The 57,671-nt window shown below is 40.5% G+C and carries 37 protein-coding genes (1 of these 37 running past the window's edge); 17 read left to right on the top strand and 20 right to left on the bottom strand.

Annotation, left to right across the window (positions count from 1 at the left end):
* From GGR21_RS13025 to GGR21_RS12995, 7 genes are all read right to left on the bottom strand, one after another.
* Window positions 1-4,677, bottom strand: partial view of a DNA repair ATPase gene (locus GGR21_RS13025; RefSeq protein ID WP_183307673.1) — the 5' portion only. 165 nt of this gene lie to the left of the window's left edge; only the first 4,677 of its 4,842 coding nucleotides appear in the window; the start codon lies at window positions 4,675-4,677; its stop codon lies off the left edge, out of view.
* A 35-nt stretch (window positions 4,678-4,712) separates the two neighbouring features.
* On the bottom strand, window positions 4,713-5,768 hold the full coding sequence (locus tag GGR21_RS13020) for a redoxin family protein (RefSeq protein WP_183307672.1): 1,056 nt from the start codon (window positions 5,766-5,768) through the stop codon (window positions 4,713-4,715).
* On the bottom strand, window positions 5,769-6,080 hold the full coding sequence (locus tag GGR21_RS13015) for a hypothetical protein (protein WP_183307671.1): 312 nt from the start codon (window positions 6,078-6,080) through the stop codon (window positions 5,769-5,771).
* A 120-nt stretch (window positions 6,081-6,200) separates the two neighbouring features.
* Window positions 6,201-8,390, bottom strand: a complete 2,190-nt coding sequence (locus GGR21_RS13010; protein WP_183307670.1) for a flotillin family protein — start codon at window positions 8,388-8,390, stop codon at window positions 6,201-6,203.
* A gap of 147 nt (window positions 8,391-8,537) precedes the next feature.
* A complete protein-coding gene (locus tag GGR21_RS13005) occupies window positions 8,538-9,245 on the bottom strand; it encodes an OB-fold-containig protein (RefSeq protein WP_183307669.1) in 708 nt (235 codons plus the stop codon).
* 116 nt (window positions 9,246-9,361) lie between these two features.
* A complete protein-coding gene (locus tag GGR21_RS13000) occupies window positions 9,362-10,063 on the bottom strand; it encodes a PspA/IM30 family protein (protein WP_183307668.1) in 702 nt (233 codons plus the stop codon).
* Window positions 10,064-10,068: 5 nt separating this feature from the next.
* Complete coding sequence (locus GGR21_RS12995; protein ID WP_183307667.1) at window positions 10,069-10,458, bottom strand: YbjN domain-containing protein; 390 nt, start codon at window positions 10,456-10,458, stop codon at window positions 10,069-10,071.
* A 168-nt stretch (window positions 10,459-10,626) separates the two neighbouring features.
* Here GGR21_RS12995 and GGR21_RS12990 point away from each other — a divergent pair, with 168 nt between their 5' ends.
* Window positions 10,627-11,301: a helix-turn-helix domain-containing protein gene (locus tag GGR21_RS12990; RefSeq protein WP_183307666.1), complete on the top strand. Its 675-nt coding sequence runs from the start codon at window positions 10,627-10,629 to the stop codon at window positions 11,299-11,301.
* Between the two features lie 184 nt (window positions 11,302-11,485).
* Here GGR21_RS12990 and GGR21_RS12985 read toward each other — a convergent pair whose 3' ends face one another.
* Entirely contained in the window at window positions 11,486-12,244 is a 759-nt protein-coding gene (locus GGR21_RS12985) for an META domain-containing protein (protein WP_183307665.1), read from the bottom strand.
* A 335-nt stretch (window positions 12,245-12,579) separates the two neighbouring features.
* On the opposite strand from GGR21_RS12985, the gene GGR21_RS12980 reads away from it, so the two are divergent.
* Window positions 12,580-15,168, top strand: coding sequence for a glycoside hydrolase family 95 protein (locus GGR21_RS12980; RefSeq protein ID WP_183307664.1), 2,589 nt, complete (start codon window positions 12,580-12,582; stop codon window positions 15,166-15,168).
* A 167-nt stretch (window positions 15,169-15,335) separates the two neighbouring features.
* Here GGR21_RS12980 and GGR21_RS12975 read toward each other — a convergent pair whose 3' ends face one another.
* From GGR21_RS12975 to lpdA, 5 genes are all read right to left on the bottom strand, one after another.
* Window positions 15,336-15,842, bottom strand: coding sequence for a flavodoxin (locus tag GGR21_RS12975; RefSeq protein WP_183307663.1), 507 nt, complete (start codon window positions 15,840-15,842; stop codon window positions 15,336-15,338).
* A 21-nt stretch (window positions 15,843-15,863) separates the two neighbouring features.
* Complete coding sequence (locus tag GGR21_RS12970) at window positions 15,864-17,894, bottom strand: alpha-ketoacid dehydrogenase subunit alpha/beta (RefSeq protein ID WP_183307662.1); 2,031 nt, start codon at window positions 17,892-17,894, stop codon at window positions 15,864-15,866.
* 86 nt (window positions 17,895-17,980) lie between these two features.
* The gene (locus tag GGR21_RS12965) at window positions 17,981-19,330 is read right to left on the bottom strand and encodes a dihydrolipoamide acetyltransferase family protein (RefSeq protein WP_183307661.1); all 1,350 of its coding nucleotides are present in this window, start codon (window positions 19,328-19,330) and stop codon (window positions 17,981-17,983) included.
* A 63-nt stretch (window positions 19,331-19,393) separates the two neighbouring features.
* The gene (locus GGR21_RS12960) at window positions 19,394-20,170 is read right to left on the bottom strand and encodes a lipoate--protein ligase family protein (RefSeq protein ID WP_183307660.1); all 777 of its coding nucleotides are present in this window, start codon (window positions 20,168-20,170) and stop codon (window positions 19,394-19,396) included.
* Window positions 20,171-20,249: 79 nt separating this feature from the next.
* The gene (gene lpdA / locus GGR21_RS12955; protein ID WP_183307659.1) at window positions 20,250-21,599 is read right to left on the bottom strand and encodes a dihydrolipoyl dehydrogenase; all 1,350 of its coding nucleotides are present in this window, start codon (window positions 21,597-21,599) and stop codon (window positions 20,250-20,252) included.
* A 297-nt stretch (window positions 21,600-21,896) separates the two neighbouring features.
* Between lpdA and GGR21_RS12950 the strand changes: the two genes are divergently transcribed.
* The 15 genes from GGR21_RS12950 (at window position 21,897) to GGR21_RS12880 (ending at window position 44,577) form a co-directional block, all read left to right on the top strand.
* The gene (locus tag GGR21_RS12950) at window positions 21,897-23,018 is read left to right on the top strand and encodes an isochorismate synthase (RefSeq protein ID WP_183307658.1); all 1,122 of its coding nucleotides are present in this window, start codon (window positions 21,897-21,899) and stop codon (window positions 23,016-23,018) included.
* Window positions 23,019-23,101: 83 nt separating this feature from the next.
* On the top strand, window positions 23,102-24,775 hold the full coding sequence (menD, locus tag GGR21_RS12945; protein WP_183307657.1) for a 2-succinyl-5-enolpyruvyl-6-hydroxy-3-cyclohexene-1-carboxylic-acid synthase: 1,674 nt from the start codon (window positions 23,102-23,104) through the stop codon (window positions 24,773-24,775).
* A gap of 52 nt (window positions 24,776-24,827) precedes the next feature.
* A complete protein-coding gene (gene menB / locus GGR21_RS12940) occupies window positions 24,828-25,649 on the top strand; it encodes a 1,4-dihydroxy-2-naphthoyl-CoA synthase (RefSeq protein ID WP_183307656.1) in 822 nt (273 codons plus the stop codon).
* A gap of 17 nt (window positions 25,650-25,666) precedes the next feature.
* Window positions 25,667-26,752, top strand: coding sequence for an o-succinylbenzoate synthase (locus GGR21_RS12935; RefSeq protein ID WP_183307655.1), 1,086 nt, complete (start codon window positions 25,667-25,669; stop codon window positions 26,750-26,752).
* A complete protein-coding gene (locus GGR21_RS12930; protein ID WP_183307654.1) occupies window positions 26,733-27,563 on the top strand; it encodes a class I SAM-dependent methyltransferase in 831 nt (276 codons plus the stop codon). The genes GGR21_RS12935 and GGR21_RS12930 overlap by 20 nt, the downstream gene beginning before the upstream one ends.
* Before the next feature lie 125 nt (window positions 27,564-27,688).
* Entirely contained in the window at window positions 27,689-28,756 is a 1,068-nt protein-coding gene (locus tag GGR21_RS12925) for an AMP-binding protein (RefSeq protein ID WP_183307653.1), read from the top strand.
* Between the two features lie 666 nt (window positions 28,757-29,422).
* The gene (locus tag GGR21_RS12920; RefSeq protein WP_183307652.1) at window positions 29,423-29,986 is read left to right on the top strand and encodes an RNA polymerase sigma factor; all 564 of its coding nucleotides are present in this window, start codon (window positions 29,423-29,425) and stop codon (window positions 29,984-29,986) included.
* A gap of 69 nt (window positions 29,987-30,055) precedes the next feature.
* Window positions 30,056-31,237, top strand: coding sequence for a FecR family protein (locus tag GGR21_RS12915; RefSeq protein ID WP_183307651.1), 1,182 nt, complete (start codon window positions 30,056-30,058; stop codon window positions 31,235-31,237).
* A 144-nt stretch (window positions 31,238-31,381) separates the two neighbouring features.
* On the top strand, window positions 31,382-34,837 hold the full coding sequence (locus tag GGR21_RS12910; protein WP_183307650.1) for a SusC/RagA family TonB-linked outer membrane protein: 3,456 nt from the start codon (window positions 31,382-31,384) through the stop codon (window positions 34,835-34,837).
* 23 nt (window positions 34,838-34,860) lie between these two features.
* Complete coding sequence (locus GGR21_RS12905) at window positions 34,861-36,465, top strand: RagB/SusD family nutrient uptake outer membrane protein (protein ID WP_183307649.1); 1,605 nt, start codon at window positions 34,861-34,863, stop codon at window positions 36,463-36,465.
* A gap of 122 nt (window positions 36,466-36,587) precedes the next feature.
* Window positions 36,588-37,595, top strand: coding sequence for a hypothetical protein (locus tag GGR21_RS12900; RefSeq protein WP_183307648.1), 1,008 nt, complete (start codon window positions 36,588-36,590; stop codon window positions 37,593-37,595).
* A gap of 22 nt (window positions 37,596-37,617) precedes the next feature.
* Window positions 37,618-39,588: a hypothetical protein gene (locus tag GGR21_RS12895; protein ID WP_183307647.1), complete on the top strand. Its 1,971-nt coding sequence runs from the start codon at window positions 37,618-37,620 to the stop codon at window positions 39,586-39,588.
* Window positions 39,589-39,693: 105 nt separating this feature from the next.
* Entirely contained in the window at window positions 39,694-41,112 is a 1,419-nt protein-coding gene (locus GGR21_RS12890; RefSeq protein ID WP_183307646.1) for a TlpA family protein disulfide reductase, read from the top strand.
* Between the two features lie 140 nt (window positions 41,113-41,252).
* Window positions 41,253-42,512, top strand: coding sequence for a retropepsin-like aspartic protease (locus tag GGR21_RS12885; protein ID WP_183307645.1), 1,260 nt, complete (start codon window positions 41,253-41,255; stop codon window positions 42,510-42,512).
* A gap of 7 nt (window positions 42,513-42,519) precedes the next feature.
* Window positions 42,520-44,577, top strand: coding sequence for a protein-disulfide reductase DsbD family protein (locus tag GGR21_RS12880; RefSeq protein WP_183307644.1), 2,058 nt, complete (start codon window positions 42,520-42,522; stop codon window positions 44,575-44,577).
* Between the two features lie 158 nt (window positions 44,578-44,735).
* On the opposite strand, the gene GGR21_RS12875 is transcribed toward GGR21_RS12880, so the two are convergent.
* From GGR21_RS12875 to GGR21_RS12845, 7 genes are all read right to left on the bottom strand, one after another.
* Window positions 44,736-45,545, bottom strand: coding sequence for a DUF4249 domain-containing protein (locus tag GGR21_RS12875; RefSeq protein WP_183307643.1), 810 nt, complete (start codon window positions 45,543-45,545; stop codon window positions 44,736-44,738).
* Between the two features lie 19 nt (window positions 45,546-45,564).
* The gene (locus tag GGR21_RS12870; RefSeq protein WP_183307642.1) at window positions 45,565-47,913 is read right to left on the bottom strand and encodes a TonB-dependent receptor; all 2,349 of its coding nucleotides are present in this window, start codon (window positions 47,911-47,913) and stop codon (window positions 45,565-45,567) included.
* A gap of 228 nt (window positions 47,914-48,141) precedes the next feature.
* Window positions 48,142-49,740 carry a hypothetical protein gene (locus GGR21_RS12865; RefSeq protein WP_183307641.1) on the bottom strand — a complete coding sequence of 533 codons (1,599 nt, stop codon included), beginning with the start codon at window positions 49,738-49,740 and terminating at the stop codon, window positions 48,142-48,144.
* 15 nt (window positions 49,741-49,755) lie between these two features.
* The gene (locus GGR21_RS12860) at window positions 49,756-50,676 is read right to left on the bottom strand and encodes a FecR family protein (protein ID WP_183307640.1); all 921 of its coding nucleotides are present in this window, start codon (window positions 50,674-50,676) and stop codon (window positions 49,756-49,758) included.
* Entirely contained in the window at window positions 50,670-51,245 is a 576-nt protein-coding gene (locus GGR21_RS12855; protein WP_183307639.1) for an RNA polymerase sigma-70 factor, read from the bottom strand. The genes GGR21_RS12860 and GGR21_RS12855 overlap by 7 nt, the downstream gene beginning before the upstream one ends.
* A 460-nt stretch (window positions 51,246-51,705) precedes the next feature.
* Window positions 51,706-55,437, bottom strand: coding sequence for a hypothetical protein (locus tag GGR21_RS12850; RefSeq protein ID WP_183307638.1), 3,732 nt, complete (start codon window positions 55,435-55,437; stop codon window positions 51,706-51,708).
* A 72-nt stretch (window positions 55,438-55,509) separates the two neighbouring features.
* Window positions 55,510-56,784: an autotransporter outer membrane beta-barrel domain-containing protein gene (locus tag GGR21_RS12845; protein ID WP_183307637.1), complete on the bottom strand. Its 1,275-nt coding sequence runs from the start codon at window positions 56,782-56,784 to the stop codon at window positions 55,510-55,512.
* Window positions 56,785-57,671 lie beyond the last annotated feature (887 nt).

Below are 57,671 nucleotides of genomic sequence, written 5' to 3'. Positions count from 1 at the left end.
CAATAGTCCTGCGATCTCTTTCAATTTAAGAAGGTTTGCTTCACTATCGGAAGTCAACGTTTGCGATTCGCTTTCGTAATGGGTCATTATCAGTTCGTTGATCTCTTTCTTATTCATCAGTGGCACAATCTGGCTCACCAGCTTATTCATATCACGGTACGATCCCTGCAATTTAAACGAAGGCTCGGTCCTGTATGAATCCTGCATAGCCGCACTTGCTATGTAGTTCTGATTCACTTTCAGCACCACATTTCTTACAGCGACAGCATTTTTCACTACGGCAATAAAACCGTCTACGTCCTGTTGTGTATGGTTCCCTTCCAAATCAGGCATCATTTCGCTCTTGGTTTCTATATAATCTACCAGATTATAGAAATCGGTAAAGCTCTTACTTGCTATTTTCTGCAAATATGGGTTTTCCACGATCGCATTTTCCAGTAAGCTCAACTTGAACAAGCTATCTGATCCTCCTATCACATCTCCCAGATTATATACATCGGCACGATTGGCCAACATATCCGGTATCTGGAATTTATCTCCACTTTCAGTATATGGGTTCCCTGCCATAATTACGCAGAAACGTTTTCCCCGCAGGTCGTAAGTCTTGCTTTCCCCTTCGAATATGCCGTCCATCTTACGCTGTCCGTCGGCCAGAGATATAAATTTCTGCAAAAATTCAGAACTACAATGTTGTATATCGTCAATGTATAACATCACATTGTCGGCCATTTCGAATGCAAGGTTGATCTTTTTAAGTTCTTCCCTTGCGCCCGACGTTTTGGCTTCTGACGGATCGATAGAAGTAATGGAATGCCCGATTGTAGGGCCATTGATCTTTACAAAATTCAGTCCCATGATATTTGCCAGATATTCCATCAGGGTAGTCTTTCCATATCCCGGAGGAGAGATAAGCAGCAGCATACCCATACGTGCCGTACGTTTGTTTTCTCCGGCAACGCCTAGTTGTTTAGCGAGGTTGGAACCGATCAGAGGGAGATAGGTTTCATTGATAAGTTTATTTCTTACAAACGAAGTTAATACACGAGGCTTTAGCTCGTTTATTTTCAATGATTTGCGATAGGACGAGATCAGGCGTTCTTTCGATTGCGCAAATTCGTTGAATGTAGGTACATCTATATTGGCAAAATGAGTAAGCTTGAGCATGAATTCATGATAATCGACAGAATAGATATTATTCACAATCACCGGGTGGCTGCCCCTCAGATCTTCGATAGTAATGCGGTCGCGGCTCTTTCTCATTTCGTGCTGGAAGTCGCTTAACAGGAGTATACATGAAGTTTCGCCTACATACTTATCGTATTTATTATGTTCATTGGCGACATCAATATAGGATAACAGCCAGTTACGTGTTAAATAAAAACGTTCTACATCACTGAATGATTCATCGGACAGATCTTCCTTAAAACTTTCCCATAACTTTTGTTTCTTGAGATAAGCCAGGAATTCCTTTTCAAGTTCTTTCGACTGTTCGCTGACTGTAAATGCCGGATTGTTTGCAAATTCATTGAATAAGTACAAAGCTATCCTTTGAGACTTCATCTGCGAGAAGTTGAATCGTGTATTCCATTTAGTAAACAGTTCTTCTATTTGCTTTATCACATACTGATAATTATTGGATGCAGGAAATGCTTTCAATACATTATTGGCTGAAATGATCAGTCCGTGCAGCAGTTTCTTTTCAACCGGATCGACGCTATGCCAGAATAATTGCGCAGCCACACGTATTTTAGGGCGGAAAGATAATATTCCCAGTTCGTCATATACCGAAACAAGATTTTTGTAGATGGTCAGCGCATCGAAGTCGTGCACACCTTTCATATACGATTCAGAATAGTTTTGCTCTACACGTCTTGTTATATATTCCTCTGCATTAAAATCCTTATTGTTCAACTTTTCATTGAATGCCAGATACGCCAGGTATTCGGCACGGTAAACATCTTTATTCTCTGAAACAACCTCCTGCTCCCATATATTCCGGTAGCCGTTTATAGCTTCGTCCCTCATTTCATGGAAAAAGTTTGTGCCAGTCAGGTGATACATCAATCTGTCCTCGCGGCGTACAACAGTAAGATCGAGCGATTGCTTGTTGACTGCGAATTTATGGTTGCCAAGGGCGATAATGTTTTCACCATCTACAAACAATTCGGTTTTATCTTTCAGTATGCGCAGTGCATCCTCAAGGGAAGTTTTCAGGCTGTTTTCCAGATTTTCAGCTTTTGACACATCTCCCAGGTTTTTGAGGTCTTCTGCCAGTTTCCGCACCTTATCCACCATCAGATCGGTGGAGTAGAAGGCCTGTATTTCTTCTTTCGATTTGAAAGACTGCGCTTTATTCTCAACGTTCTTTAGTACGCGCAGGCCGATCTGTTCCAGTGATGCCGTCCTTCGGTTTATCTGTTCGATCAACTGGGCTTTGCGGCCGTCAAATACTTTAACTACTTCGTTACGCTTGTCGGCAATGGTGGAAATGAAATCGTCAAAATCGGCGAATTTGCTTTCCAGTTCCTCTATCTGCACACTGACTTTGGTGAAGTATTCATCGCTCTTATCGGGGCTGGTTGCCAGCTCCAGATAATTGACAATGCTTTGCTCCAAGAGAGTTAGTTGAGCACGGAATTCTCCGGTAGCTTCTTTGCTTTTCAGTGAATCGAGCTTCTTTTTAAGGAGCGCCCTGACTTCGTTCAACGAAGCAAAGATCAGTGATATTTTCTCAATTATCCTTGTTGTCTGGGTTGTGTCGTCGATTTTCAGGCTGTTCAGTATATCGATCAGCAATTCGAGTTCCGAAGATATCAGTTTGCAGTTCTCTTCTATCTTATTGGCATCTATTACTTTCTTGACCTTTTCTACTTCGCCTCTTTGTTCAATAACTTTTGTTTCGTATGGAATAAGAGCCTCGTCCCGAAGCAGGAATTCAACCGTTTTGGTAGAAAGTTTATTTCCCGTATCGGATAATACACCTTTTAATTCCTCTGTTTTTCCGGTATCGATGTATTTCTGGTTATTCAGTTCTATGACCTCACCCTGCATTCTACGGGTTTCGGCCAGTAGCTTTACCAATTTTTCGAGTGAATCGTATTTTGTATTCTTTATGGAGAATAGCAGCGCATCCACTTTATTTATGGTAGATGCGAGCACTTCTTCGGCATGTTTTTTCTGGGCTTTTACCTTTTCAAACTCATCGATGGCTGTATTTGCTATTTCTTTTATTTCAGCTAGCGGCTTGGCCAGATTGAATGTGTTTTCATCGGCAATCCAGAAATAAGCATCGATTACGTCATTCGATTTCTTTACAATATCTTCATATAACCCTTCATAGGTGTCTTCCTTATTGATCAGCAGGATCACTTCCTGCGACTCGGCCATTGCCTTTACAATATCCTTGTTACCTATCTTATAGAAAATATTATCCTTTTTTTCGTAATTCTCTATCAGCATGGCAGAGTAGGGGGTACGCCAAATCTGTACCTGATGGTGGCGGGTGGCTTCCTGCTCAGTACGGAAGAATACCAGTGTGCCATCGTGGAACAATGTGTGCCCATTGCAAATAATAGGGGTTTCTACCTGCTGGCGGATAATGTTGTACGACATCAGCACATAAGTGTTCCGCTCGTTCTGATAGAAGACATACAGGTAATCTTCGCCATTTGGTGAGGCTACTTTGCGGAAAAATTCAAGATTGGTGAACTCACTTTCAAATATCTTATAATCACCGTTTTGCAGGTAATAGCCATTAGGGAAAATGATTCCATGATTGTCAGGGAGTAATATTCCGGCATTATTCAGCATTTTTATATTTACTACTTCCTTTGTGCGGGTATTGAATACAAAAGTCCTGAAATCTTCCTGATACGGTTTTATCCTCACCAGAATGAGATTACCCAGATCGGCGTAGTAATACTCGGCATCGTCGAGTTGCTGGTCTTTATTTTCAACTTTTTCGGAATAGATACCTTTGCCGGTATCGGTATTGTTTTCTATTTTAAAGGTGATGTCACCGCCAATAGCTTCAATAAACACTTTATCGAGGATGGATATATGGGGATAAAGACCTAGCCGGCGGTCTTCGAGGGTTGTCTTAGTCCATTGAAATTCAAACTGAGGAGCTTTTACCACCTCGTGAATACTGCGGTCATCCTGATAGATAAGCCTGTTATTCTTGATAAGCCATTTGAAAGCTTTCAGGTCGTCCATGTTTTTACTGGTCTGGAAAACCATATAGAAATAATTCTCCGTTCTTCTGAACTTGGAGAATGTAGAATCCCTGTAATATTTATACAGGTTTTTGAAATCCGTTTCGAATACTGGATCGTTTATAAGTTCTAACGATTGAGGTATGAACTGGTTATTTTCGAATGAATAAATACTGAAAACATCGCTGAGCTGTATGTCGGTACGTAATCCGAAATGTACATTGTACCCGAATATATACAGGTCGCCCAGAGCCATTATACCTCTCGATACACAGTTATTCTCGGTGTTTATACGCTGGTTGGCGATCAGGGAAAATTCTGTGGAAGTGAAAACTTCTTTCCGGGCTTCGTTCAGAGAGCTCAGTCGTGACGCCAGGCTGTCTTTTTGTGCCTGAAGGCGTTTCCTTATGATCTCGTATGTTCCGGCTTCCAGTGTCTCAGCCTGTTTTATATCTGTTGACATAGTCTGTTCTGTTTTACTCTTAATATTTATTCTGTTTATTTCAGAAGCTTATCCAGAGTCGCTTCTAGTTCGGTTCTTGGAATTTCTCTGGCTATAATCGTCCCGTCTTTATCTATCAGTATTGTACGAGGTTCATCAAACACTGCATAGGTTTTGATAAACGGAATTATTAAATCTGCATCTGACATTTGCGGCCAGGTCATGTTCTCGATATCAATGATCCTTTTCCATGTTATTTTGTCGTTATTCAGCCATATTCCTACAATCTCAAAGCCTTTGTCTTTATATTTTGCATATGCATTTCTTAGGTAAGTGTAATCTTTATCGGATGCCAATCCTGACCATTTAAAGAAATGTAATAGTACAGCATCCTTTTTTCCTACATAATCTGACAGAGCTATATCTTGTCCATCCGGTGTTTTTGCTTTCAAGTCTGTATATTTTGTGCCAACAGCAGCAATGTAGTCTAAATCCTTAATATAATTCAGCATTTCATCCAGACGTTTGTCTTTCCCGCGCTTGTGGGAAAATAAAGGATATAGTTCTTTCATGCTTTTCGAATCAGGATTGACAAAGTTTATAAGTTCATTAAAATAAAATTCGCCTATTGTATTGTCTGAGTTTTCCTTTATCATATTCAACACATTTTCTGAGTCTGGTATCTCTGTAATCCCCATGTTACCCCAAAAGTCTCGGTGTTTTTTCATAAGAGGTGATCCTTCCTCTTCAATAATACGCCCTCTGTCATCAAGAGTCAGTTTTATTGTTCTGCCGGGCTCTAAAATAAAAAGACAGGAAATACAAACTATATTATCTGCATCTACACCTTCGGCGACTTCTTCCTGCCGTAAGCCGAGACCCTCTACTTTAAGGTTGCGCATTATCGGTTGCTTAAGTTTCCCTTCAAATACAAATTGATTGTCTTTAATGGTAGTACTGTCTACTACTGTTCTTCTGAAAAGATCTTCATATAGGTAAACTTTTGTTCCGTTAGCAACGCCTTCAACCTTACCTATTAATGTATAAGTTGTTTTGTCCTGGCAGGATGTAGTAAAAATAATGACTGATAATATGAATAGTATTTTTTTCATTTACTTATTTTTTATAGGTACATAGAACTCGGCCTTTCCACATTCTGGGCATACGAATATGTCAAAATATACTCTGTTCTGGAACAATTCGAGAATATTGCCGAGCACTCCCGTCCGTGTTCCTTCATGGAACTTGTATTGTCCTGAATATATAAGTTTTACATTGCATCTCGTACAATCAATATTGCTAACGATTTCGTTATTATCCTCATTTATTTCAATGATTCGTTTTTCGGTAAAATCGTAATTACAGTTCCAGCAGAGGTCGAAATTATCTTCAACTTCATTATTGCAATTTGGACAGTTTTTCATAAATGATCCAGGATTAATAGTTATCCGACCACAGAGTAACACAGAGTAAGGGTGAATAGTGTTTTTTATTTAGTTTAACTCAATAAAATATTCCATGCACTCTGCAGTCAAATAAATAACTTAGCTTAATTTCTTATTGGATATTCCCATCGATTTAGCCATACTCATCAGATTGCTTAAGAAACCCTTATCGTCGGCATCTGTAGCCTGACTTTGCATTTTAAGTATCAATCCGGCAATGCTGAGGTTCTTTATATCTTCAGTAGAGATACCGAACTGGTTAGCATAATAACGGATGCGTTCCAACAGGTCGCCTTCCGATTTGCCGTCACCGATCAGGGCTTTCTTCAACTGGGTAGCATTTTCGCTTTCGTTGACTAAGCGGTCAAAGCCTTTGGCATTTGATATCTGTTTAACGATATTTTCAAAGAACATGGTTTCTCCTCCCACGATGTCGATATCTGCATTTTTAAGTGCATCGGACAATACCTGTGCCTGAGCTTCTGCGATATCTTTCTGGATATTGATCTGAGCCAGTTCCACATCTTTGTCTTTCTGGAGAGCCAGTTTGAACTCTTCGTGTTCTTTTCCTGCTCCATCCAGTTTCTTCATCGCTGTTGCTTTCTCTTCGATTCCTGCAGCTTCTGCCAGCGCTTTTTCCTTGATAACTTCGGCTTCCATCAGTCCTTCTTTACGTTTTGCTTCGGCTTTGGCTTCAATGCCTGTCGCTTCTGCAATCGAAGTCTTTTCTATGATGCTTGCTTCACCTGTAGCCGATGCCAATGCTTTTTCTTTTGTAACCTCGGCCTCAACCAGTCCTTCTTTTTTCTTGGCTTCTGCTTTGACTTCGATACCTACAGCTTCAGCTTTCGCTTTTTTCTCTATCACGGCAGCTTCGGCAGTACCTTGTTGTTCGAGCGCTTCAGCTTTTGCTTTGATAACTTCTGCTTCTGCCAGACCGTAAGTAGCATCTTCACGGGCTTTTGCGTCGGCAAGGGTTTTACGTGCTTCAGCCTGCTTGTTCGATGCTTCTTTCTGTGCCTCCGCATCGATCAGTAATTCTTTGGCTTTCTCTTCGGCTGCAAGCTTTCTTGCTTCGGCAGATTTTACTGTATCGATTAGTTTCTGTTGAGCTTCGAGTTCGGCCTGAGTGATTCCCACCTGTTTCTGACGGTCGATGGTGCGGAATGCTTCGATGTCCTGCATGTTTTGTTTTTCTTCCACAACACCTTTTTCGAGTTGTACACGTTCGCGGATAACATCCTGGATATTCTTTTTCTCAATTTCCAAAACACGCTCTTTATCTATCTGTGCAAGAGTTACAATGCGTTCTCTTTCTGTTTGCTCCAATGCGCGGTCTTTTTCCACACGTTCAGCCTCTACAGCATCGGTTCGTTGTTTGTTTTTCTCTGCTATAATGATTTGGCGAAGTTTGTTTTCTTCCTGAATCGCAAGACTTTCTTCGGTACTGATCCGTACGGTTTCGGCTTTCAGACGTTCTTCTTCACGCACTTTTTGTATTTCAGCTCCTTCACGTGCTTTTACGTTGTCAATCTCACGTTTTTGCTTTTCTTCCTTTTCTGCAAGTTGTCTTTCCAGTTCGAGGATGGCTTCACGTGCTTCTACATTTTGCTTTTTGATTATCTTCTCTTCTTCGCGGCGGATCAGGTTGGCTTTGATATTTTGCGCAGCAGTCAGATCAGTAATTTTTTTAATACCTTCCGAGTCGAGGATATTTTCAGCACTAAGGAATCTTAATTCTGTCTGTTCCAGATAGTCGATAGCGCAGTCATCCAGTACATAGCCGTTGAGGTCGGTACCTATTACATCAATAATTTCATCACGGAATTCGCGGCGTGCCTCATATAGTTCGATAAAGTCGAATTTCTTACCTACCGTTTTCAGTGCTTCCGAGAACTTCGCTTCGAAGATATCTTTCAGTGTGGAAATATCGCTGGCACGGGATGTCCCGATAGATTGAGCTACATTAATTACATCATTTACCGATTTGTTTACCCGGACGAAGAAAGCGACCTTAATGTCGGCACGGATATTATCTTTACAGATCAAACCATCATTTTCCATACGTTCTATCTGTACTTTTTTCAGGGAAATATCCATGATTTCCATTTTGTGGAATACCGGAATTACATACATCCCTTTGTTAAACGCAACCTTTGTTCCACCTACTCCGGTTCGTACAATGGCTTTTCCCTGTGGGATTTTTTTGTAGAATGAGGCAAGCATACCCAAGAATACCAGTAGGGCAAAAATAATAGCACCTGCTCCGATAATAACATATTGTTCCATAGTGTTTAAGTTATAGTTTTAAATAATATTTAATATTGTTTTTTTGTCAACATAAGTCAAAAGAATCGCATAAGCAATCCGATAATGACTGCAATTATTATAAAAATCATCAGTAAGTTATTTAAAGATTAATAAGTAATCACCCGGTTATAAGTTTCTTATGCTTATTTCCTTACTGACATAATATATTTTCTTATCGTCCGATTCGTCGGCTATCAGTATATAGTCTCCATACTTGAGTTCCGAACCATCGATGCTCATCACATTGAGTTTGATCGGGTTCTTGTCGACTACAACTTCGGCAGAACCTATCTTTTTGTCTTTTATGTTGGATAACATTTTTCCCGAACGTCCAAGAAAATCGATTTCTTCTTCTCCTTTATATCCGATTTCTTTAAAGAATTTGACCATAGGGTTTGTTGTTAGTTTTGTGAAGAACAGCCCTACTATTCCCACTGGTATTAGTATTAACAGTGACCATAAACCCCATCCCGTAACGTTGACAACAGAAGTTGTAAAGAGTGTAATGACCCACATGAAGAATTTAAGAGTGGACAATATCAGCATAAAGGGTACTTTTCCGATATTCATGAAGTTGAGGAATTTCATGAAAAATCCCGGTTCTTTTTCGGAAGAGACATCTGAATCAGAATCTCCGTCGGCATCCACATCTCCGTCAATATCCACATCGGCATCCACATCCACGTCTGCATCGAAATCGAGATCAATGTCGAGTGCATCAAATCCGGCTCCGCTAAGGAATGTAAACAGCCAAAAGACAGCTAGTACGCCCATTATTACGGTCATTACTGCGTTTGGCAGGGGGTGCATCAAGTTGTGTAAGAATTCGGTCATAGTATAACAGGTCAAAAGTAATTAATTTCGGTATAAATATCAATTAGCAAATTTGAAAATTCGGAAATTTGAAGATTAATTTGCTAATCTGCTGATTTTCAAATATGCTAATTATCTTACAGCATTCCCAGTTTCCGCTTGATTTCGTCAAGGTCTTCATTTACTTTTCCGGCATCATTACCAATGGCTTTATCTATTTCTTCATCCACGGTTGTTTTCTTTTTGGCAATGTCGCCATATGCCTGGGCAAGAGCTTCCTCTTCTTCCACTTTTTCTTTCATGCGTTCCAGCATGCTAATGGTGCTGTTACTGTCGATCTGAGCCAGCTGCTTGTTGACTTCTTTAGTAGCCTTGCTTACTCTGATTCTCGATTTCAGCGTTTTCAGTTCATTTTCCCATTTAGTGATATTGAACTTGAGGATTTCTACGTTTTTCTGTATTTCATCAGCTGAGTTTTCGTGAACTGTTTGTTGTTCTTCAAGGGTTTCAGCTTCTTTGGTCAGTGTTTCTTTCAAAGCAAGAGCTTCTTTGGCTAATTTTTCAGCTTGTTCAAGGTCTAGTTCTCCTTTTTGAGCTTTGGTCAGAAGAAGGATAGCCTTATTCTCGTAATCCTGTGCACTTACCTGCTTCTTTGTTTTATCGTTCTTTGTACGGATGGCCAGAGCTTTGATCTGAGCTAACGATTCAAGAGCTTTTTCAAGGTCTTCTCTCATTTCTCTGATTCCCTGTTCGGTCATACGTATAGGATCTTCCATTTTGTCAACTGCAGAATGTATTTCTGCTTGTCCGATTCTTAAAAGTCTTTTGAAAATGTTCATGGCTTTTATTTTTTAGAAAATTCAATAATCTGTTCGTAATATTCGCTTAATAATAATCCTAAAGAGTTGAGAGCTCCCTCGAACTCGTTCATATCCAGATTCTCAATCTGTAATGTATATCTGAATATGACTCTTTTTCCCTCTTCATCGAGTACGAAAGCTCCGTGTATAATGTCCCTGTTCTTTTTCAACAGGGCTTTGTATATATCCTTGTCGTCGCTTTTCAGTTCGAAGATAAATTGTTCGATGATCAGGATGGGAGGCGCCACACCTATGATCAGGTTCTTTATTCCATCGGCTTCGCTTTCTATGAGAAATATCCCGTTTTCTTTGCTCTGGTACGAAACGGAATAACCAAGCTTTGAAATGTACGATTCAATTTTTTTGAAATACATAGGCTATATAATTTGAAGATTTGATAATTAGCAAATTTGAAAATTATTTTATTTAAATCTTAATTTTTCACTTTTCATTTTTAATTCTTCATTTATTTTCTTATGTTTGCAAATATTTTTAGCTAAATTACTAATAAATTTTTAATGTGCAAATATTTTTAGCAAAAAATGTCACAAATAGGAAAAAATATAAAAAAAATACGAAACGTTAAGGGGATAAGCCAGCAGGCATTTGCTGATCTGTTCCAATTGACAAGAGGTAATATATCATCATATGAGGAGTTTAGGGCTGAACCTAAAATAGAAATGATAATCCGGATTGCTAAATATTTTGGCATACCGCTGGCCGATTTTATTGAAAAAGACCTTTCTGTGAATGAACTTTTACATTATAATGCGGGATTGGTACTTGAAACCGAGAAACTAAAGATTGCCCAACAATTGCAGAAAGTGCCTTATATACCGGCTTTGTATCTGTCCGATTATATAGATAAGTATCTGGATGAAGATTTTCTTATACAGTTGCCTTATATAATAGTGCCCAGCAATTCGAAATTACGTTTGTTAGCTTTTGAAGTTGATAATCAGGATACATTACCGAACGGCTTTAATTATCATAATGGAGATATCCTGGTATTAGAGAATGTGGTGAAGGAAAATGTGCACCGTATTGCCGATAAACTAGGGATGATGGTGGATGATGAAGGAATGAAAATAGGAGTGTATAAGGAAAAAAACAATAAAATTATGCTTTCGCTGAATGAATGGGTAGAATATCCGTTCGATATGGATTCGAAAGCCCGGTATTGGGTCGTGAGGGCTTCATATAGCCAGATAGTGTAATAATATTTAATTATAAAGGGGCTGTCCCAAAAGTAATTTTTGATTTTTTTCTGTCATCCTGAACGGAGTGAAGGATCTTCTTTTGAGAGTTGAGATTCTTCGTTACACTCAGAATGACAAAAGAAAGTAACACTTTGATAGTGTAATCTTACTTTTGGGACAGCCCCTCTTTTTATACTATTATTTATTGTTTCTCGAATATAATAATGATTCTTCCGTCCTTTTTCATTACAAGCAGATTATCTGTCTCTTTTTCCAGATCGATTTTACCTGTGAATGTTTTTACGAATTCATTTTCCATTTCCATATTAGGACATGCCATACGTGTAGTTGCAAGAGGAGTTACTGTAAGTACATTGTTTTCCAATGTAAATGCTCCGTTATATCTGTTACAGCCGGCTAATCCGGCAAGTCTTTTTTCTGCAAAATTAAATTCCAGTGTTGGCATTTTCTTTGTTTCGCTTTCAGCTTCGCTTTTTCCATTGATAGATTGAAGTTTCCACTCTCCTGCAAGATCTGCTGCACCAAGAGGTTGTGCGCGGGTAAATACCAATGTAGTCTTTCCGTTTTGTGAAAATGTCAGTTCATCGCCATTCAAGGCCAATTTCGATTTTCCATCGAGTAATTTGAATAAGGTAGATTCCTGATCGCCGCAGAACATCATGGTAGAAACTATTTTGGAGCCTGTAAATTCATCTTTGTTTATAGAGAATGTTCCTCCAAATCCGTTACAGCCTCCATTTCCGTTCATTTGCCCATTTGTTAAATTGAAAGTTATATGAGGGATTTTATTAGGAAATGCTTCTTTTACATCCTGTCCGTTTATAGATTTCAATACCCACTTGTTGGCCAGTTGTTCCTTTGTCAGGGTTTTTGCCGAATTGCAACTTTGAAGCGCAAATATTGCTAAAGCTGCAATAAATAATAATTTGATAATTTTCATAAGTTCTTTTTATTTAATATAACATAATTGAGTTTAAAAAGTTGTGCTGAAGTAGTAGATGCAAGTTTGAGCAGTTTAGTTGCATGGGCGTTTCTTTTGTAAAAAACAAATAGCCTGTCTGGCTGATAATTTTCAATCACTTAGTGGGTATATACTATAGCTGGTTTCTTTAATAGTCTCCAATATTGCCGGTTGCATAAATTATGGGTGGAAGAAGAGCAAATAAAGCGAAATAGATAAATTTAAAGTGAAAAATAGTGAATACATTTCACCAGTTAGGGTTATTTTTGTAAAAGTATTTATTTCTAATATCAAATATACGCTAAGACTATTACATGAAAAACAAAAGAATTATTTTCCTGGTCTTGATCTCCATCTGTGCAATATTCGTTTCTGCCGGATGTGATAATCCGGAGAAATCTAAAAAACTAAAACTTTGGTATAATCATCCTGCTGTAGTCTGGGAAGAGGCGTTGCCTTTAGGCAATGGACGTATCGGTGCTATGATTTTTGGGAGTCCCCAGAATGAACTGATCCAGCTCAATGAAAATACACTGTGGTCAGGGCATCCGGTCGATGGAAATAATCCGAAAGCAGCAGAAATGTTGCCTGCCATCCGTCAGGCAGTTAATGATGGCGACTATAAAAAGGCTGCCGGATTATGGAAAAATAATGCACAAGGGCCATATTCAGCCAGATACTTGCCAATGGCAGATTTACATATTGTAATGACATCAATAGGAGAGGTTACAGATTTTTACAGGGATCTGGATATATCGGATGCATTGTCAGCCACAACATTCAAATCGGGTGGTGTGGCGTATAAACGGACAAGCTTTATATCATATCCGGATCAGGTAATGGTGGTACGTTTAGAAGCAGACAAAAAGGAATCATTGAATTTCAATCTTTCGCTTAACAGCCGTTTACGATATAAGACAGATATAAAAAATGATAATTATTTAATTTTAACCGGTAAAGCCCCCAAATATGTCGCTCATAGGGATTATGAGCCGGAACAGGTAATTTACGCGGAAGATGAAAAAGGTGAAGGAACAAATTTTGAAGTGCATGTGAAAGTTCTTCTCGAAGGGGGAAAGTCATTTGCAAAAGACAGTATATTGAATATAGAAAATGCAGATGCCGTTACTTTAATCCTTTCCGCAGCAACAAGCTTCAACGGATTTGATAAGTCTCCGGGAGAGGAAGGAAAAAATCCGGCAGATGAAGCTGTTTCTCATATTGAAAAAGCAGAAGAAAAGTCGTATGAGGAATTACTTAATAATCATATAAAGGATTATCAGGCATTGTTTGATAAAGTAGAATTGAATCTGGGTGAGGACAAACCGGAAAAAAATTCTCTGCCGACGAACGAGAGGCTGGCTGCTTTTGCCAACGATGATTCGGATAACGGTATGGTTGCTTTATATTACCAGTATGGACGCTATCTGATGATAGCTTCATCGCGGGCTGGGGGAATTGCTACGAACCTGCAGGGATTATGGAACCGCCATGTACAACCGCCTTGGGGATGCAATTATACAACAAATATCAATACCGAAATGAATTACTGGCCTGCTGAACTAACGGGTTTGCAGGCATGCCATCAACCCCTGCTCGATTTCATACAATCATTATATATAAACGGAAAGAAGACTGCGCAGGTGAGCTATGGTATTGACAAAGGATGGACGGCACATCATAACAGCGATATATGGGGCATGACATATGCGACCGGAGGATATGATAAAGATAAAATGGATATTGCTCATGTAACATGCTGGCCAATGGCCGGGGCATGGTTCTGCCAGCATTTATGGGAACATTATGCATTTGGTGGTGATGAAATTTTCCTAAGAGAAAAGGCCTATCCTATAATGAAAGGTGCTTCTGAGTTTTTGCTTGAATGGTTGCAAACTGATAACGAGACTGAATATTTGGTAACTAACCCGTCAACTTCGCCTGAGAATAAATTCAGGTATACAGATAAAGATGGTAACAAAAGTATTGGAGGCATAGCTAAGGCATCAACTATGGACATGGCTATTATCCGCGATTTATTCACAAATTGCATACAGGCATCAAAGATTTTAAATATAGATAACGAATTTCGCAGGCAGCTTGAAGAAAGCAGAAGCAAACTTTATCCTCCTCACCTTGGCTCGAAGGGTCAGTTACAAGAATGGTTCAGGGATTTTGAAGAAGTAGAGCCACAACACAGGCATGTATCTCATTTGTTCGGATTGCATCCGGGAAAAGAATATTCTCCCCGCCAGTCTACTGAATTAGCAGCGGCAGCAAAACAAACCCTGTTACTTAGAGGAGATGGTGGCACCGGGTGGGCTATGGCTTGGAAAATAAACTTTTGGGCGCGTCTTGAAGATGGTAACCATGCTTATTTGATGTTAAAAAATGGATTGAGACATGTAGACGCAGCTCAAAAAACGAAGGGTGGCGGCACTTATTCCAATCTTTTCGATGCTCATCCGCCATTCCAGATCGACGGTAATTTTGGTGGTACATCCGGTATTACAGAGATGCTTCTGCAAAGCCAGGGAGGTGAGATCTTCCTTTTGCCGGCATTGCCTGACAACTGGCCTGATGGTTCTGTAAAAGGCTTAAGAGCCAGAGGCGGTTTTGTGGTGGATATGGAGTGGAAAGCCGGTAAATTGACAAAAGCTGTAATAAAGTCCGGATTAGGAGGGAATTGCAGGGTGCGATATGCCGGGACAATAACTTCGGGTACGGCAAAGATAGATCCTGCAAAGGGAGAAAACCCGAATGTATTTTATTTTACCGCAAAGTCACCGGATTTGATAAAAGGGGAGAATGTTGCACAGTTGCAAAACCTTGAATTAAAAGATACTAATGTATATGATTTCCCTACTGATAAAGGCAAGAACTATGAGTTGATTTGTCGGTAATAGTTATAATGGAGATGTAATATCAATCAGCCATATTTTGGTATGGTAGCTTTGACAGTATAAAAACAGTCCGGGTTAGTGTTTATAGCACTAACCCGGACTGTTTTTAGTTAGAAAGAGACTTGAAAATTCATCTCCTTAAATATCAAAGGGTGGATTGTCGATGATCAATCGAATTCTTTTTTCAATTGTTCTACCCATTTTTTTACACGTTCATCCGTTTTTCCTTGCTGATTCTCGAAGTCAATGGCAAGCCCGAGAAATTTACCGTCACGCAAGGCATACGATTTTTCGAATTTATATCCATCGGTGGAGGTAAGTCCTACGATTTTGGCACCCCCCGATTCAAAAACTTTTGCGAGAAGGCCAACACCATCGATAAAATTTTCCGGATACTTTTTCTGATCACCAAGGCCGAATATAGCAACTTTCTTGCCCTTCATGTCCAGTGCTTCCAGTTCGGGCTTCACTTCATCCCAGTAGTTTGGCAATTCGCCGTCGAACCAAGTAGATACACCTACAATAATGTTATCGAATTCCTCAAAATCTTTCTTCCAGGCATCTTCCACGGGGATAATGTCTATCTTGGCATCACCAAAGGCAGCTTTTACTTTTTTAGCTATTGTTGCTGTCTTTGCTGTACTTGTGCCGTAAAATAATCCTATTTTTTTCATTGTATAATATATTTTGATTGTTTAGAATTCCAATAATTTTTTTGCGGCTTCGTAAATACGGTCTTCTCCCGGGAGAACTGCTTTTTCTAGTATTGGATTGAATCCGACAGGTGTAAATGTTGATCCTACACGTTGAACAGGGGCATCGAGATGCTGGAACATTTCAGATCCGATCATTGCTGCTACTTCTGCGCCAAATCCTGAAAATACTTTGTCTTCATGCACAACCAGCACTTTATTTGTCTTTTTCACCGACTCGAAGATCGCTTCTTTATCGAGAGGAACAAGGGAACGTAAATCCATCACTTCTACATCCCAGCCATCTTTAGCCAGACGTTCAGCAACAGCCAGGCTAAACAAGGTAGTATTGCCATAAGTAATTATACTCAGGTCTTTCCCCTGACGACGGATGCGGGCTTTTCCAAACGGAACTTCAAAATCATCAGGAATCACTGTGGCAGCGTCAACCGAATTGTATAAAGCTTTTGGTTCCATAAACATGGTAAAGCCTTTGGATCGGATACTCGTCCGCAACAATCCTGCTGCATCGTCGGCAAAAGAAGGGTAAACGATACGTGCACCTGGTAATCCGGCCAGAACTCCTTCGAGGTTCTGAGAGTGATAAATACCTCCTCCGATATATCCACCCGATGCGAGACGCAATGTGATATTCGGAGAGAATTGCCCATTACTGCGCCAGTAATCGTGGGTACATTCCACATACTGTTCCATTGCCGGCCAAAAATAATCGGCAAATTCGGCACCTTCTATAACCACACGGATTTTCGGGTCAAAGCGGCTCATGCCGTTGGCTGTCCCTACAATAAAGTCCTCGGCTATAGGCGCATTGAATACACGCTGTTCGCCGAACTCCTGCTGCATACCTTTCGACGCATTAAAAACGCCTCCTTTATCCTTGTTTGCCATATCCTGTCCCCAAATAAAGGTATCGGGATTGTGACGGAATTCAGCTTTTAGTGTTTCGTTGATAGCTGTTATCAGATTTATCTTTTCTCCTTCTTCATTGTGCGTTCCGTCCACATATTTTTGAGGCTGATATGGTTCGGGAGTAACGAATTTGAATATCGATTCCGGTGTAGGATCGGGTGCGGCCAAGGCCTTTTTATTTGCCGCACTTAATTCTTTCTTAGTCGCTGCCTCTATCTCTTTTAGTTCGTCTTCTGTAAAACGTTTGTAACGCAACAACATACGGCGGAACTTCATCAACGGATCGGCTTCCTTTACATATTTCAATTCGTTTTCGTCACGATAGAGCGTATGCTTATCCGAATTGGAGTGCGACCCTATGCGTACACAGTTTGCATGTACCATGACCGGCGCCTGGTTTTTGATTGCATACTCCCGGGCTTCGGCCATTGTATTCATGGAGTCGAACACATCTTTTCCGTTACAATGCATGATTCTCAAGCCTTTGAATCCGGTGAAGTTGTCAACTACTTTCCGGTTGGCTGTCTGGTCTTTTTTCGGTACGGAAATTCCATATCCATTGTCCTGAATGACGAATATTACAGGCAATTGCTCTTTCGATGCACCGTTTATGGCTTCATAGACATAGCCCTCGGATGTTGCTGATTCTCCGTGTGAGGTAATCGCTACTCCGGTATGCTTATAATACTTAATGGCCCGGGCAACTCCCACTGCATGCAGGTCGTGATTACCTGTGGCTGACGATACATTCTCTATGTGCCATTCGGGTTTGGCGAAGTGGTTTGACATGTGACGTCCACCACTGGCCGGATCAGTAGCTTTTGATATACCGTTCAGAATCAATTCTTCGGCTGTAATACCCGCCGAAAGAGCTGTAAGCATATCTCGGTAGTATGGGAACATAAAGTCTTCACCCCGGGTAAAAACCTGTCCCATAGCGAGCTGTATGCCATCGTGTCCGGCATAAGGCGCATGGTAAGACCATCCAAGCGATTGAAGGAGATAAGCCGGAGCTTTTTCATCTATTGCACGGCCGAGTGTCATCAATTGATACCACTTTTTCAGGGTTTCCTTATCTGTTGTTTTTATATCGTATTTTTTCATATTCTTTTGAGTTAACAAGTATACAAGGCACGAGATACAGGTTTGTAACTTGTCTACTCGTATCTTGTACCTTGTATCTGTTAATATTATTCATTCCAGTTTTCAAGATACTGAGCTATCTTATAGAGGAAGTTTCCTCCAAGCATGCCATCAATCACTCGATGATCATAAGATAACGACAGATACATCTTGTGGCGGATAGCAATAACATCGCCTTCCGGGGTTTCTACTACAGCAGGTTTCTTTTCTATGATTCCCACACCCAATATGGCAACTTCAGGCTGATTGATAATTGGTGTGCCGAATATGCTTTTGAATGAGCCGAAATTAGTAATGGTAAATGTGCCTCCCTGAATTTCGTCCGGCATCAGCTTGTTTGCACGGGCTTTCTTGGCCATAGTGTCTATTGAAGAAGCCAGTCCGCTAAGACTTAGTTTGTCAGCATCTTTGATAACCGGAACTATAAGATTCCCATTATCGAGTGACACCGCAAAACCAACATTAATATGTTTCTTTTCGATAATGTTGTATCCGTCTACCGATGAATTCACTCGTGGAAAATCTTTCAGTGCTTTGGCTGTGGCTTCGGCTATTACAGGCATATAAGTGAGGCTGATACCTTCACGTTTCTTGAACGCTTCTTTGTTTGCCTCACGCCAGCGTACAAGTTTGGTTACATCTACTTCGATAACATTGGTTACATGCGGAGAAATCTTCTTGGATGCTACCATACGGTCTGCAATGATGCGGCGTACAGTATCCATCGCGATCACTTCATCTCCTTCCGATACAGCTACAGGTACAGGTTTAGGTGCACTTTCCTGTTGAGGAGCCGAAGCCGGAGTTGCGGCAGGTTTCTCTGTTTTAGCCGGTTTGGCAGCAGGAGCGGCAGAAGATATGCCTTTCTTCTTATTTTCAATGTAGCGGACAATATCGCTTTTGCTTACACGTCCTTCATAACCTGATCCTTCGATCTTATCCAGTTCATCTTGTCCGATCCCTGCTTCTTTAGCTTTTTGCAATACAACAGGAGAATACCATCTTTCTTCTGTGCCTTTGCTTACTTTTTCATCACTGACTTTTGCAGGAGTAGCAGGTTGTTCTGTTTTTTCTTCTTTTACTTCTTCTTTAGATTCAGGTAGAGGAGCAGCTTCTTGTTTTGTCTCTTCCGCCGGAGCTTCTTCTTCACCTTCTCCATCAAGGTCTACAACGGCCACAACAGTACCTACTGCCACAGTGTCGCCTTCTTTAAATAATATCTCCAATATCTTTCCGGCTACAGGTGACGGTATTTCTGCACTCACCTTAGCTGTATTCACTTCGAACAATACATCGTCTTCTTCAATGTTGTCGCCTACTTTTACCGACCACGAAATAATCGTTCCTTCTGTAATACTTTCGCCCAACTTGGGCATTTTTATTTCAAATTTTGCCATGGTTTATATTTAGTTTGGCCCCTCTAACCTCCCCGAAGGAAGGCTTTAAGAGTTTATTAATAATTATTGTTTTCTAGCAAAAGTCCCCCTTGGGGAATTTAGGGGGCTGTAATTCCCACTATAATTCCAGTCCTTTGTTGCATATTTCTCTTCTTCCAGTTGCTTGATTGAAACAACATCTTTCTTCGTGAATTGATATGTCTTATTTCCTGTGTTTTCACTCAGAAAATAGGTCATAATATATTTTTTGAAAAAGCTGATATCTATAGGCTTATCCAGATGCTTTTGCAGATTTGTTACAGGGCTTTTTACCGACTTCACATATATTCTGCCGTCATCGGTATTCTCTGCTTGTGCCGGATCGGCTTCAAGCGATGTTATCAGACTGCTGAGATCAGACGAGAAGAGCAGGGTGGCATGAAACATAACCCTGTCTTTGTGTACACATTGTGCACTGCCTGATATCTTTAGCCCATTGATGTTTATAGCCCTGCGTGCATCCGATTCGGCATGTACTCCCAATTTAGATAAAAGATCGATTATCCGCTGGGTAAACCTGTCGAAATTCACATTCTTATTATTCTCTATAAATGTAAGATTCAGATTACCTGAATCGTGGAATACGGTGCCACCACCCGAAAAACGCCTGACTATCTTCAACCCGTTCTTTTCTGCAAAATCAAGATTGATCTCTGCCAACACACTCTGGTACTTGCCTACGATAATAGAAGGTTCGTTTTGCCATAACATAAATATGTCCTCAGAAAAATTCTTTAGTAAGTATTCTTCCGAAGCCAGATTAAAATAAGCATTTGTATATGTGTTGTTAATGCAATACATTATAATTTCAAAATTTAGCCCCCTAACCCCCGTAGGGGGAATTGGCCTCCCCTGCGGGGAGGTTGGAGGGGCTGATGATTTATGAAAATAAAACTTCGTGTATAATTTCACTCACTGTAGGGTGAGGGTATACATGTTTGCGGAACTCTTCTATAGTATCTTCATTTTCAATAGCCACTCCTGCCAGTACGATTATCTCTGAAACAGGGTTTCCCAGCATATGACAACCGATGATATGGTCATAATCATCTACAATGATCTTGCACAATCCGTTTCCTGTTTCATTCTCGGCAACAAAGCGTCCTGCATAAGCCATTGGCAATTTCAAGACGCGGAATGATTCGCCGTTAGCACTTAGTTCCTCTTCGGTTTTACCTACCCCTGCAATTTCGGGATTTGTATAAACCACACCCGGGATGGCTCGATAACTCATTTTGTCATCTTCTCCAATTATATGACTTATCGCCACTTCTCCTTCACGAATGGCTGTATGCGCCAACAGAGAGAAACCAGTTATATCTCCGGCCGCATAAACCTGCGGATGACTGGTTTGCAGGTATTCATTAACTTTTACACCACCTCTGTGCATTTCTATATTCAGTTTCTCGAGCCCGAAGCCTGTTGTAATAGCTCTGCGGCCTACGCTTACGAGCACTTTGTCTGCCTCTATTGTTTCATTCTTACCTTTCTTTTCTACAATAACACCTTTTGGGGTAACTTCCACTACTTTTGTATTCAGATGGAATTTGACTCCCTTTTTTTCGTACTCCTTACGAAGCATGGCAGATGTTTCCTTGTCCATTGCTCCGAGTATCTCAGGCATCATTTCTATGACATTCACTTCCACGCCCATGCTGTTGAAGAACGAAGCGAACTCTATCCCGATTACGCCGCCACCTATAATAGCCAGTGATTTTGGCAATTCTTTTGGTTCCAGAGCTTCTTTCGATGTCCAGTATTCTATATCAGACAATCCTTTGATGGGAGGAATAACGGTTTCTGAACCAGTGCAAAGCAACAGATACTTTACTTCGTAGTTTTCTCCACCGCCCGATATTTTGATATATCCGTTTTCTTCTCCTATAATATTAGCTGTATCAGTTACAACAGTGATTCCATTTGAAGACAATTTATAATTGACTCCCGCAACGAGTTTTTTTACTACTTTATCCTTGCGTCCGATTATTTTCCCCAGGTCGAATGTCGGCTCACTGCCTACTTCTATTCCATATTTACTGGCACTTTTGATATTATCCAGTGTTTTTGCCGAATACAAAAGTGTTTTGGTAGGTATACAACCTTCATTGAGACATACACCCCCGATATATTTTTTTTCGAAGATTACTGTTTTTAATCCGTTTGAAGCTGCTTTTTCAGCTGCATTGTAGCCGGCAGGCCCGGCTCCGATGATTGCTATGTCAAATTTCATGGTCAAAATATAATTATTTTAATGTTGTGAAATTAAATTGCGTCAAATTTAAATTGTTTATGTCAATAAAACAAATAAATAATATACTTAGTTTTATAGAAATAAACTATGTGAGTTAGATTGTTTTTATGTAATTTGTAATATCGGGATTACAAAATGATTTAGTCTGACCAGTATTTCAAAATCAAGTAAAACATCTGATCTAATTATTTAACACTCGAGATACAAAATAGTTGCTACTATTCTTTAATCAATCTTCTATTTTGTACTTTTGTTGTTTGATAAATTTTTAGGATAATGGAACAAGATCGGGATTTCGATTATCGAATTTTTGATTCTCTGATTGATAAGAATATACGTTTTGCTATATACAGACTGGCCAGACAAAAGGAGGTGAATCTTATATTGCAGACTTCTCCGGATACACAACGGATAAACAGTTTGCCGGAACTAAAAGGCCTGAAAGGATTTGTCGTGGCGCCTTTTCATATTTCAAATGAGACTCCGGTAGTAGTAATACAGCCGGATATTTATAAGGCCGGGGAGAAGGCTGTTTTTGAATATCTTAAAGATGTGACCTTTCTGGAAAAGGGATTCTCAGATAAAGATATCAGAGTCCAATCTTCACTAGGCTCTTTTGAAAAATATGCAGACACATATAAATTATTCCACTTAGCTTTAACAAATGATAAATTGCAGAAAATAGTCCTTTCACGGACTTATGATGTAGAAAAGGAAGTGGACTTTTCGGCCGGAGTAGCTTTCCGGAAAGCTTGCGAGATTCATTCCGAGAGTTTTATCTTTCTGTGTAATACCCCTGAAACAGGGACATGGATGGGGATTTCCCCAGAGCTTCTGGTTTCGGAAAAAGATGATGTATATAAAACCGTGGCTCTGGCCGGAACAAAGAAAGTTTCTACGCAGGATTGGGATACAAAGAACCGCAAGGAACAACAAATTGTTGTTGATTATATGCAACAGCAAATAGAAAAAATAGGAGGCGATATATTGAAGGACGGCCCTTTTACGGCACAGGCGGGGAAGATAGAACATTTGAAAACCAAATTTGCTTTTAGTTTGAAAGATGAATATAGCATAGGAGATTTGTTGGAACTATTACATCCCAGTCCGGCTGTATGTGGTTTTCCGAAGAAAGAAGCATTTAGCTTCATATTGGAGAATGAGCCATATGACCGCCGGTATTATTCGGGATTTATCGGGCCTTTAAATATAGATGGATTTAGCCGTTTGTATGTTAATCTGAGATGTACCCAGATCGGTAGTGATATTTTACGATTATATGCGGGAGGAGGAGTGCTTCCGTCTTCGGAATTGAAATCGGAATGGGAAGAAACAGAGAATAAGTTGCAGACGATACAGAGTGTAATAAGCCCCCTAAATCCCCCAAGGGGGACTTAGTAATGGATGATATTACTATATAAACTATTATTTACTCTCCAAAAGTCCCCCTTGGGGGATTTAGGGGGCCAAATATTTTAAGTATGTCCTTTTCAGTCAAAAAAAATGTACTACAAACCGTTGCCTTAATAAAGGAGTCTGGTATTAAGCATATAGTTGTTTCTCCGGGTTCAAGAAACGCTCCTTTATTACAGACCTTCTCTCAGGAAGAAGCATTTAACTGCCAGGTAATTGTTGACGAACGTAATGCGGGGTTTCATGCTTTGGGAATTATCCAAAGTGAAAAAAAACCTGTTGTGGTCTGTTGTACATCAGGATCGGCATTACTCAATCTGGCACCTGCTGTGGCTGAAGCATACTATCAGCAATTACCACTCATTGTTGTGTCGGCCGACCGTTCACAGGAATGGATAGGGCAAATGGACGGACAGACTATTCCCCAGCCGGGAGTATTCGGCTCAATGGTAAAAAAAGCAGTTAGTCTGCCGGAAATAAAAGATGGCCAGGATGAATGGTTTTGTAATCGCCTGATAAATGAAGCATTAATCACAAGTATGGCCGGTGCGCCCGGGCCGGTGCAGATAAATGTTCCGATATCTGAGCCTCTGTTCGATTATTCTGTTGAAAAGTTACCCGAAGTAAGACATGTCAATTTTGCTCCGGTACATAAATCGGTAGATATCCTGCCGTTTGTTGATAAATGGAATGGTTTATCTAATAGAATGATTATTGTAGGGCAAAAGATAAAGTCTCCCGAACTGGTCATAGCTTTAGAAAATCTGGTGAAACGAGGAGACTGTGTAGTCTTTACCGAATATCTTGCGAATGCTGTATCTCCTTTATTCATCAGTAACTTTGATGCATGGCTATATGCTATGCCGGAAGAGCAGAAAGCAAATTTTGTCCCTGCTCTGGTAATAACATTAGGAGGGCATATCGTATCGAAACGATTGAAACAGTTTTTGAGGGTAAATAATCCGGAGAATCACTGGCACTTGACGCAATCGGGTGAGGTGGCCGATCTATTTCAGTCATTGACAGACTTGATAGAAACTGACAATTTGCGGTTTATCAATGATCTGTCAAACTCAGTAGGAGAAGATGTCAATAAAACATATTACAATCTTTGGAAAAAAGCTTCTGATAGGGTAGGAGAGCCAGCCTCTGAAATTCCTTTTTCGGATATTTATGCAGTGGGAGAATTTCTTAAAGTCTTGCCGAAGGGAGCAGCTTTACATTTAGCTAATAGTTCTACCGTACGTAATGCGCAACTATATGATCAGGATGCTTCATGGGAGATATACTGTAACCGGGGAACAAACGGAATAGAAAGCACTTTGCCTACGGTAGTCGGTTTCGCTTCTGTTTATAAGGGGATTACCTATCTGATTACAGGCGATTTAAGTTTCTTTTATGGACTGAATGCACTATGGAATATCGGTCATATAAAGAATCTCCGTATCCTGCTTATAAACAACGGAGGCGGAGGCATTTTCCATTTATTACCGGGACTGGGTAACGCTCCTTCACTAAAGCAATATGTGGCAGCTACACACACTACTGATGCAAAGAAATGGGTGCAGGCATCGGGTATGAAATATCTTTCAGCAAAAGATAAAGAGGAATTAAATGAAAGCCTCACAATCTTAGTGGACGAGACTATAAATGAATCTATGCTGCTTGAGGTTACTACAGATATGGAAATAAGTAAGCAGGTATTCAAAGAGTATTATCATCAATTGAAATTAATATATTAGCATATTTGAAAATAATTCATAATTTATAACTTATAATTCATAATTAGAATACATGGCTACAAGAAAATGGGAAACCATAAAAGAATATGAAGAAATCCTGTTCGATTATTTCGAAGGGATAGGTCGTATCACTATCAACCGTCCACGTTTTCGCAACGCATTTACACCAACTACCACAATGGAGATCAGTGATGCCTTGCGTATCTGCCACGAAAATCAGGATATATATGTCGTAGTACTTACGGGCGCAGGCGATAAGGCATTCTGTGCAGGTGGCGACCAGAATGTGAAAGGTAAAGGCGGATATATCGGTAAAGACGGGGTTCCCCGTTTACAGGTGCTTGAAGTTCAGAAACAAATACGTTCGCTACCCAAACCTGTTATTGCGATGGTAAATGGTTATGCTATCGGTGGTGGTCATGTATTGCATGTGGTTTGTGATCTTTCCATTGCTTCTGATAATGCTATTTTTGGACAAACAGGCCCTCGTGTGGGTAGCTTCGATGCCGGATTTGGTTCTTCTTATCTTGCCCGTATCGTAGGACAGAAAAAAGCCCGTGAAATTTGGTTCCTATGTCGTCAGTATTCAGCACAGGAAGCTTTGGAAATGGGACTGGTGAATACTGTTGTTCCATTCGATCAACTGGAAGACGAAACCGTGAAATGGGCACACGAAATGATGCAACACAGCCCGATGGCTCTGCGTATGATAAAAATGGGACTAAATGCGGAGCTTGATGGACAGGCAGGTATTCAGGAATTGGCAGGAAATGCAACCTTACTATATTATCTGACTGATGAGGCGCAGGAAGGTAAGCATGCATTCCTTGAAAAGCGTAAGCCTGACTTTAAAAAATTCCCTAAGTTTCCTTGATATAAGAGATAATAGGGATGCAGTTAAAAACTCGGATTATTCCTTATACCCTTCAATTCAAGCGTCCGGCAGGAACTTCAAGAGGAGTGTATCTCGACCATAAAATATGGTATGTGGTTGTATCTTCCATATCAGAACCTGAACGATGGGGGATAGGGGAGTGTGCTCCTTTGTTCGATCTTAGTCCCGACTATGATGAGCAATATGAAGACCGGTTGCGACACTTCTGCAATAATCTGGAAAAAGAAGGGCAGTTAGATGTTGAGTCTTTACGTTCTTATCCATCTATATTGTTCGGACTGGAAACAGCATTGAGGCATTTAGAACAAGGCAGCTTTAAATTATGGGATACACCTTTCTCCAGACAAGAAAAGGGTATAGCTATCAACGGGCTTGTCTGGATGGGTGATTATACTTATATGTATGAACAGATAGAGGCAAAACTGGAGCAAGGCTTCCGTTGCATAAAGTTGAAGATTGGAGCTATAGATTTTGATAAAGAATTGGAGTTGTTACATCTGATCAGGAAAAGTTATGATGCAGATAAGATCACATTACGGGTGGATGCCAATGGCGCTTTTTCGACTGTAGACGCTATGGACAAACTAAAACGCCTGGCGGAACTCGATATTCATTCTATAGAGCAGCCAATAAAGGCCGGACAGTGGAACGAGATGGCGCATCTGACTTCTGTAACGCCTTTGCCCATAGCATTGGATGAAGAGCTTATAGGAATATACCGGCCAGAAGATAAAAAGCGACTGTTGGAAAAGATAAAACCACAATATATTATCCTGAAACCTACTCTGCATGGAGGAATTTGTGGATGTAATGAGTGGATAGAACTGGCCGGATCAATGAAAATTGATTGGTGGATTACATCAGCCCTCGAATCGAATATAGGACTGAACGCTATTGCCCAATGGTGTGCGATTTTCGATCCGGAGATTCCGCAAGGATTAGGTACAGGCGGATTATATACGAATAATATACATATGCCATTGCTAATAAAAGGTGATTGCCTGTGGAATACTACTGATGATACAAAAAAAGTAATACAAGATTTAAAAAACAAAACACATAATGAAATGTTTGATATGTAACTCCGATATGGAGTATTATTTCTCCAAAACATACACGGGAGAACCATTTGCTACCTATATGAAAGATATAGGAACAGTAAACTATTGTAAATGTAAGAATTGCGGCTTTGTGTTTTCCGAAACCCACAGTAAACTTCCTTCTCAGCTATGGGAAAAGCTGAACCTGGAATACCATCATTACTCTGAAATGATGAAAGCCCGAAGAGACCCGGACAGACCGGCAAATCCCTCCCCTTACTTTCAGCAGGCAGCCACTATAAACCTGTTGATAAAAAACGACATTATAGACCCGTCACCGATGCTCGATTTTGCCGGAGGCTATGGTACACTGAGTAAGTTATTGCAAAAATACTTTGGGCAGAAACTGTATATTTACGATCCTTACGTTCGACAAGAATCGTCAGACTATATTGCTACCGAAGATCTGAAAAAATATAAGGTTGTAGTAAACAGCGCTATGTTTGAACACATAATAAACCGGGATACGCTTGATCAGCTAAACAGTTTGGTAGACAGCGACGGATGCCTCATAATACACACCCTTGTATGCGAAAGAATACCTGCCGACCCAGACTGGTTTTATCTGAAACCTCCTGTACATTGTGCGTTCCATACCAACAAGAGTATGGAAATACTGATGGAACAGTGGGGCTATGCCTCATCCATTTATTGTCCTGTAAGCAAAACCTGGGTACTACTGAAAAAAGAAAGAAAGAACCTTTCCGAAAAGATAGAGGCTGTGAATGTAGAACTGCAACAGGATTATCTTATTTACAAAAAGGGGTTTATTGATTACTGGAAAGGCTTTTAGATAATGGAAAACAGGATTACTGGATGCACCCGAAGATACATTGCCGGAAATCAGATATCTGTGGCAGAATCCGTTTTGCTCTGTCTTTGTTTCTTTACTCTTTACTCTTTAGTTAAAATATAGATATGTATCAATTATATATAAAACGGCAGGCAATTACCATAGAAGGAGGAACATATCTTCCCGATGCATTCAGAGGAAAAGGTATTCCTGCATTTGCCACAAAATCGGACTTTCACAGGGAGTTATACCTTTTCTTGCAGAATTGGTTTTCCCGTTCACCTTTCCTGAAGGTAAAAACTTCTGGTTCTACAGGCACACCAAAGGAAATGTTGGTGGAGAAATCGCGTATGATGCAAAGCGCTCAGCTAACCTGTTCTTTTCTGGAATTGAAAGAAGGAGACAAGTCTTTGCTTTGCATGTCCCTGGATTATATTGCAGGCAAAATGATGGTTGTCCGTGCGCTGATTGCAGGGCTCGACCTGTATCCGGTATCACCATCGGGCAATCCTCTGAAAAATAACGATATTACCTACGATTTTGCTGCTATGATTCCCATGCAGGTATATAATAGTCTGCAGTCTGATATTGAACGTAAGTGCTTGGCTGGGATCAGGAATCTTATAATAGGAGGAGGCGCTATCGATACGCAATTGGCAGAACAGCTCAAAGGTTTTCCTAATGACATATACTCGACCTATGGCATGACGGAGACTCTTTCCCATATTGCCCTGAGGAAGATTAATGGGAATGATGCTTCGGAAAACTACATGCCGTTTTCATCCGTTAATCTTTTATTATCGCAAGAAGGGGCTTTAATTATAGACGCTCCTTTGGTGAGTCGGGAAAAACTATATACAAACGATATTGCCGAAATAAACGATGATGGCAGTTTTCGTATATTGGGCCGTAAAGATAACGTTATCAATAGCGGAGGTGTAAAGATACAGATAGAAGAAGTAGAAAGACTCCTGAAGCCATATATCAACAATCCCTATGCTATAACCTCATCCACTGACCCCAAATTTGGAGAAATCGTAGTTTTAGTTGTAGAAGAAGATATCGATCCGCTTATCTTTGAAGGTAAACTGCCTGATTACTACTTTCCTAGAAGGATTGTTAAGGTGGATTCTATACCCCTCACTGAAACAGGGAAAATAAACCGTCCGGCTGTAAAAGCATTGATTGGCTAAGCAGGACATCATGTTCTATTGTCGTTCTAATATTTGCTTTGCTTACTTCAAGACAATTAAAAACCAATGGGAATAGTATTAATTTCATTCTTCCGGTCAATATTTAGCAGATATAAGGTTCTGAATTCATCAGAATTTGTATGTGATGGAATGATAATATGTTGATACATAAAGTTTTGAATTAGAGGGAGTGGCGTAGGCAATTATTGGATGGAAAAATGATGCAGTCAAGTGTAAATTATATAAATTTCGTACGTTTGCCCTGATGATTCGTATGAATAACTAGGTTATTTGTTATATTTGCATTATAAAAACCTATATAAAATATTAACTCTCAATTAAAAACAGAAAACATTATATGTATCTTTTTATAAAAAAAGTAATACTATATACAATGTGTAAAGCCTTTTTTTTTGCTGAAAATTTGGCAGTTAGCTCTATTTTGTTAGAGAGAGAGAGAGAGAGAGAGAGAGAGAGAGAGAGAGTAACAAATTATCCGGCGTTTGTAATAAAATCTTTACCGGGATTTTATCGCATTGTTGTGTTTTTATCCCAAGTCAGGTATTTCCCTTTTATTCCGAAAATCAAACTACCAGTAACAGGGCAAGGAATTACATTAACATCCTTGTCATTGATATCTTACAGACCGAATGATCCCTTTTATTTATGTTTATAAAGAATACTTCTGAAGATAATCTGCTATGGGATAATTTCCTCTCGGGAAATGAGGAAGCCTACGGCTTGATTTATGAGAAATATTCAAAAAAATTGTTTATTCAGGGTTTACAGTTTACTTCCAACAGGGAAGTAATAGAGGATTGTATACACGATGTATTTGTGAAAATCTATAAAAACAGGGCAAACCTGAAATCACTGAATAATCTGAAGGTTTACCTCTTTGTAGCATTAAGAAATAGTATCATAACTGCTATAAAAAAACAAAAAATACCGTTCGAAACATTGGACGAGTCTGAATATGGTCAGATATCGGACAGCAGTAATATAGAAGACGACTTTATAAATAAAGAAAGTGAAACCCACAAACATACACTTGTAGCCGCCGCTCTACATTCACTGACCATACGGCAACGCGAGGTCATACACTATCGTTTTTATGAAAACATGAGTATAGACGAAATATCTGTGCTTATGGAAATGAATTATCAATCTGTACAGAACCTGATTCAACGGTCTTTGAAAAAAATAAATCAATTTCTAAAAAAAAGATAAAAAAGGTGAGTATAAAATAAAATCATTGAAGTCCTTTATATAGAACGTAAAACTTCATATGCTTTATTTATGCAGAATCAGGATTTAGGTAAAGACTATTCAAAATATACTTTTGAAGACTTTCTTCAAGATGATTTGTTTGTGTCTTCAATTAAGAATAGAGATACGGTTGAATTTTGGGAAATCCTGAAAAATGAAAATAAAATAAATTGGGAAGCATTTTGTTCTGCCAAGTATTTTCTGGAATCACAGGAATCATATAATGATAGCTCTGTATCCGATGCCGAATTATCCGGATTATGGGGCAATATTCAAATGTCTGCCCATACAAAAAAATATAAGAAATTAATATATATAGCCAGTTGCAGTGCGGCAAGTATTGTCCTTCTGTTTATGGCTTTGCCTTATATTAAGGCTGTATTTCAAACAGACGACACGCAGAATATAGTATTGTTTGCACAAGAAAATTCTAATATAAGTGACAATGAAAATATCCAGATAATATTGTCGGAAGATAATATAGTAAAAATTGAAGAAACCGAAACCAACATCGTTTATGATTCCACTGATATTAAAATAGCACAAAAAGAAGTTTCTAAAAAAGAATCGGCCGCCTACAACCAACTGATCGTTCCTAAAGGTAAAAGGTCCAAATTGACTCTGTCTGACGGGACTAAATTAGTAGTTAATGCCGGGACAAGAGTTATATATCCGATCGAGTTTTCTAAAAAAGAAAGGGAAATATATGTCGACGGAGAAGTTTTTATCGATGTATCGCATAACGAAAAGAAGCCTTTTATTGTAAAGACAAGCGATATGGATATCCGGGTTTTGGGTACACGATTCAATATAATGGCATACGAATCCGACCCCAATAAACAAGTCGTACTGGCCAAGGGATCGGTAAAAATACAAAAAAACAATAAAGCGGACGAAGTCATGCTGAAGCCATCCGAAATGTATGAATATAATAACGGCCAAAGCAGAGTGGCAAAGGTTAATGTGACACACTACATATCGTGGGTTGATGGTATGTATATATTTGAAAGCCAGAAATTAACCGATGTAGCGTTGCGGCTTTCCCGCTACTACGGAGTAGATATTGCATGCAGCGAAGATGTGAAAAATCTCAGATGTTCCGGGAAGATGGATTTAAAAGATAACCTGGAAGAAATATTTAAAGGACTATCTTTTTCTTTCCCTGTCGAAATAGAATACTATGATAAAAAATACATTATAAAGAAAACCTGATTAAGAACCTTAAACTAAGAGCCTATGCACAGAAAATAATCTAAAAAACATCGGATGATATCGCCAAATACCATCCGATCAAGATTCAAGTAGTTAAAATCGCCAAATATTTAACAATTAAATCTATACAAATATATGATAAATATGGATAGGTTTAGCACAAAAAGTGCTAATACTAGTTTAGCCCAAAGAGTTATGAGGATAATGATCTTTTTATTTTTAGTGGGGATGGGGATATCTCATGCGAGTAATACATATTCGCAATCAACTAAGTTAAACCTCGATCTGAGAAATAAAACCATAAAAGAAGTATTTTCCGAAATTGAAAAGAGTAGTGAATATATTTTCCTTTATAACGATGAAAATCTGGATATAACAAGAAAAGTATCTGTTAATATCCATAACCAGACAATAGACAAAATACTGGATCAGATATTTAAAAACACGAATAATACTTATTATATATCTGACAGACAGGTGTTTATTTCCGAAAAGAAAAACACTTCATCAAATACAGAAAAGATAAAACCCGAGGTAAACAAACCTGTGCAGGATCCGCGAATACTGATTAAGGGTACAGTCAAAGACCGTGACGGGGATCCGCTGATCGGCGTTACCGTTAAACCGAAAAAAAGAGGAATTGCATCAATAAGTGGTAATAACGGAGATTTTGTCGTCTATGTAGATAACATGGACGAAACACTCGTTTTTACCTATGTGGGAATGGAAGAATACCAGTTGAAATTAAAAACAGGCACTACCAACTATAACGTTGTGATGAAAAGCGTTCATACCGAATTAGAATCTGTCGTTGTAGAAGCCGGTATCATCCAGCGCAACAAATTGGGCTTTACAGGGTCTTACTCTACCGTAACACAGGAAGAATTGAAGGCTGTGGGTAATATGAATGTTCTTCAGTCACTGAAATCGTTAGACCCGGCATTTGTCATAACAGACAACAATCTGATGGGTTCCGACCCCAACACAATGCCTACCGTCACTTTGCGTGGAGGATCTACAATGAGCTTTTCCACCACATTGAACGATAATACTACAAATCCGAACGAGCCACTTTTCATTCTCGATGGATTTGTGACAAACCTACAGACCATAAACGACCTGGACATTAACCGGGTAGAATCGATAACACTGTTGAAGGATGCCGGATCGACTGCTATTTACGGATCGAAAGGTGCGAATGGTGTAATTGTCGTTGAGACAATAAAGCCAAAATCTGGTGAGGTAATGATCAATTACAATACTGATCTGCAGCTTGCCACTGCCGACCTGAGCGCTTACAATCTGATGAACGCCGCCGAAAAGCTGGAATATGAAGTTCGCGCAGGCCGCTATGGAGATCTTAACAACTATTATGGAACTAACGCTGCAGGTATTCAATCATATAACGACAACCTTAAGCGGGTATCCGACGGGATAGATACATACTGGCTGAAACTCCCTATCCGTACGGGATTTACCCAGTCACACTCTATGACCCTTTCGGGTGGTAACAAGGATTTTCTCTATCAGATAGGAGCTAACTATAAGAATACAGAGGGGGTGATGAAGGATGTCAACCGCCAGTCGTTCGGTGGGAATGTGCGCCTTACATACCGCAATGCGGAAAAGAAGTTTAATGTATCGAATAATCTATCGGTAATGGTTACGAACGGTCATAGCGGGTCGTGGGAATCATTCTCCTCTTTTGCAAAAGCGAATCCGTATTACAGAACGACCAATGACGATGGTTCAATACCCCGGTTTCTGGACGAAATCAGTTGGACTACTACTGGTCCGGAGAACACTGTAACGGCTGCCAATCCGTACTATAATTCACTATTGAACACATTCTCCGACTCGCGTACGACTTCGTTGACCAACAATCTGGGGATGGACTGGTTTATAACCGATCGTTTGCGATGGCAGGCCAACCTGAGTCTCCAGACTACAAGGAACGAATCGGAAAGCTTTAAAGATCCTCGCCATACCAGTTATAACGAAACCGACTACAGCCTGAAGGGGTCGTATAGTAATGGTTATGGTACAAATTGGGGATATTCGGCCAATACATCTATCAATTACGCGCAACTAATTAATGATGCGCATAATATTACCTTTATCGGTCGTGCCTCTATTGACGAAACAAACAGGAAAAATACTGGCTATACTGTCAGAGGATTTCCCGAAGGAGTTGAAGGTATCCCGAGCTATGCATACGGATATCCCGAAAGTTCGATCCCTTCCTATTCCAATATTACTGAACGTGGTGTAAGTGCGTTGGCAGCACTCAACTATAACTATAAATACCGCTACAATGTCGACTTCAACTACAATCTGGATGGAGCATCCACATTCGGCTCGAACAAGACGTTCCAGGGCTTCTGGAGTGTCGGGGCGGCATGGAATGTACATAGAGAAGCATTTGCCGAAAAATTGAAGGATTCCTGGCTTCAGGAATTGAAGTTCAGGTCTACTTATGGTATCAATGGTAACCAGAATGTAACTGCCGTCAGCGAAAATGTATATAAATATTATACAGGAAGCGATATATTCGGTATGGCTTCGTACCTGTCTGATTTTGCAAATCCCGACCTGAGGTGGCAGCTACGTAAGAAGTTCTCGGCCGGAGTAGACCTGACGATGTTTAATAAACGTTTCGCAACAACGTTCGATATATTTCAGTCGAAGACAGACCCTATGGTGATCGCCCTGGCGCAGAAACCATCGAGCGGACTCTCTTCCTATTCCCTGAATGCCGGATATATGGATACGAAAGGATATGAGTTTTCTGTTTCTTACTACTTCATCCGCAATATCAAAGACCGTATATCACTCAAAGCCCGTGTAACCGGAATGCATAATGTCAGCAAATACGGTGGGTTTGATAGCAGGCTTGATGAACTGAACAACGCTATTAACAGCCAAATTGATGACGACGGAAATACAATAAATATCAGAGAAAATGTAAACTCGCTTATCCGGTTCCAGGACGGGTACAGCCCTAGTGATTTGTGGGCTGTACGTTCACTTGGTATAGATCCGGCTACCGGAAGGGAAGTCTATCTTACCAAAGATGGAGTACCTACTCTCGTTTGGAATGCTGATAACCGTGTCGTTGTAGGCAACAGCACCCCCGATTTAGAAGGTGTATTCAATATCGATTTCAATTATAAGAGATTGAGTGTTTCCATGTATTTTCGTTACAGAATTGGCGCGGAAGCGTTCAACTCGGCCTTATACAACAAGGTGGAAAACATCACCACGGGTAGTCTTGTTTATAACCAGGACAAACGGGCCTTGTACGACAGGTGGTATCAACCGGGCGATATAGCCAAGTTTAAAGATGTGAATGTATCGGCTACAACCACGACAGCTCTGACCTCGCGGTTTATCCAGAAGGATGACCGCTTTGACGGGGAAAGCTTCAAATTCTCATGGGATTTCTCAGATCAAAACTGGATAAAGAATTTAGCGCTTCGCAGTTTAAGGATATCTTTCTCTATGAACGATATATTCCGGATCAGGTCAATGAAAGAAGAAAGAGGGATTGACTCTCCTTACCAACGGGCATTTTCATTTGGTTTAAGTGCAGGATTTTAACAACACAGATAAAATATAAAAAAATGAAGAAGATACATATATATATCGCATCGTTGATTTTACTGGCGACTTCCTTTGCCGGATGTAAAGACTGGCTCGACGTAGATCCTGTAGATAAGACCAAGGAATCGACACAGTATTCTACTGAAAGCGGAATAAACTCTGTAATGAACGGCCTTTACCGTTCCATGGACGACAATACATTGTATGGCGGATACCTCACACGCACTCTTATCGAATGTATGGCAAACAGGTATATCTACTATTCAACTTATGTCAATGGGACATACGCCGCATACACCATCAACAACTGGTCAAAATATCTATGGAATGCTGATTCGTATACAAATAGCGACGTGGAATCACAGGCAACTTCCATCTGGAGAAACGGATATTCACTGGCTTTTGATGTCAATAATTTCCTTAAATCCCTGAGAGAATCGTCAGTCAGTCTTACAGAAGACAAGCGGAACATACTCAACGGGGAGGCTTATGCCATGCGCGCGTACATCCATTTCGATCTGTTCCGCCTTTTTGGGCCTGTATATACCAACGCTGATGCTACGACGAAGATAATGCCTTATAATAGCCTGATGCTGGATAAGAACTTCGAAGAGGAAATGTTCCTGCTCACCGATCAGACAGCCCCGGCATTTATGGATAGCGTGCTTACCGATATCAACCGGGCGGAGGCATTGCTGGAGAAATCAGATCCCATCATCACTGATTTCAGTACTGCTGTGACTACAGAACTGTCATCCGAAAATTTCTATACCCAAAACCGTAACAGACGGATGAATTACTATGCTGTACGCGCCCTGAAAGCCAGAGTCCTTCAATATATGGGGCGGACGGACGAAGCAGTCCAGATTGCTCAGTCTATAATAGACAAGGTGGGTACGGTTGGTGCCGACAATACTACCCTAAGCGGATTTGCCCTGGCTACAGATATTTCATTAGATTACACATTATTCTCGGAAGTTATATTCGGCCTGCATGACCTGAGTATGTATTCAAAAGCCGAGAACTGGTTTACATCCGTTACCGCGCCGCAATCGGGATATTTCACATCCAATCACTATATAACTAATATATATGATTTGAGTTCGGGTGGCGATTACCGGTCATCGGCAATGAAAAACGCCGGTATTAACTTAAACGTTCATCCGAATCTCAGCAGTGTATGGTATGGCAACCGTTTTTCGGTTAAGACTTCATCCAGTCGTCCGGCAGGTCTGTATTTCCAGCCTTTGATCCGGCTTAGTGAAATGTATTATATAGTAGCCGAAAAATACATAGACGACAGCAACTTTATGGACGCCGCATCCTTGTTAAACGTAATCCTTGCGGCACGCGGGGTGGATAATTTGTATAGTATAGGCGGAGCCAACAATCCCGATTTGCCGAATGAGAACTCTTATACGACGGATAATTTCATGAAATTTCTGAGAAAAGAATATTACAGGGAATTTGGGTACGAAGGGCAGATATTCTTCTTTTATAAACGGCATAACAGCGACCAGATGCTAAACAGTAATTTCTATGATACATCAAATATGTTTCAGACCCTGGAGAATCCTACGGTTGCTTATACCCTACCTATACCTAGCGTAGAGACCAATTACTAATATTGAATAATTATGAAAACGAGCATGAATTGTAAAATTGGCAGAGCCAATCACAGTTTACCAAAGTACGGGATGATTTTGTCATGCGAGTTTTCATACATCCTTTAAAACAAAATTATAGTATGAAAAGATATCTATTTTATATACTTATACTTATCACTTTGCCTCTTATCTTCGCCGCCTGCGAAGATAAGATAGAAACCTATTCCAGCATGGACCGTGTCTATTTTAGTCAAAGTGATAATGACGGACAGCCCGACTCTCTCTATATAAACCTGAAGGAATACACGAGTGAAGGAATTGTATATGTGAATGACTCGGTAATTCAGGTTCCGCTCAAGGTGCTGGGAACAGTTTCCAGTGTCGACAGGACTGTATCTGTGGTTCAGGCCGATGTAAATTCATACAGCTGGATCAAGAGACGGCTGTGGGATAAGGCTGAAGCAGTATCAGGCACCGATTTTGTTATTGAGGATTGCATCATTCCGGCCAATAATGAGGTGGGTTATGCAAATATTAGGCTCAAGAACACAGATGCACTAAAAACCCGGAAAGATACGATTGTTGTAGCCTTGTACGTTGCTGACAACGAGAATTTTATAACCGATTATACGAATATGAACGGCAAGACCGACGCGACCTCGATCAATAATACGCAGGATTGCCGCATGTACCGCATATTCTTTTATTCAGACCTGAACGAAGCGCCGCGTATGTGGTATTATACATCTACTAAACCATCTTCCCGTGATCTTATCGAACTGGCTTATGGTGGTGGTATTCCTCAGTATTTAGGAGTATTTACGACCGAAAAGTTCCAGTTGTTCCTGGATGCGACAAACCTTGAAGCCGATATGTTTGAATTTACAGACAATGACTATGGCCTGGTAAATACAGAAAATCCTGCTACGATAACAGAAATCGGGGTAAGGAGGCTGTTTGAAGCCCGCTTTAATAGTCTGTCCACTATGTTTAGCCGTTGGGAGACACAGGTAAAACGTTATATGACGGGTAATCCCGACAGGTGGGCTGATTTCCCGGGCGATTCTATCCAATGGGGAGTAAGCGGCAGACAGGTTTATAACGGATTTACATTTACCGCAAATGGTTGGGGTGTCTGGAAAAAATAATAACTGAAAATAAAATTATAGTATGAAAATAAATAGATTATTATATGGCTTCTGCATGGTGGCGATGACTTTTGTCGCCTGTAACGACGATCTGGGGAATTATGACTATACGGATGTCAGTTCTATATTTTCCATAGACAGCCTCCCTACAGACAAAACCATGCAGGCAGGGGATACCCTGAGGCTGACTCCTTACCTGACACTGAATGACAGTCTGAACAGTACGATCGACGATTATAACTTCGAGTGGTACGGATATCTTAACCTCGATGCCTCGAGGACAAGACAGGAACTTGGTACTGAAAGGACATTGGTATTGCCGATCAAGGGCGACTGGGGAAATCTGACCAGTGGCAATCAGGTTATATGTAAGGCAATAAATAAGACTACGGGGATATTTGCCACATTTACTGTCAGATTAAATGTAGGCCTGGATTGTAGATGGGGATACCTTATCCTTACCAAAGAACCTGGCAGTACATTCGATGTGAGTATAATAGCCTGCTATTCGCAACCGAACACAGGACTGAGTTATTCGGGTACCATGGCGCCGACAAGTCCGCCTTTCCATTCGGGTCCTTACAAGTACACTTTCAAAAAAAATGTGTTCAGTAGTTTGGGGAATGTAGATCTTAACGCCAATCCGGTGGCTATAAACTGTGTCCTTGATAAATCAGGACCATATCTTGGTGCAGTGAAAGTTTCCGGTACTTCCGGCGATGGCGCTTACGAAGTAATATTAAACACTGACAAGTACTCTACACGGCTGAATATGCAGGATTATGGCACCAAATACGGTTCCGGCGACGACCGGAAAGACAGGCCGGACATGTATAACCTGACACAGATAGTAGAACCTTGGTCCGATGCGCTGAACAGTTCGGGCGAGTTCACGCCTGAAGTTATAGTTCCGCGATGTTATTATTCGAGTTCCTTTAGCACATTTGGGTCCTACTCTCTTACAGGTGTCTATCCAAACGGCAACCTGACTACCATTCGTTTCTATGCCAACAACAATTGGTATATTTATCATAGCGACCTGGTTTATCTGCAGGAACCTCTTAACCGCATATATGATTCCGGTACCGGTACTTTTTCGGCTCCTTACAAAGTAGCGCCTTATGTAGCGCCGCTCTCTTATAGCGCCGCAGTCTTCTTTAACGAAGATGAAAAACGGTTTATGCATAGTTCCGTCAGCACATCAAATCTGACGACCACACTCTCTACAACCCGGGCCAGCACTGAATCCGATTACTATATGATGTTTAAAGACACCAGCGACCCAAACACTGAACTGGTGTATATGGGAGATTATAACAGTTATGCTGAATTTACTGCCGGAGATGTAGGTGGTGCTCCCAATGGCTTTGCCATACTAAAAGGGTCGTCATCGGAATACAGATGCGTGGTCTTCAGATCTAATGCCGCCCATTTTACTAACAATACAGGAGTTCAGTTCAGGCGGTTCTATTTGCCGGAACAGGTGCAGAATGCCAAATTCTGGACGATGAAGAATGGGCATCTGTTCTGTGTAACCGAAGATAACAGGATTTACTCGATGCTGTGGGATGGCCTATCCAATGAACCTGCGGCTAATATTCAGGCTATGACTTTGACCACACCTAGGGGAAAAAATGATAGCTTTTGGTCTGAAACAACCTCCGACGGAGCTAAACGCTTCGAAGACATTACCTCTTCTATCATAACAGATTCTTACACCCAGGTAACTATGTTCAAGACTGTTGATGACAAGAACGCCAGATACTGGCAGATCGGAAACTATTGGGGATTGCCGTGCGGTTCAATTGGTATAGGCACTGCAGATCCGGCAAAATCCGTAGGTGATAACGGGAAACTACAACTTTATCAGTACTATCCGACCGAACATAAGCTGTATCTCAAAGAATTGTATAAACATGATGAAGGGACAGCAACGTTCAATACCTGGACAGGTATAGGCGAAGTTGTTGATGTTACATTCAAGTATTGGTAATTTACTGAAAGGAGTACAATATTTAAGATATTTATAATACCAAAAATTTTCAGAATATTCTCTGCAAAAGAACAATTTGCAGAGAATATTTACAAAACGACAAAAATGAAAAAAATAATTATCGCATTACTGCTCCTGTCTTTATGCAGCAGTAGCCTTTTTGCCCAGGGCGCATCCATTATCAATGGAGAATGGGATCGACAAAATCCCGGCGAAATAAAGCTATTTAAAATAAACAGAGGTGAGCTAAACCAGATTGCATCTACTAAGGTAACCGAAGACAAGAGGTTTACTTTTGCGTTTCTTCCTGAAAAAGAAGGATATTACGTGATAGGTTTGGCAGCTTCCGGCCCTAGAAACAGATATGCATTCTATTTCAAACCGGGAGATCAACTGAATGTAAAAATGACAGCAGACTACAGCTACGAATTGGTAGGTAATACCAACACTCCCGAGAATGAAGAAATCGCTCGCTGGCAAAAATTCAAATTTCCGATTGAAGAGAAGTCTGTCTATTATTTAGCGACAAAAAATAGAAGTACCTATGTGGATTTCTTTCCCTTATTTGAGGAAAAATTGGAAGCATTGAAGGAATATCCTGTCACTAAAACAGGTAATGCTGTATTTAATGATTCTTTTGAAAAGTACAAAAAGTGTGATATCCTGTTTTTAGCGATGAACTTTATAATGACTCCCCGGACGGCTCATCCGCAAGGAGAAGACTATCCAGACTATTATAGGAATATTAACGCGACTGATTTTAGCAAAGACAATTTTTTGATGGATTATCCGGAAGGCATAAACTTACTATCCAACACATATATGGCATCTGTAAGGCTGAATGAGAGCTTATCGAACGAAGATAAAACTGCCAGGATGTCAGATCCGGCTGCATTTTTGTTTGGCGGGCCGGATGATAATCAAATATTAAACCCGGAACTAAAAGGCGAGTTGACTTTGAAATACGCAAGAGCGAACAAAAGTGCTGTAGGATTCTCTGATTATAAGAAAAAATATGAAAAATATCTTGTTACAGAGAGTCAGAAGAAACGCTGGAATGCATTTGAAGCATCGTTAAACAAGAATGCCGTCGGAACAGATGCCATAGATTTTAAATTTCCGGATATAAACGGAAAAGAAATAGCATTATCCGATTTCAAAGGGAAAGTAGTATATATTGATGTTTGGGCTACCTGGTGCGGACCTTGTAAAAAAGAATTTCCACACCTTAAAGAGCTGGAGGCCGGTTACCATGGGAACAATGACATTGTTTTTATGGGAGTAAATATCGATATATCCAAAGATATTCAAAAATGGAAAAACTTTCTGGATAAGGAACAACTTCCAGGCATTCAGATTTTTGCAGGAGACAATGCAAACAAAGAACTGATGTCTTTATATAGCATAAAATCGATTCCACGATTTATTCTTGTAGGAAAGGATGGTAAGCTTCTTTTTGCAGATGCTCCGCGTCCTTCTTCCGCCGAAATTAAAAAGATTTTGGATGACGCCATAAAAAAATAATTTCTTCATCAGGAGAAGTTATCTTCATCTCTTTTATATAAACAACACTCTGGAATAGGGGGGATACTGTTTGAACAGTAACAAGCCCCCCTTTTCTTTGATATTTTGAACAAGCGTTTTCTTAAAAAATCTGTTTCAGAATGAAAAAGAATAAGTTAATAATAATATTATTGCTTGTTATTTCTCCGGCTTTCTTATACAGCCAGTCTTTCGGGGAAAAAATCAAGTCTTCTCTTGATACATTGAGCATCGCATTAAAGAAAAAAGATATCAGTCTGGTAAAGAAAATTACTGCTCCTGATTTCTCTATCAGTACTTACTCCGGCCCGGGAGCATATAGTTTATTGGATATTATATTAAAAAATCAGAATTTTGAATCCATAGAATTTATATCTGAAAATAATCAAACAGAAAAAGACCCGGCTATCATATTGGCAACTGCAAAATTTGTTATGCAGAACAATAAGGTGTATGAGAGTATCATTGCTTTCGATCCTAATACTAGAATTGTATTTATCGATCGTTTCGACAATTTGTTTGGTCACAGCCGTTACCGGGAATCCCGGCTGATAGGAACTATACCTTTTACAGAAAGTGACGAATCTATTATATTACAATTAAGCCTGAACGGAGTGAGCCGCCCGCTTTTATTCCTGCTCGATACCGGAGCCGATGGAATGGCAATAAGAAAGGGATTGGCTGATTCGTTGAATCTGAAGATAAATCACGTTCAAACAGCAAATGTCGTCGGAGGAAAACAGCAAGTGGAAATCTCATCCGGAAACACCGTTTGTTTGTCAGACTCCATTACCTTAACCAATCAGAATATCGCAATATTTGAACATGTGAGAAATAATACGGATGGTATCATCGGCCTGAATTTAATCAAACAATTTATTACCCAGATAGATTTTGATAAAAAACTAATACATTTCTACTCTTTTGGGGATATCAAACATACAGATAGTGGCAGAACAATAAGAGTCAGTATGCCTAACGGCCTTATCATGGTATCCGGAGTACTGAACTTAACAGGAAAAAAAGAAGTTGCAGGGAATTTCGTTGTTGATACAGGTGCGAATTACCATTTAATAGCATTTTCCCGCTTTGTCAGGAAGAACAGGTTACTTCTCTCCGGATTTAAACCGGAATCGGAAGGTGCAACGACAAGCCTGGGCCATACAACACCGGTATACTATGGAAAAGCAGCAGAATTCGATCTGGAAAATGGAATCATACAGACTGATATGCCTGTTACCCTTCAGGCATCAGGGAGTAGGGAATCGACGGATATAAATACACCAGATGGTTCCATAGGGATACAGTTTTTCAACAAATATAATATAACAATAAACTTATTAGAGAGGGAAATTCATTTGGTACCACGTAAATTGCCTTAAACTAAGTATGAAAAAGATATTAATAATTTTATCGCTTCTGATTTTAAATCAGACATCTCTCTTGTCGCAGGAACCTGCCCAATGGACTATGACGCTCGCAGACAAGGGAAATGGTGAAGTAGAACTGGCCGCAACTGTCAAGATAAACCCTACCTGGCATGTTTTCTCTATAAATATACCTGATGGCGGGCCCCTGCCTACAACCCTGTCCATAGATAAACTTAATGGCGCATCAAAAGCAGGCAGTTTTAAGGCTGTCAACTCTAAGCTCAAGACCAAGTATGACGAAATATTTGAGATGGAATACGGCTATTACGAGAACCAGGCTACTTTTGTCCAGCAATTTAAAATTACCGACAAGGCAGCTTTTGTGCTCGAAGGCGATTTGCGCGGACAGGTATGTAGTGAAGTTGATGGACAATGTATTCCTGTCAAAATAGATTTCAGTTATAATACTAAAGATCTTCCTTCGACTTTTGTTGTCGCAGCAGAAAAGAAAGCGGATATAGCAGAGGCAGAGCCGGTTCGGAACAATACTCTGAAAGAACCTTATTCTGTAACAGATTCTCTTGCACAGGTGCCTCCGGCTCCTGTCGACAATAATACAAATGCTGATCTTTGGCAACCCGTTATAGAAGAAGTACGAGCTTATGGAGCGGCCGGCGACACATCCGATATGTCGATTCTATGGATATTTCTTGGTGGGTTCGGAGGTGGATTAATTGCACTGCTTACACCATGTGTTTGGCCAATGATACCTATGACTGTCAGTTTCTTTCTCAAACGTAATAAAAAGAGCCGTAAGATGGCCATAAGAGATGCTGTGACATATGGTCTCGGAATTATTATCATTTATGTAACACTAGGTCTTCTCATCACGGGAATATTTGGAGCAAGTGCTTTGAATGACTTGTCTACCAGCGCTCTTTTCAACCTTATCTTCTTTGCCCTGCTGGTCATATTTGCAATCTCGTTTTTCGGAGCGTTCGAGATGGTGTTGCCATCCTCCTGGACAAATAAGATGGATCAGAAAGCCGATTCTACCACCGGTATTATCAGTATTTTCTTTATGGCTTTTACGCTGGCTTTAGTATCTTTCTCTTGTACTGGCCCTATCATTGGAACCTTGCTTGTACAGGCCGCCGGTTCGGGGTCTATTATAGCACCGGCTGTAGGAATGTTTGGCTTTGCCATAGCACTGGCTATCCCGTTTTCATTATTTGCTATATTTCCTTCCTGGCTCGAAAGTATGCCTAAATCGGGCGGATGGCTCAATTCAGTAAAAGTTGTCCTTGGTTTCTTAGAACTGGCATTGGCTCTGAAGTTTTTGTCGGTTGCCGATCTTGCTTACGGATGGGGGATACTCGACCGGGAGGTGTTCCTTGTGTTGTGGATTGTGATTTTCGTTTTACTTGGAGTTTATCTGCTGGGCAAACTTAAATTACCTCACGATAGTGAATTGCCGCATGTTTCTGTTCCACGTCTATTCATGGCTATTATATCTTTCGCTTTCGCCATTTATATGATACCCGGTTTGTGGGGAGCTCCGTTAAAAGCGATCAGCGCGTTCTCTCCTCCTTTGTTTACACAGGATTTCAGTCTGTATAAAGGAGAGGTACATGCCAAATTCGATGATTACGAGGCCGGTATGGATTATGCCCGGAAAAACGGCAAACCGGTTATGATTGATTTTTCGGGTTATGGATGTGTAAATTGCCGTAAGATGGAAGCGTCTGTATGGACAGATCCGAGGATCAAGCAAAAACTGGAAAATGATTATGTACTTATTACGTTGATGGTAGACGATAAAAAGAAACTGCCGGAGATCATAGAAGTTGAGGAAAACGGAAAAACAAACAAATTGAAAACGATAGGAGATAAATGGAGTTATTTGCAAAGACATAAGTTTGGAACAAACTCGCAACCATATTATGTGTTGTTGGACGGAAATGGTAAACCTATAGGGTCTTCTTATGCTTTCGATGAAGACATAAGTAAATATCTTGATTTTCTGGACAGAGGGCTTAGCAACTATAAGCAGCCGGCTATAGCCGGTGATAAGTAATAAAAAGAATTACCGGAAATAATCAGTAAACTAAAATTACTCAGGTTTTAGGATAGTGTCTATATTTGCCTTCTACGAAATACATCAAAAACAAAGAGGTTTACAATCTACTGTAAACCTCTAAATGTCTTTATGTTCATCATTAATTGATAATTTTACTAATCTACCCAGTCGGCTATAATAGTCATCTGATCGACGGTGGAAGCGCAGAAATAACCGAGGGCGCCTCCCGATATATTCGATATAGGATTGGTCTTTTTATCTTCAATCTTGCTCAGTGTATCGAAGAAGGTATATACTCCCTTGTCAATACATTGGAACTCTATCAGTATTTCGTCTCCTTTTTTTATAGGGTCATTATCGTTGTCATTGGTAAATACAGCCAAAGGATCGTGCATAGGGCTGCCATCCGTAAATTCGCAACTATACACTTGTTCCCACATATCAGGTAACTGTTCTCCGTTGATATAAACAAGAGCGCGGTAATACTGATTGGCCTCGCCTTTAGGGTCGGTGTAATGAATCATCGGTATGGCATAGTCCATGATAGGAGCCTTGTACATTGTTAGAGAATCCAGCTTCACCAATGGTGGTATTTTCGAGGTAGCTGTATATTCATTTTCTTCGTATGTTACAGATAAAGTGTAAGTGCGCCCGATCTCTCCTTTTATATTCTCTGCAACATACCATCCTGTACTGTTTTGCAACAGGGTTTCGGAGTTTCCGGCATCGTCCGATATTCTTACAATAGCTCCTTCGAGGAAAGGATAACCACTATTGTCATTGAAATCGAGTGTCTGGCTTACCCTTACTGTAGCAAGCTGGTCTTGCTTTACAATACCTTCTATTTGTATTCGTGGGGTGATGGAACGGAGGTCTACATCTATTTCTTTTTCGCACGAACTGATAGTGAATAATAATGTCAGGGTAAAGAGTATTGCTGTATATTTAATCTTTAGCTTTTTCATATAATCTTACTTTAGAGTGTTAGAACTTGAAATTCCATGAAATAGATGGAACAAATGTAAACAACGAGTATTGGTACGCGGTCGTTTTGCTCGAATCTTTCGTATTGGTACGGAATTCGATCATATATGCATTTTCGCGTCCGTAAGCATTATATAGTCCAAAAACGAGCTCGGAGTGAAATTTCGAAGTTTTCTTCAACAAGCAGGTCGCCCCCAGGTCGAGGCGGTGGTAATTGGGCATCCGGTAACCGTTTCTCTCAGCATAATACATTACATCCCTGCCGTTTATCTGATATTTTGCGCTTGGGTATGTAATGGCATTTCCTGTATAAAATACCCACGCGGCCGAAAGAGACCATTTTTGGTTCAGTTCGTACATTCCAACAATAGAGATATCGTGTGTGCGATCCTGAAAAGCGTTGTACCATTTGTTTTCATTAATGCCATCTATTTTCCTTTCCGACTTTGAAAGTGTATATCCTATCCACCCGGTAAACCGTCCCAGACGTTTTTTCAGAGTCAATTCAACTCCGTATGCGCGTCCTTTTCCCGAGAGTATTTCAGATTCTATTACATCATATCCTTCTATATCGGCACCATCTTTAAAATCCAATTGGTTTTTCATATTCTTATAGTAACCTTCGATGCTGAATTCGAACATGTTATCACTGAAGTTACGGAAATATCCGAGTGATACCTGGTCTGCAATCTGTGGTTTTACATTGTTGGAGCTCATTGTCCAGCGGTCGAAAGGCGTACCTTGCGCCGAATAGGTCAGCAAGTGCATATTTTGTACTGTACGTGCATAAGCTGCTTTGATGGAAGATGCGTCGTTCAGTTTGTATGCGGCCGAGAGGCGTGGCTCAAGATTTATGTACGTCTTTACCACTTTCCCCGATTTATACCATGTACTATCGGTCACATTCTTGTTGTCATCCAATGTATAATATTCTCCTTTGCCGAGGGCCATAAAAGCTGAGGCGCGAAGCCCGTAAATAACTTCAAGATTGTCTGATATTTTTATCTGATGGGAAATGTAGGCGGCGTTTTCAGATGCATAGCGCTTATGCAGGTCTACAGAGTTCTCCTGTTCCGAGTCAAGCTTATAATTTCCGGGTGCCAGATTGTGATATGTGGAACTGATTCCAAACCGCCACTGGCTGTTTTTATTTTGCTGGAAGAGAAGCTCTTCTTTGAAGCTATAATCCTTAATATTGGATTTTCCTTCCATGTTCATTCCTATTTCCATTCCCATGTAGTAATCGTACTGGTTGTAGGAAAGTGATGTGCGCGAAGTCCATTTGTTATTGAAAGTATGGTTCCAACTTGTTGTCAGGAACTTGTTTCCCCATTCGGCTTCGGCAGCGTCTTTCAGTACCATGCGGTCTTTACCGAGAAATCCGGAGACTGTTATCTGGTCTTTGTCCGAAATGACAAAGTTCAGTTTCATATTCAGGTCGTAGAAGTACAGGTAAGCATTTTGCGCATCCTCTACTCCCGACAGGCGTGCAATGGCATCGGCATAAGTACGTCTGCCGCCGATCAGGAACGAAGACTTCCCTTTTTGTATAGGCCCTTCCACATTAATGTTGGAAGAAATAAGACCGATACCTCCGGCTACATGGTATTTCTGGTTATCCCCATTGCGTTGCTGTACATCGAGGATAGAAGCCAGCCGTTCGCCGTATTGTGCAGGCATTGCCCCTTTATACAGGGTTACATCGCGCAGTACTTCCGAGTTGAAAGTAGAGAAGAATCCCATCATATGCGATGCATTATACAGCCCTACATTATCGAGCAGGATAAGGTTCTGGTCAGCACTTCCTCCCCTTACGTAGAAGCCCGAACTTCCTTCGCCCGCGCCTTGTACACCGGGCATCAGTTGTATGGTTTTAATAATGTCGCGTTCGCCCAATAATACCGGCAGCTTGTTTATCTGTTGTATCTCCATCCGTTCAATACCCGTTTGCGGGGCAGATACATTGGCATCGGGGCGTTCGGCCGAAACTACAACTTCGCTCAGGCCGATAGTCGTTTGCTTCAGTTCGATATTCAGGTTTGTATTTTCATTGAGGGAGACTTTTACCTGCTTTTTTTCGAAACCTATGTAGTCTATTTTGAGTGAATATTCTCCTTTGGGAAGGGTGAGAGTGTATTTCCCGTCTTCATCTGTCGATACTCCACTACCATTGCGGTTTTCTATTATAATAGGAACTCCGATAAGCGTTTCTTTTGTTTTTGAATCGACAACCGTTCCGCTGATTTTATAATTCTGGGCATAGGATACAGCAGGAAGCAAAAACAGGCAAAATAGCCATAAGAATAAAACCCAAGTTTTCTTAGGTAAATAATTTAAAAGTGATTGCATAATTAAGTTTCAAATAATAAAGATGTTAATAAGTTCTATGTATTAGTGTCTAAGCATATTGTGTTACCAATCTGTTATTCTGGATAACTATTACTGAACATATAACAGCAAAAATGCTTATTTATTGGATTTATCCATTTATTTATTTAACAAATGAAGATTAAATCTGTGTATTGTTTAGCGGCGTACTGCTTACGCATGTTTTACGGGGTTTGCTTTTGGGCATTTTTATTTTAAATTAAATCGGACACCTAACTCTGCTCCTACCCACAAGTCAAAATTGTGGTTAGTACCTCTGTTCTTGAATATACTGTAAACAGGATCTTTTACTTCTGTAAAATCTGCATCTCTGAGCAGGACATTTATGGTAGGGCCACCATATAGGGTGAATTTATTTTTCCGTACCGAATAAAATACTTTTGCCTGTTCAAGTGCTGCATCACGGCTTTTGTTTTTGAAGTTGTTCCTGTATATTTGATTGTGCATCAGCTCGAAGTGAATACCCCGGGGTGAATCGCCCAGTTGCAAACGTGTTCCTACACCAAAGCCTGTTGTTACATTCGAAGAAGACACCCCAAAGCTAAGGATAGAATAGAGCCTGTCGGTTCCTGTAATCAAATTTGCAGCCCCGTAAATATAGTCATTGGCCGAAATTCCCACTTCAAATAACCCGCCTTTTTTCACGAAGTTAAATAGCCCGAGCATAGCCGCATCATCTGTGTCGGATATATTTATTATTCCCATCTGAAATCCAGCTTGTTGAGCGATATTAACAGTGCCTATCTGAATATCAACACCCCGGGCATAGTTAGCGATACCTGCCATTTGAAACCTGCTTCCTGCAGCTATATTTGCTATGCCTGCCATCTGCACATCATTAATTCCATTCGTATAGTTTACTATTCCTGCCATCTGGAAACCACTCGATTTTTGGACAATATTTGCGAGACCGCTCATTTGCAGCCCTTTCATATCACCTCTTACGTAATTCGCTAATCCACCCATTTGAACTCCGCAGACGGCGCCTCCGGTGAAGTTGAAAAGGCCTGCCATCTGGAGTCCTCTCATATCCTGCTGGTTGATATTGAATAAACCTCCGAGTTCAATACCGTTTACTCCACCGGTAATTCCTCCTAACATATTCAGGGAGAATTTATATTCCTTTTCTTTTGTATTACTACCGTCAGTACTCATTGGAGTTATAAATGTAAGCTGCGCTATCGACTTTTGCAGGCCAATATTATATTCAATTTTGCGGGCTGGCACTTTTTCTGTCTCGGGTTGTTTCAGTTGGGCATCGGCACCACCCCATGTAAGGGCTGACAATGTAATAATTCCTGCGATTTTTTTTAACATAGTGGTCTCGTTTACTTGGTTTTTAATTAATAGAGGAGAGCCTATTTTTATTCGCTCATTAGCGATTTTGTTCTCTCCAATAATGCTAAGACCACTATGAAAGTTGTTTCCACTACTCTTATTTTCTTTTTTTTTGTTTTTTGCTATAACAGATTCATTTTCAGAGGCTATTTCGGGAAGTTTTTTTACGGATGTTATTATTACATATCTGCCTTTTATGGTATAAAAATACATATCCCCCACCAATAGGTCTATTGCATCTTTTACTTCTTTGCCGATAATAGTGACAGAGACTATCCGGTTGGTATTGACTATTCGTGGATTGTAGGAAAATTCTACCCCTGTTTGTTGGGTTATGAGTTTCATCGCTACGCTTAGCTTTTCATTTTGCAGGTTCAGGGTCACCACATTTTTAGAAAATAAGCTGATAGAAAATAAGATAAATAAGGATATAAGTTTTGCTTTTTTCATATAAAGTATGTTTTTTTATTCTATTACATAACCATTTTCCCCAGGGGTGACTTTCATATTTAATGTCGCAGTGACCACATCCAGTATAGTAGGCAAATCTTCTTCTGTGAATGTAACAGTAATAGGCAGGTTTTGCATATTTTTATCTTTCAGTTCTATTTGCAGCCCATAGAATGCATTCAGCCGGGTAATTACTTCACCGAGAGAAGTTCCGTTGAACAGGAAGTTGCCTTTCATTATCACTTTATAGAATTTATCGCTTCTGGACAGGTAATATCCGCTTTCGTTTCTTTTCAGGTTGATTCCTACGTCCGTATCCGAATAAAACTGAACTTCGCCTTCAGTCACACTTACATAAACGGAATCGGGTATATTGGCATCGACTGTAAAACTTGTACCTATATCTTTCACATACACATCTCCTGCTTTTACTATCTTGTTTCCTGTCTTTTCCGATTCCATCTCGAAGGAGGCCTTTCCTCTCAGAAAAATTGTATCGTTAGTATGGTCTTTGCTAAGATATATCTCTCCATCTTTCAGATCTATTCTGGTACTGTCTGTAAAAGAATGCAAACGTTTTTCAGTGATAATCGTATATGCATCATCCTGCCCTCTGTTGAAGATGATTATCAGGAGTGTTATCGCCGCTGCCGCACCCAGTACCCAAACAATGAGTTTTCTTTTATTCTTTTGCCGGGATGCAGACTCTCGGGTCTGTTGACTGATATGCTCTTCTAATTTTTCAAAGGCCTCTTCTGTGTCGAATAAGGGATATTTCGTTGTTCCCACACTCTGATATAGTGAAGTGAGTTCGAAAAAATAGTCTTCATTCCCCTGAGATTCGGTAAGCCATTTTTCTAAACGTATTTTGTCCTGAGGGCTTAATTCCCCCGCAAAATATCGTGCTAATAATCTGTCAGTGTCATTTGTTACCATAATTCTATCAGTCTTATCAGGTAGTACAAAACTATAACCGAAATAAACTCCCTCAAATTTTCCCTCAATAGCTTTAGTGCTTTAGCTATTTGGTTTTCAACCGTATTTGGAGAAATTTCCAATTGTTGGGCGATCTCCTTATAACTCATCATTTCGAATCTGCTAAGCTCAAACACCGCCCTGCATTTGGGCGGTAGTTGTCCAATAGCCAGTTTAATTTTATAATTCAACTCTTTTTCTACAATACCCTCATATACCTCATTATGCACAATTTGTCCCTCTATGGCAAACTGCTGATTGTGTTTCTGCTGTATTTTTAATTGTTTAACCCTGTTTAAGCAAATATTGTGAACGGCCATATATAAATAGGACTTTACAGACGTCGTTATACTTGTGTTGTGACGGTCGTCCCACAACCTCAAAAATACTTTTTGAACGGCGTCTTCCGCTTCAAATTGATCTTTGAGTATACTATAAGCATATTTACATAGAGGTTCGTACCAGGCCCTGAACAGATACTCATGAGTTTCCTTATCTGTCAACTCCACTTTCGCGCAAATCAATTCCACCGTTTTTCTTTTCTTTTAGTTTTTTTTTGGTAAGGTAGCTTCAAAATACCTGTATTACCCCGTATTAATATATGACAATCGTGAAGAAACCTTCCACTATGTGAAGTCGCAAATATATTCTTTTTTCTTTCAAATATTGACCGGAGTCTCCAAAAGCTCTTTTAAAAGAGTAATCAGAAGATCGTTTTTCTAAATTTAAAACTAAAAAAAGATTATTTTGACTGGTAGTAAAGGCTGTTCATTCTATTGAATAAATTAATTTATATAAATAAATTCCACTCCCTGTTGAGGAGTGTTTGATCAATTCCCCGGATAATAAATAAAGGGACGAACCTCCCGGCCAGTCCCTTAGACAAACGTTTTTCCCTATAGCACAAATTGCATAGAAAACAATAAAAAAATGTTTAACTTAACTCATATTTCAATTCTTATATATGTCTTAATTGCTCATATATAGTCTTTAAAATTTATTTAATCGAACCCTTATATGTGGGTTGATAGGGATAATCTCCGGCGGGTTCTTGATGCCAATGCCAACCAGCTGCAGATTTATGCTGTTCTCGTCTACTATGAAAGTGAAAGCAGCTTGCGTATTATCTGGTCTTATCTGTCCCTGCGGAATATCGTTATACCAGACAGGAATATTGTTTTCAAATCTCGAGCGGTCGGAAGGGAGCGTGACATCGGTGATATGCCAGTTTGCCGGGGCATCATTGATTATCGTTACCGTGTAATTACCTTCCCGCAAGAAATAGTATAAATTGCCGGCAACACTCCGGAATGTGCCGTCGCTGACTATCTCCATTTCAGGACTGCCGATTATCCCCGTACCCGAAAGTGTTGTCTTATAAGTACCTATAAACTGTGACAAAATCGTACTGTCGTCTTCGCCTGCATCTAGCTTACCATTGCGGTTTGCATCGAAGAAGAACTGGCCGAATACCCCTGCCATAGCCGGCTCGGCTGCCATTACTGAGCCGTAATGCCATGTTCCTGAAGGATAGGTATACCGCCAACCTCTCTGGAAGCTACGCCAATAATTTATAGTACCCAGTGTAGAACCATCCTCGAGCGAGATACGAAAGGTCGTTGCTCCCCTGCTACCCGTATCGCCCACTTTGGCGATTTCCCGTATGGCTACAAATTTCAACATGGTGACCTCAGCCAGGGTGTGCCCGGCATCTATCAAGTCATCATAGGTATACCACGTAAGCGTTACCGGCACCCAGCTGCCGGACATATCTACCTCATTGTAATTAGTAGTAGGGTTGGTTTCTATACTGTAGTAAGTGTCGAAGCCGTCCAGATCTACCTCTTGTTTCAACATGGCTGTCCATTGAGGCTCGTGAGGGTCCAGATTCTTTTCGGTTGGAATAGAATCGCCCAAAAACGTATTGTAGAAGAAATGGTCATAGTTGAGGCCTATCTTCGGTATCGGCAAATAGATCTCCGAACCCTCGTAATAAGGCTGGCTGGAAGTATTCTCATATTCTATACGGATTTCTGCATCGTGGTCACCGGTTACGGTGGCTATGGAAACATCAGTACCGTTGTAGGTATAAAAGGGTTCCGTATTATCATTAATGCCATCAGTGTTATTATCAACAAACACACGTATGCCCAGCGATACGTTCAAACCCTCCCGTTGTATCACCGCTATATTGGGAGCTTCCCCGTTCTCATTACTTCCTGTGGCCAGCTTGTATGAAGTGCCTTTTCCTGCCCAGTTGTGGATATCTGCCCGTGTATTATCGGTTCCACCGCCGTTAAGAGCTGATTGCCCCAGATCGATGGTCACAACATCTTCCATAAGAATAGGAGAATAAGCCGGCGAAGCAAGGCCGACATTCGCCTTGAAACGTAGGGTAAAGGCGTCCCGGTTTTTGTAAAATGTGGCCAAAGGAATATTGTTTGTTTCTATTTGTTCATTTTGTGTAAATTGTGTATTACGGGCGATAATGTCGTACTTGTTATTGACTTGTATGCGGTAACTTGTCCATCGCACTCCGTTTATGATTTGAGTATTTGGTGAACCGGTTACCGAGGCTGGTACAAAAGCATTACCGTTTCGGCCCTCTATCGAAAATACCTCTATCGAAGTCGGGTCGAGATCTATACCTTCGGGCAAATTTATATAGAACGTAGGGTCGGTGATTTCATTAGCATGGAGACTGGTGCCCATGTTTCCACCGGCATAACAGTTGACATCGAAATAGATAGGATCGCCGGGGTAAAAGCTCCCTCCTCTCTGATCTCCCCCGGGAGGGACATGAAACCCTCCGGACGAAGCCGTCATCGAAGGATAACCCTTATCGGACGCAGTAACCTCTATTGTACCCACCCCTGTTGATAGCCAGCCGATATTGGTATGGCTGATAGTAGTCTGGGGTAAATTACTTGTCACGCCGGGAGGCGGGGCTGAGCTCAGCGTCAGCGTTACATCTCCTTCCTGTCCGTTGATAAACTTTCCATAATAGGTCGTTTGTCCGATAGTGTAACCACTGACGTAGTCGGCTACCTGCAATGTTTCCTGCACAATGGTGAGGTTGACCAGGTATTCATCGTCTGCCAGTTCCAGTGCTTCTGAAGTAATAGCTCCCGATCCATAGATATAGCCATACAAAGCCAAAGAATAGTTCAGTGTTCGCCCAGTGCTGGTAAGTCCTGTTACGTTTACATTAACATCTGTCGTGCCACTCCCTCCGCACGGTATCCGCACTCCGCGTATCTGCGGCGATGAGGGGAAAGTAAATTCATATTTCAAATCATGTACTATGCTTGGTCCATTGTTTGTAATTCTGAACCGTCCGATAGCCCAGTCATAAGGGAAGTCCTGGTCTGCATTCAGGTCGCGTCGGGTTAAGTCATTTCTGGTCAGTGTTATACTGATGCTCGGACGCACAGGCTGCCTCCAGATACTCATGAGATTTTGCAATCCGGTATCGGTGCCCGATGCGTCTGCCAGATAGGTATATGGTGTGCCAGTCAGTGTACCGGAAGTGATCTCTACTTTGGGTCTAAAATAGATATAATCATCCCATTTGTTGATAACACCGTCTATCTCTACCGACCAGAATACCTCCAGAGCTGTATTTGAGCCACCGTGATTCCATCTCCATTTATGTACAGTGAGGGTTAACGTGCGGGCAGTCTCATCATTCACTACCGTGATATGTCCGTTCGGGGATGTATAGTCGTCAGGATTGGTCGCCTGTGTGACTGTCCATGCCTGCTTCAGATTAAAGCCCTTGTAAGTAACTCCTTCCTTGTAGGGAATGGTAACTACGAATTCATCTATATAAGGCCTTTCTAGTCCCATGGTTGAGTTATAACTCACTAATGTCCACCCTGTATTGAAATCGCAGGTTCCGGTATTGGGGTCGCCAGAATTCACTACACCTTCGGCCTTGGCCGAGTGTCCGTTATTAGCACCTCCTGTAGTTGTTATCGCAACGTAAGGTACAATAATATTGCTTACACGCACTGCCACTTCTTTATGAAGCGAAGAGGCACCGCTCACCATATCTACTGTAACAGGAGGCAGGATATGGCTGGTGTACATATTTGCTGAGTAATTGTTGTCGTTGATACCGGTGAATTGATTCGTGTCGGTGTGCGTTATAAGCGGCATATCAATGGCCAGGGTAAAGGTTAGCACAACATGGTCGCAGCTGGCATTGAACTCATATACTATCTTACCTTCATAGGTGCGGACATCGTACTCACTTGCGTTGTTGGTTCCATCGGTATATCCTGAAAATTTTTGATTGATAAAAGGCGAGCCATCTCTGGCTGTGAGAACGCTACTATCTGCCATGTCTTCTTGTTCATCGGTAAGGCTGAGTTGTATGACACCGTTGATAGCGGGTGTGCCTTCCTTGACAGTATATCCTTTTATCATGTACCCGCGCGGTACATCGACTGTTACCCGGCGTGTTTTTTGCGAATTCAATCCTGAAAATTCGGCTGTAACCTGCATCTGCACATTACCGGTATTGCTGGTCATCTCGGCCTGGTTGGGGGTAGGCAAACTCTCTATATCCGTCCAGGTCGTGCCATTACCCCATCTTACTATTAGAGCATCGTCGTCCTGAGCTTGCAATACAGAATTGAAACTGCATACAGTACACAGCAGGGTAAGCAGCAGAATCCTGAAACCGGCAAGTGTAGTTTTATTATTCTGGGTTGTCATAAGTCAATATTTTAGAGTCATAAGCAGATGGTAGAATTAAGTATTTACTAGTTAACTATCTGCCACTAATTGCTATTTTACTAGCAGAACGATGTTTATAAAGCTATTTTCAGGTATATTAGTGGATACTACCTCGTAGCTCATTATACCATTTTCATCGATTGAATTGATTTTAAATACATTTATGTCCGAAGGAAAATATGCTGTAACGACGTAATCAAGTTCATCTCTATTATATACCTTTTGTTGTACCTGAGTGAGCGTAGCGTTGGAAGATACGAACTGAGTGTCACTACTGCCATCTTTTTTGAACTGATTTTCATATTCGGAATAAAGATCTATGGTTTTGCTACCGGTAGTCGAAACATCCAGATTGAACGATGGCATGTAGAACCATTTTGGGTTACCGGAATCTTGCCACGAGGCCAGTCCATTCGCATCTGAAGTTAGTATTTTACCCAAGCCTTGTGTCCCGTCTGCGATCTTCACATTACCGGCTACATCAAGCTTAGCTGCCGGAGCATTGTTTCCTATACCTACATTGCCTGCTGTATTTATGCCTGTCGCACCTGTGGCATAGATGAGATTAGCTATTGATATCTGGTTGTTGTCGGTAAGGCTTGGCAATTGGGCATTGTTGCCTATGGCAATATTATTTGAGCCTGTGGTCAATGTAGAAGCAGCACTGTTACCGACGGCGGTATTGTTGGTACCTGTGGTATTGGAACCTAGGGCTGAGTTGCCAAAAGCGTTATTATTCGAACCGGTATTGTTCATCAAAGCATTCATCCCGATTGCATTATAGTTTGCGCTAGTAGAGTTTCCTATATATCCGGCGCGGAGATTATTTACTTTGAAAACCAGCGGCTGATTGTCTGTAGTCCCCAGAAAATTCGTAGTAGGGTCTGTAGCGGGATTCCCTTCTATGCTCCAAAATTCTACTTCTCCGCCTATTCTTGGAGTTGTTGTCAGATCCCACTGGATACCGTCCCATGTATAAGTTCCGGCAGCAGTGAAACCACCCTGACCAACTGTCAGGTTATAGACCATAAGGCCTGTCAGTTTCAGTTTCAAGCTTGCCAGATTAGGGTCACTGTCCTTTACAAATGGACTGAGTTTATTGATATCGACAAGGTTAACACGTGGAAGCAGTAAGCCTCCGCCGGTTCCGTCTGCTGTTCCTGTGGTGGCTCCGCCATCTGCCGAAGCATTGTCACTTTTCAGGTCGAGCAGGGCACCTTGAATCGGTTCTTTATCAGCACCGATAGTTACCTGTGCGTGTGTGGCCATAGACAGGCATACCAGCAAGACCAGTATCGCTATTAATTTTTCAGATCTTAGTTTCATAATTTATTAGTTTGTTGTAATTCTTTAATAGAATATTTTGCTCTTAGTTTGCTGATCCTCGTATGTATCATCAAAATGTAATTATCCTACCATATTCTTTTAGTATTGAGATATCTGTACGGGCCGATACACATTGGTGTTTCTCCGCTTTCTGATACATCCCGATTAATAATCTGGATATTTTCTGGGTTTGCAATCTGTTGTTTGTCTTTAAATTTGTTGTTTGTCTTAGAATTTGTTATTTATTTGTATTAAACCGGTAATTTGTTACCGGTATATTGCTGTTGCCGTGTATTAATAAAGTTATTGGTGTGAAAATTTATGTTTAAAAGGTTGTACATCTTGTAAAGGGGGGTGAAGCGATTGTTTACATGCTTCAGATAAAAGAAAACATTAGAGTACTTTTTAATAAAAGTCCTATACTCTTTACTAATATTTTCAGTCAACCGGATTTCATATGGACAGGTAATATTTCTTTCGGATGAAAGATGTATAACTTCCATATTATCAGCGATAAATACCGGATGGTAAATACTGCATTTCGGTCTTGTTTTCATTCTCTAAGTAGTATTCAGTTTACGGCTGCAAGTTATTTGGAAAATTTTATATAGACTTTATAAAATTTCGCCATTATCTTTTATATTTTCTCCCTATCATAATAATTTGAATTTTTACAGATGAGATTGCAGAAATTGGTAAAATGGCGGATACTGAATAGAATAAATTCATTTCATATTTTTTAGAAAATATCTAGTTATCAATATCTTTCCCCGGTACGATGACAATGTATGCGTATTGGGTCGCTGTTTGAGGGACAAAAAATAATAAAAAAAGGAGGAATTATGTAAAGGATAATCCGGCTCAAACCTCTACTTTTGTTTCGAATA

It is taken from the genome of Dysgonomonas hofstadii (assembly GCF_014196915.1).
Lineage (GTDB): Bacteria > Bacteroidota > Bacteroidia > Bacteroidales > Dysgonomonadaceae > Dysgonomonas > Dysgonomonas hofstadii.
This window is presented reverse-complemented; position numbering and strand designations above follow the sequence as displayed.

Bases quoted from the DNA above. Each gene is read 5' to 3' on its own strand.
- GGR21_RS13020 (WP_183307672.1), bottom strand. From the start codon at position 5,768: ATGAAAAAAATACTATTCATATTATCAGTCATTATTTTTACTACATCC.
- GGR21_RS13015 (WP_183307671.1), bottom strand. From the start codon at position 6,080: ATGAAAAACTGTCCAAATTGCAATAATGAAGTTGAAGATAATTTCGAC.
- GGR21_RS13010 (WP_183307670.1), bottom strand. From the start codon at position 8,390: ATGGAACAATATGTTATTATCGGAGCAGGTGCTATTATTTTTGCCCTA.
- GGR21_RS13005 (WP_183307669.1), bottom strand. From the start codon at position 9,245: ATGACCGAATTCTTACACAACTTGATGCACCCCCTGCCAAACGCAGTA.
- GGR21_RS13000 (WP_183307668.1), bottom strand. From the start codon at position 10,063: ATGAACATTTTCAAAAGACTTTTAAGAATCGGACAAGCAGAAATACAT.
- GGR21_RS12995 (WP_183307667.1), bottom strand. From the start codon at position 10,458: ATGTATTTCAAAAAAATTGAATCGTACATTTCAAAGCTTGGTTATTCC.
- GGR21_RS12990 (WP_183307666.1), top strand. From the start codon at position 10,627: ATGTCACAAATAGGAAAAAATATAAAAAAAATACGAAACGTTAAGGGG.
- GGR21_RS12985 (WP_183307665.1), bottom strand. From the start codon at position 12,244: ATGAAAATTATCAAATTATTATTTATTGCAGCTTTAGCAATATTTGCG.
- GGR21_RS12980 (WP_183307664.1), top strand. From the start codon at position 12,580: ATGAAAAACAAAAGAATTATTTTCCTGGTCTTGATCTCCATCTGTGCA.
- GGR21_RS12975 (WP_183307663.1), bottom strand. From the start codon at position 15,842: ATGAAAAAAATAGGATTATTTTACGGCACAAGTACAGCAAAGACAGCA.
- GGR21_RS12970 (WP_183307662.1), bottom strand. From the start codon at position 17,894: ATGAAAAAATACGATATAAAAACAACAGATAAGGAAACCCTGAAAAAG.
- GGR21_RS12965 (WP_183307661.1), bottom strand. From the start codon at position 19,330: ATGGCAAAATTTGAAATAAAAATGCCCAAGTTGGGCGAAAGTATTACA.
- GGR21_RS12960 (WP_183307660.1), bottom strand. From the start codon at position 20,170: ATGTATTGCATTAACAACACATATACAAATGCTTATTTTAATCTGGCT.
- lpdA (WP_183307659.1), bottom strand. From the start codon at position 21,599: ATGAAATTTGACATAGCAATCATCGGAGCCGGGCCTGCCGGCTACAAT.
- GGR21_RS12950 (WP_183307658.1), top strand. From the start codon at position 21,897: ATGGAACAAGATCGGGATTTCGATTATCGAATTTTTGATTCTCTGATT.
- menD (WP_183307657.1), top strand. From the start codon at position 23,102: ATGTCCTTTTCAGTCAAAAAAAATGTACTACAAACCGTTGCCTTAATA.
- menB (WP_183307656.1), top strand. From the start codon at position 24,828: ATGGCTACAAGAAAATGGGAAACCATAAAAGAATATGAAGAAATCCTG.
- GGR21_RS12935 (WP_183307655.1), top strand. From the start codon at position 25,667: ATGCAGTTAAAAACTCGGATTATTCCTTATACCCTTCAATTCAAGCGT.
- GGR21_RS12930 (WP_183307654.1), top strand. From the start codon at position 26,733: ATGAAATGTTTGATATGTAACTCCGATATGGAGTATTATTTCTCCAAA.
- GGR21_RS12925 (WP_183307653.1), top strand. From the start codon at position 27,689: ATGTATCAATTATATATAAAACGGCAGGCAATTACCATAGAAGGAGGA.
- GGR21_RS12920 (WP_183307652.1), top strand. From the start codon at position 29,423: ATGTTTATAAAGAATACTTCTGAAGATAATCTGCTATGGGATAATTTC.
- GGR21_RS12915 (WP_183307651.1), top strand. From the start codon at position 30,056: ATGCAGAATCAGGATTTAGGTAAAGACTATTCAAAATATACTTTTGAA.
- GGR21_RS12910 (WP_183307650.1), top strand. From the start codon at position 31,382: ATGGATAGGTTTAGCACAAAAAGTGCTAATACTAGTTTAGCCCAAAGA.
- GGR21_RS12905 (WP_183307649.1), top strand. From the start codon at position 34,861: ATGAAGAAGATACATATATATATCGCATCGTTGATTTTACTGGCGACT.
- GGR21_RS12900 (WP_183307648.1), top strand. From the start codon at position 36,588: ATGAAAAGATATCTATTTTATATACTTATACTTATCACTTTGCCTCTT.
- GGR21_RS12895 (WP_183307647.1), top strand. From the start codon at position 37,618: ATGAAAATAAATAGATTATTATATGGCTTCTGCATGGTGGCGATGACT.
- GGR21_RS12890 (WP_183307646.1), top strand. From the start codon at position 39,694: ATGAAAAAAATAATTATCGCATTACTGCTCCTGTCTTTATGCAGCAGT.
- GGR21_RS12885 (WP_183307645.1), top strand. From the start codon at position 41,253: ATGAAAAAGAATAAGTTAATAATAATATTATTGCTTGTTATTTCTCCG.
- GGR21_RS12880 (WP_183307644.1), top strand. From the start codon at position 42,520: ATGAAAAAGATATTAATAATTTTATCGCTTCTGATTTTAAATCAGACA.
- GGR21_RS12875 (WP_183307643.1), bottom strand. From the start codon at position 45,545: ATGAAAAAGCTAAAGATTAAATATACAGCAATACTCTTTACCCTGACA.
- GGR21_RS12870 (WP_183307642.1), bottom strand. From the start codon at position 47,913: ATGCAATCACTTTTAAATTATTTACCTAAGAAAACTTGGGTTTTATTC.
- GGR21_RS12865 (WP_183307641.1), bottom strand. From the start codon at position 49,740: ATGAAAAAAGCAAAACTTATATCCTTATTTATCTTATTTTCTATCAGC.
- GGR21_RS12860 (WP_183307640.1), bottom strand. From the start codon at position 50,676: ATGGTAACAAATGACACTGACAGATTATTAGCACGATATTTTGCGGGG.
- GGR21_RS12850 (WP_183307638.1), bottom strand. From the start codon at position 55,437: ATGACAACCCAGAATAATAAAACTACACTTGCCGGTTTCAGGATTCTG.
- GGR21_RS12845 (WP_183307637.1), bottom strand. From the start codon at position 56,784: ATGAAACTAAGATCTGAAAAATTAATAGCGATACTGGTCTTGCTGGTA.